We start from the raw sequence: 56,115 nt of genomic DNA, 5'->3' as shown, positions 1-56,115 counted from the left end.
TCGCCGACGGTGACGATGACGAGCCGCCCGAAATGCGAACCGACATCCTCAACCTCCACCGCCTCGCCATGGCCGCCGCAAACGGCGCGAGCGACAACGCCGAACTCTTCGACCTCGCCATCGATCTCGCCGATCGCCTCGACGACATGGCCGATATCGTCGATCGGCTCTCCCGAACCGTCAACGCCATCGCCACCCTCGCGCCTGACGACTGAAGCCGCCGCCTACGACCCGAGGTGCGCCTTTGCCGCCGCGATCCCCAGCTTGCGCCCGCGACGCGGCCTCTCCGCCGATCCCTCCGGCCCGCCATCCGACACCTCTGCCGTCCCGACCGCTTCCGCTTCGGCCTGGCGCGGCTTGCGACCCAGCCCGATCTTCTTCGCCATGTCCCGGCGCGCCTCGCTATAATCCGGCGCCACCATCGGATAATCCGCCTTCAGCCCGTACCGCTGGCGATACTGCTCCGGCGTCAGACCATGACCCTTCAAATGACGACGCAGCGTCTTGTACGGCTTCCCGTCGATCATGCTGATGATCGCATCGCTCCGCGCCAGCGACTTGCGCACCGACACCGCCGGCGCATACGCCTGCGGCGCTTCTGTCGCATCGCCCGTTCCCGTCACGCTCCCCGATGCCTCCAGCGCGCTCACCGCCTCGTGCATCCGCTGCAGAAACACCGGCACATCCTCGCTCGACACCCGCGTGTTCGGGTTCGACAACCACGCAATCGTCAATTCCGTCGCCAGCTCGACCGGATCATTCTGCGCAACCATCGACATCTTCTCACCGCTATCGTTCATAAAGCCACCTGCCTTCCCCCGTTGTATGATCGAACGAGAACAGATGTTCCATCGGATTGGACCGGCACTCCCCGACAATCCGTCCCTTGAACCCATGACGTCCATGCTCGAGATCAACAAGATCCCCGCAGATCGGGCAACTCGCCTCATACCCATACAACCGGAACAACGGGCGACCGTCACTCCTTGCCCGGGTATGAATTACGCCAAACTTCCCGTCCCCCCTCACATACGGCCATTCCACTCGCCATGCCTGGTTCACCGGCAGGCTCAACCTGTGGAACACCACCCACACCAGATTGGCGAATATGGCCATTGACAGCACCACCAACCACGCGTTCGCCGTGAACAACCCATGGTAAAACCCATAGAGCGACAGGAAGAACGGCACCGTTACCAACAACGTCGGGTAAACACCCGGGGCCGACCACCGGCTACGCGACGGCAACCGACCGTAAATTAGCCGACCCAGCCACGTCATCTCGACCGGCCTCTCCGTATACACGATCCCACTGGCATCGGGTGCCGGTTCAGGCGGCACCTCGAACGACAGCCATAGCGCTGAGCGCCCGCTATGATGCACCTGCATCACCTGGTCCGCCCCATGCTGCTCCCGCAATCGGCCCGAAATCACCCGTAGCCGCTTCGCCAGATCCGTCATCGACCGAAACTCGGGCACGCCCGGCAACCGGCGGACCTCGTTCCACGAATACGTCCGACCGAAATCCTCCAGCAGATCGTTGAGCACCGCGCCCGCCGCGGCCTCGATCGCCACCACCGCCCTGCTCGACTGGTGATCCCGTACCCATGCCTCGATCGCTGACCGGGTCGCCTCGGACGGCTCGCGCGATGGCGCAACCAGCGCCGCTACGACGCTTCCCGGCTCCTGCATTCTCTCGTTGCAACTGTCGTCAATAGACACGGACCCACCCCCCGGCGCGGCTTCGATGGACCATCAAGCCCTATCGGAACCTGCAATGAAAGCCCTCCCGCAGCGCCAGCTCGCCATCCCCTTCGTGCTCGATCGACACCACCGCCATCACGACGTCGATACCCTCAACCTCCGCGACATCCACGCCTTGCCCGATGGCCGACACGCCTTCCGATGCGCAGCCTGCCTCGAACCCGTCGGCGTGCGCGCCGGCGTCATCCGCCAACCCTTCTTCGCCCACTTCCCCGATGACGACGCCACACCACCCTGCCCCTGGCGGACGAATATCACACCCGCCGCCTTCCACGGCCGCAACCCCACCGGAGACGACGGCAAATGGCACATCGATGCCCAATGCCAGATCATGACCATCCTCGAAGCCATGGGCTGCCACCCCGCTCGCAACGCTTCGGCTCATACACCATCGGGCCTCCGTAAACCCGACATCGCCGTCACCATCGATCGCCAGTTGGTCCACTTCGAGGTCCAGGCCTCTCCCACCAGCGCCTGGTGCGCGGAACGGCGGATCGACCGCGACCATGACCACCGCGCCGTCACGATCTGGATCGTCAGCGCCGATGCCTTCGACACCGCCGTCGATGCCGGTACGCTACCGACATAGGTCGACACCCTCGCCGCCATGGGCAACGGGCAGATCTGGCTCTGGAATGACGACTGCTACAACAAATCACGCAACGCCGGTCGGCTCAACATGCTCCGATCCACCATCGACAAACCCGGGACAATCGAACCCGCGTCGTTCCCGGATGATCTGCCGCGCCTCTTGCCCGTCGCCGTCCGACGATCGCACGCAGGTCGAACCCGCCTGCAATATCCCAACTGTGTCCCGATCGACGATCGCGGTCGCGATAACCTCTCCCATCTCCGTAGAATGCTTGCCGACGAGCTGAAGATAATCGCCGATCGGCTCGGCCAGTCATTCCGATTCAACTATGCGATAGCCTGCATCAACACCCCCGTCCCCTCCTACCGTATCGCCGACGGTGAACGTCATGATGATCTCCGGCGATGGTTCGACCGGCAACCGCGACTTCACCTCGCCACCATCAATGAACCGACAGCCTCGGGGCCACCCCGCCCGATGGGCGGGGCCGGGCTCTAGTCGGCTAAAGCCGACCGGAGCCACGCTGAAGCGCGTCTCCGCCCCTTGCGGGGTCACGATCCCTTGTCCGGGGTTTCCGCCCCCTACGGGCCTCCTGCGCGCCTCCACGGGCATGATGACGCACCAGCCTCTTCCACCCTGAACGTCACACCCAGATCCACGCGCATCGCCAGCAGCCTGCGGCTGTGGAATCATGCGCTGGCGCGCATGATGATTGTTCGTGGGGCCAATGATCTCATCGCACCCTTCGCCGCCTCTCAGTGTCTCCGCGTTGCAGACCCGCCCGCCGGGGTCGGCGTCGCGATGGTATTGCCAGCAAGGCTGGCAATGCTTTTGTTTGTTTGAAGACGCCTCAACAAGAATACCGGACCGCTGATGGATTGTCCGCGATGCGGACAATGCTTTTTGCTGATTGGTCCTACGGTTTCCACCGCTAAAGCGGCGGAGCCTCCGTCATTCATGTTGACCCCGCCGACCGTGCCTGCGCCTTGAGCCCCTGCGAGGACGGCTCCGGGTGCGATGAGATCACAGGCCGGGGCTACGCCCCCCGAACATCGTTCCTGTTCATCTGAATTGCTCGCTACCGCGATCAATGCTTCTTTGTTTGTTTGTTTACGCTTGCTGGACGCAAGCTCTTTAGATGCTCGGACTCACCGTGTACGATAACTTGGTGTCAAGAAATCAATGCGCTTCAATACTTGGGGGGGAGGGGGTAAAAGAAAGATGTCGGGAGGGGAAAGGCCCCAAGCCCTGGCAAAGAGGGGGAACGGCCCCCACGGAGTAAGTCACATGAACATCGGTTCCTTCAAGAGCACCAACGGCCAGCTTCTCGGTTCGATCGCCACCGCGCACATCGACCTTCCCCGCCTTGGCCTTCGCCCGGTCGAGAGCGACAGCGACAAGGCACCCGCGTTCGAAATCATGGCGCTGAACGTCGCGCGCCGCTGGGTGCAGATCGGCGCTTTGTGGGAGCAGACCAGCAATTCGAGCGGCGAGGTTTTCTATCAGGGACGTTTCGACGACCCCAGCCTCACCGCCCCGGTTCAAGTCATGCTTTTCCGCACCGACGACGAAACCGAAACCTACAACGTCGTATGGAACCGCCCGCTGCCCCGCCGCGAGAACCTCAACGGCAGCCGTCAGGGACGCGGACGCCGCACCATCGATGACGGTTTCGGCACCGGCAACGCCGACGCCAACGGCCAGATGGTCGAGGAAGGCGCAACCGACGCCGACGCCATCCCGCCGATGACGCCGACCCGCCGCCGCAAGAGCGAGACGACCGCCGACGAGACGGTCGCCGCCTAAGACCACCGAACGGACGGGGGGAAGCGACTGAAACGCTCCCCCCGGTCCTAAGACGCCAACCCTGCCAGAGAGTATGAACCAATGACCAAGCAAACGCCCTCCCGCCGCTATACCAGCCTTTCGCAGCTTGGCGAAGCCATGGGATCGACCCCGGGGGAAATCGCCGCGCAGGACCGCGCCGACGCCATCCGCGAGGAAATCGCCAACGACACCACCAGCGACAGTTTCAACGCCGCGTTCGGCGACGTCGGCGCATGGTCGATCATGGGTCCGGGCGAGATCGCCCAGCAACTCGACATGCCCGAACCCGCCGAAGCGCAATTCGATTGCCGCGCGATCATGGCGACCCTGTTCGACCTCTTTGCCGATACCCGGCTTGAGACGAGCGCCCAAGCCATCGCATGGGGTTTCGTCAATTCGTTCCACTACGAGGCGCAGAAACTGGCGCGCGAGGAAGACACGCTGGCCCGCGACTTGGGCGAGATGGCCCGCCGCCCCGATCCGTCAGAGATTTACGCCGTCGAACTGGAGGAAATGCAGCTACGCACCCAAACCAAGATGGAGCAGCGCGCCGCCATCGAATGTATGCGCGCCTATGCCGCCGATTGCTACCATGCCCACACCGGGCAACCGTGGAGCAGCGCGCGCGGCTCCGTCGTTTCCAGCGCCACCACCGCCAGCCAGATCGACAGCCTCGACTTTCTCAAGGCGCGCGCCGAGGCGATCCGCGAAAAGCGCAACCCGACCGGCCCCATCGTCGTCTTTTCGGGCGGTCAGGAATGGCACGACTTCCAGATGCTTTACGACCGCCTAGACGCGATCAAGGCGCGCGTTCCCCACATGACGCTTTGCACGTCCGGCCAGCGCAAGGGATGCGACCTTATCGCCGCCTCTTGGGCCGCGAGCCGCAAGGTTCCGCTAGTCGCCTTCGCGCCCAACGTCCGCCGCTACGCGGCAGCCGCAGGCTTTCGCCGCAACGACCAGCTTGTCGCCCTCGCGCCGGTCGAAGCCATCGTGTGTCAGGGAACCGGCATCCAGTCGGGCTTGCTGGACGAACTGAAAAAGGCAGGCGTTCCGACCCAAGCCTATCGCATTTCCGATCAGGGACCGGCCCCCGCCGCAACCAAGCGCGCGGCTTGGGGTTGACCCTCTAGGGACGGCGCACCCCCCCCTGCGTCGTCCCGCCCACCCGTTCCCTTGGCAGGGATGACTAGGCCAGCCCCGGACGCTCCCGCCGGGGCTGGCCGCTTGTCGCCACCGGCGCTTTGTGGGGGGAACCCTACAGGTTCCCCCCACGCCAGGCGAGCGGACGCGCGGCCGCCCTGGCGCGGCCCCGACGGGCCGCGCGCGGACACCCGCACGCCCGCTCGCCTTCCCCCTTCCGGTAATGCGCTGCCGCCGCCTTTCCCGGCCCGCCCGACCAGCTCGCCAGCGCCGGAGAATGCCGCGTGCCGGGAAAGCGCGGTCGCGGGCATCGAGCCCGCGCCCGCGCTGCTGCCGCGCGACTGTCCGATGCGGTATCGAGTACCGCTGAACAGGAACCCATTTTGTTGGCGGGGAAGCGCCGGGCCGGGCATCGAACCCGGCCCGGCGCTGCTGCCGCTGGCAGATCCTTGACGTCACCTCGCACGATGTCGGCCATGCCACCCCTGCCGACCAGCGACGTGCCCGTCGCACGGCATGTTGGAGAGGAGCGGGAACGGGAAGAGCGGTTCCAACGAAGGAGGTCGAGATGACCATCACGTTCCGCATCGATGACGGCCATGACGTACACGCCGTCCCGCCCGCCGAAATCACCCGCGACCAGCTATCCGTCCTGTGCGATTACCTGCGCGCCCAATCCGAGCGTCTCGGCTACCCGCTTATCGCCCACGAATGGGGCACGACCGATGAACCGGAGTTCGCGTTCGAGGCGCGCGTCTGCCCCCTTCCGCTCGCTTCGCTCAGCGCCATCCTCGACCACGGCGAAGCCGCGATCGCCGTCCTCGACGAAGCCCAATTCGCCGCGCGGCGCATCCGCGTGCGGCGCGAGGAGAATATCGGGCTGGTGATGATCGAGGTCGCATGGACCCATGACAGCGCACCAGCGCTCAACGTCGCCAATGGCAATGCCTATGCCCTGCTTGAAAGCCTCGGCCTCGATGCCGAGTCCTTCGGCGAAATCCCGCTTGCCGAACTGCGCCGGCGTCTCACCGATCCGGTGATCCACGACCGCCTTACCGCCGACCCCCATCTGTCGCGCTACCTGCCCTCGCTGGTCGCCATGGCCCGGACGAAAACCAATCCGCCTGACGCCAGTCTCGCATGGGCATGAACGCCCTGCCAAACCCCGACTAACCCGTCTTCATTCCGACCCGATACGGGGCGCGCGGCTTCGCCGACGCGCCCCTTTTTTTGCCTGACACCTTTGGAGAACCGACCGGCTACGCGCCGATGGTCCCGGCCGGCTTCAGGCTGACGCCTTCAGCCGCTTCTCGACTTCTTCGACGCCTAGCGTCTTCACCACCCTCATCAAGCCATCGAGCCGGTCGAGCGGCAGCTTGAGCAACCCCGCTTTCTCGACCGACTGGATCGCGGCCTCCCGCAACCTGCCCTGATGCGCCTTGCGACGCTCCGACAGCTTGCGTTCCTCGGCCTCGATCGCGGCCAGTTCGGCGTCCAGTGACTTTGCCATTTCCATCGTCCTTTTCGTCAGGCTGATCGGGCTCTGAACACAGCCACTCTACCCCCGACAATTCACAACGCCAAGCAGCCTCTCGGACCCCAGCGAAAGACCCCACGATGATATCGGCCGACGCCATAAACCCCGGCGTGCGAAGCACGCCATCCAGCACCCATTTCCGCCTCACGTCGGACCCGATCCTCGGTGAAACCGGGACACGGCCCGGAGCTACCCGGAGCACCAACCAGCACCGATACAGCACGGAGGATATGGGACTACAGTAGTGCACACCTTACGCAAGCTTCGCTTGCCGTTTTCGGCGGATTTCCGCCACTTTTTGAGGTTCGCCGATGTGATCCCAACAGAGTTGCTTTCGATCCCAACCGACTTTCTGCCAGAAAACCGCAGAAATCCGCCATTTTTGCTGGGATCGGTTGGGATCGCTTTTTTGCCGATCAACGCGCCCAACATGTTGCGCGCCCCTGCCCGGCTACGCTAAGGTAGCAGCGCTTGAGAACCCACCATCCTCCCTGCCTGGAGGTTGGTTTGAAGATCCCTTACGTCCAACGAACCGTCCGGTTCGACCCGCAGCAATATGCGCGCCTGGAGGAGGTTGCCAGCAAGCATTCCAGGTCGATGGCTGACGTCATGCGCATAGCAATCGCGCACTATCTCGACGGCGAGCAGAAGCGCACCGAGAGCCAGCTTCGGCACCTCCGAGTGACCGAATATATGCAGGTCGCCCTCGATGCGATCATCCGGGAGAACCACCCGGAATTGCGCGACAAGCTCATCGTCGAAACCGACCATCGCGTGAGGCTCTACCATGGCGCGTGATGACCCCAAGGCGTCGGGCCAGGAGCCCCGCAAGGACATCCGGAACGACCGGCGTCCGATCCCTCAACAGCACCATTCCGCGCGCGGCGATGCGCCACGAAACTCGGGCAACTTCACCCGCGGAAGCCAACTCCTGAACACGCAGGTGCTCATGTGGCTGCAGGGCATAAAAATGCCCGTCTACATGTGGCTCGGTGTCTTCGCGATCGCCTACTTCACGATCCTCTCGATCACGCTCGACGAGAACAACGTCCAGCTGATCTGCATGCGCATCTTGTCGTCGCTCTGGGACTGGATCTCGTTCGACGAAATGAAGCAGGTCAACCTTCGGCTTCCCAACAACGCAGTGCGTCACACGTACATGGGTTACGTGCCCTATGTGCCCGAGGTTATCCTCGCTTGGCACAAGGCAGTAAGAGGCCTGCTTGGCTCGGTTGCCATCGCCTCCTGCATCACCGTCCCTCTGTCGATCTGGTATATCGATTTCTCGGCCCGTCGCGGCAAGGCTATGATCCAGGAACGTCACGAGCGCGGCGCCATGCTGGTCGAGCGCGATCTCCTCTATTCCGAGATCGCTCAGCACAACAAAGTGGAGTTCATGAAGGAGGCTGCCCGGCTGTTCCCCGGCAAGACGCCTGACTATGTCCTGAGCCTTAAATTCAAGGCGCGGAAAGCGGGGGGTGTGCACCACCCGTACAGCGTCGCCGGCATCCCCTTCCCGCACCGTCTCGAGCAGTCGCACTTCATGACGCTGGGCACCACTGGCTCGGGTAAGACGACGGTCTTCCGCAAGCTCTTGGCGCAGATGCGGGAGCGCGAAGATACCGCCGTCGTGTTCGATCTGACCGGAGCCTATGTCGAGGCTTTCTACGACCCCGAACGGGACACGATCCTGAACCCGGCCGACGCCCGCTGCCCGGCCTGGACGATCTTCAACGACTGCCATTCCTATAGCGATTTCACCGCTGCGGCAGGCGCCCTCATCCCGTCCGACGGCGGTGCCGCGGACCCCTTCTGGGCGCTCGCTGCGCGCACCCTTTTCATCGAAATGTGCATGAAGCTCATCGAGAAGAAGATGACCTCCAACAAGGCGCTCGCGGACAACCTGATGACCGCCGACCTGAAGCTGGTTCACAAGCACCTCGCCAACACCATCGCGGACCCGATCACCGCGCCCGAAGCGGCAAAAATGGCGGAGTCGATCCGCGCCGTCTTCAACACCAATGCACAGGTTCTGCGCTTCCTCCCCGACGACGGTCCGCAATACTCGATCCGGGACTGGATGACGTCCGAGAAGAAGCCGGGTTCGATCCTCTTCATCACCTCGAATTACACGGACCTGGAGATGAACCGGGCGCTGCTCACGCTGTGGTCTAACCTCGCGATCCACTCGCTGATGACGATGAAGAAAACCCGCGATCTGCGCACCTGGTTCGTGTTCGACGAGCTCGGCGCTCTGCACCGCCTGCCTGCAATCGAAAGCGGCCTCCAGACCGCGCGAAACTTCGGCGGGGCGATGGTCCTAGGGCTCCACTCATTCGACAAGCTGATCCAAGTCTACGGTGAGGAAAATGCCCGCAACCTGTCGTCGCTGGCGCGGACGAAACTGATCCTAGCCGCGGCCGACCTCGACACCGCTGAACAGGGGTCACGCTACATCGGCAATCGTGAGATCCGGCAGATGGATGAGGGGTATAGCTACGGCTACAATAACACCCGCGACGCCTCGACCCTGACCCCCCGCAAACAGATAGAGCCGCTGGTCATCCCAGATGACATCATGAACCTGCCCAGCCTGCACGGGTTCGTGAAGTTTCCGGATGGATTTCCGGCCGCACGCATCCGCCTCGAATACGAGCATTACCCGACCGTAGCCGAGGGCTTCATTCGGCGCAGACCCGGCACGCCGGACGCGCCTGATAAGCCTGTTCGCGGAGGAGGTGGCAAGCCGCAGGGTGGTGATGTTGATGTGGGGCGTGGTGACCTGCCTGTGGCGGTTGAGGAGCCGGTATCGGCGGCAAACGAGGCGAATGATTTTGCCGCCAATATTCTGTCGCAGCCGACTGAGGGAGAGGTCGATAATTCGCGCGACGGGATGCCGATCGAGGCGACCGCGCGTAGCGAACCGCAGGTGCTCTTGGCTGACATGCGGGAGCGTCCTAGCGGCGACCACCGTGCCGAGGGCACGAAGCTATCGGACGGCCAGGCTGTGCAATCGCGCGGCGATCATCAACGTGAGCAAAGGGACAACACGGCGCAGGAAGCCGAGCGCTCCGAAGACCTGTCTATCCGGGAGGCACGCGATGCGTTCCCGGATGACGGATACGGGCTGTAACGATGCTCTCCATGGCATCGGTCAAGTCGGCGTCGGGCGCCGCCAATTATTTCGGCAAGGACGACTTCGTCAGCGGCGAATACTACACCGATGAGAAGGCTGGCGAGGTCAGCATCTGGGGCGGCGAGGGTGCGGCCGCAGTCGGGCTTGGCGGGACCGTCTTCAAGGAGACGTTCGCTAAGGTCCTGAATGGCGAGTTACCCTCCGGCGAACGTGTTATGGATCAGCGCGACACGCGCCGACCCGGCTACGATCTGACCTTTTCCGCGCCGAAGTCGGTGTCGGTAATGGCCTATATCGCCGGCGACAAACGCATCCTCGGGCCGGACGGCGCGCACACGAAGGCGGTCCAGCAGACGATGGCCTGGGTCGAGAAGAACCTTGCCGAAACGCGTATAACCAAGGACGGCAAGACCGAGACCGTGAAGACCGGGAACCTGGTTTATGCGCTGTTCCAGCACGACACTAGCCGCGCACTTGATCCGCAGGCGCACATTCACGCTATCGTAGCCAATCTGACGCGAGGGCCGAATGGGAAAATTCATGCCCTGCACGCTGACCGGATCTGGTCGAACAACACCGTTATCGGCTCGATCTACCACAGCCACTTGCGCGACGAGTTGGAGAAGCTTGGCTACCAAGTCCGGCTCGACGGAAAACACGGCACATTTGAGATTGTCGGGGTTCCGAAAGAGGTTCTGGAAATCTTCAGCAAGCGGCGGGACCAGATCCTAGAGAAGGCCGCGGAACTCGGCATCGTCTCCCCGGAGGGGCGCAACAAGATCACGGTCAATACGCGAGATCCCAAGCTGAACGTAGAGGACCGCGAGACCGGTCTCGTGGTTGAGTGGATCAAGGAAGCTACCGCTGCGGGTTTCGACGGTAAGAAGCTGCTAGAGGGAGCCTTGAAGGCCTCGGCTGAGCGAGAAAACGCAGGTCCGATAGGACGCAGCTATCAGGCGATCGCAGACGCCGTCAGTGTCGCCCGTGAAGCGGTAGCGGGCCTTCTGCGCTCGCCCGACCCGCTCGTCGATCGTGGCTTCGTTCGTCTCGCCCAGTCGACGGGCCAAGCGAACGCTCAACTCGCAGTCGCCTCCGCCATCCGCATCCTTGGTCAGCGCGAGTCCGCTTTCGAGGTGGATCGGGTAAGCAAAAGAGCGCTCGATCTTGGTCTGAAGGGCGTCACGATCGACCATGTCGAAACTCGCATCGAGCAACTGTTCGAGAAGGGTAAGCTCCTTCCGGGGCATATCCAGGTCAACGGCCGCACCGTCGATGCCGTGACGACGATTGAAGCGATCAAAACCGAAGAAAGCATCCTGGCGAGGGTCGAGGCAGGGAAAGGTCGCGCTACGCCGATCGTCAGCCCAGCAGATGCACCGGACCGCCTACAGGCCGCCTCACCGTTTGAACTGAACGCCGGTCAGCTCGCAGCAGCGACGCTGTTGGTGTCCAGCACCGATCGCATCGTCGTTGTGCAGGGCGTCGCCGGCGCCGGCAAGTCGACCATGCTGCAGGCGACCGCGGCTGTCGCTCGCGAGGAAGGCAAGCGCGTGCTCGGCCTCGCCTTCCAGAACAAGATGGTCACCGACCTTCGACAGGGGCTGAAACCGAGGGAGATGTCGGTCGCCGACATGAAGGACGCAGGCATCGAAGCCCAGACCATCGCCTCGTTCATCTGGGAAAACCAGAAGCATGTGGCCAATCCGAACACGCCTGAAGCACAGGCGAAGCGTGCCGAGATGAAGAACACGATCATCGTCGTCGACGAAACGTCGATGGTTTCCGATCCTGACATGCTGAAGCTGCTCACCATCGCGGACGCGCTTGGCAATGAACGGCTCGGCGAGATCGGCGATCGCCGGCAGCTGCAGCCGATCGATCGCGGTAAGTCGTTCTCAGTCCAGCAGGCCGCCGGCGTCACCATGGCGCGGATGGACGAAAACATTCGCCAGCGTACCGACCAGCTGCGCACCGTTGCGGCGTTGACCAACGTCGGCAAGGCATCGCAAGCGATGCGCGTGCTCGGCGACAATGTCATCGAGGACCAAAAGCCCGCCGAGAAGGCCGCTGAGCTATGGCTGGCCCTTTCGCCCGCAGACCGCGACGTCACTGCGATCTTCGCGTCCGGCAAGGAGACGCGTGCTACGATCAACAGGGAGGTCCAGGCGGGGCTCCTCAAGGATGGCACGCTGAAAGGCGAAGGCCTGTTCCTCACCGTTCATCAGCCTCTCGGTCTTGCCAACGAGGAGCTGCGTTACGCGCAATTCTACAAGCCGGGGCAAACACTTCACGTCCAGGGAAGCGTCGATGAGGTGAACCTCCGTCATGGTGCGGCCGAGGTCACGAAGGTCTTTGGCAACGGGAAGGTGGAGATCAAGCTCGAAAGGAACGGTCAGCGGGTGCGGTTCTCGCCGCAGAAGATCGATCCGATGAAGGAAGGCAACCGCCTGGCGCTGACGACGCTCGAAACGGTGAAGATTCATGAGGGCGACCGCATCCGCTGGACCGGTAACGACAAGGATCGCGGCATCGACAATGCGGCGCTGGCGACGATCACCGGCATCGAGGGCGGCCGTGTCACCGTGGAGCTCGCATCCAAGGAGACACTGACGCTCGAAAGGGGCGATCCTATGCTGTCACGCCTCGACCTCGCCTATTCGCTCAATGCGCACATGGCGCAGGGTGTCACGGCCGATAAGGCGATCGGGGTGATGCAGAGCTTCGAGAGCAACCTCTCGAACCAACTTCTGACCAACGTGATCGTGACCCGCGTCCGCGACCAGCTCATCATGGTGGTCGACAATCTGCAGAAGCTTGGCGCGCAGCTCGATCGAAACCCGGGCACCAAGACCTCTGCACTGGAGAGCCAGGGTCGCCTCGTCATCGATGGGCCAGGCGCTCAGCGTAGAGACGCCGACGATGCCCTAAGCAAGGCAATGGAGAACCTCGACAAGAGCAGCACAGAGCCGATCCTGATTGATCCGGCCAGCCTCGCCGAGACGGACCTGCCACCCATGGGGGAGTCGACGACGGACTATTCCGACACGAAGCTGTTCGAGCGCGACATCCCGCCGCTGAAAGATGGTGACGACGCGGACCGACACGACAAGCGGACCGAACGCAAAGACGACGAGCTCGGCATGCGCCCGCTCGACATGGACGACCTCAGCGCCCTGCCCGCGATGCTCGCCTCGAAAGAGCAAGTCCGCGAGCTCCCTGAGAAGAACCTCAGCTTGGATATGTGAGCGTCCGCATGCCGCTCGAAATCAACTCCCATTCCGCAAAGGCACTATGAACATGGACAGGAATATCGCCATTCTCGCCGCCTTGCTCGGGGTGTTCATCATGTTGAAGGCGCTGTCCGGTGGCGGTGTCGGCTTCGGGGGAAGACGGCCGCTCGCCAAGCGGTTCATGACACCTCGCGAGCTTGCGATGCTCGACATTCTGGAGCGATGCCTACCTGAATATCGCTTTCACGCTCAGGTTGCGATGGGAGCGGTGCTGAAGGCCCCTCCCCGCTTGATCGGCAAAAGCCATCCCGCCGATCGCAACGCGTTCTCCCAGAAGATCATCGACTTCGTGGCGCAGGATAGGGCGACTGGGGCGGTTGTCGCGCTGATCGAGGTCGATGATGCAAGCCACAACGCTCAGCGCGACAGCCGACGCGATGCGATGACCGGCCACGCAGGCTACCGCACCATTCGGATCGGCCGGGGGGTCCAGCCTCGCATCCATGAGGTCCGCGCCGCGATCGCCCCTTTATTCCAACAACACGCCCTGAATGGGAGCAGCCGGTCATGAACGCCAATGGATTAAAGGTGCCTTCCGATGATGCCCAGAGCCTTACGGACTTGCCCGACGACGCCCTGGCTGACGAATTGCGAACGCAATCCTTCCACCTCATGACAGCTCACCCAATTGCTGCTGCGCATCTCGTGCTCGCGGCCGCGTCGATCGCGCCGACGTGCGACGCCGAGCGGGAGGTTGCCGACGAATTTTCATATGTCATTGTCGACTTCGCTCAGCAACTTGGGGTCCTTCACCGGCGTGCCGTTGCCCGTCGCGAGCAAGAAACGAGGAGCGCGGCAAATGGGCATTGATGAAAGTTACTATCCGCAACTCAAAACCACTTAACTGAACAGGGGAACAGACATGAAGCGCACGATTACAATGCTTGGTTTGCTCGCGTTCGTAGCCACTCCAGGGGCAGCACAGAAGCTCGGCAAGGGCGGGATCGGCATCGACGAGAACACAGAGGTGCCCCGCTGCACAAGGCCGCTTGGCACGATCGCGGTCGTGGAAGAGCGCGCGGCCGGCGGGACCGCGGAGGGCATTCCTCCGGGCCTGGCAGCGCTCATGCGAATGGCAGAAGCGCAAAACGGCGGAAGCCAACGCGTCGACCCCCTTCCCATCCTGAAGCTCTTGGTTTCGCAGTCCGGTTGCTTCCAGATCGTCGACCGCGGCGAGGCGTTCGACGCCCTGCAGCGAGAGCGGCAATTGGCCGCTGGTGGTGCTGTGGCAGGCGCAAACAATCAAGCGACGTTGAAGGCGGCCGACTACCTGCTTCAGGCAAAGGTCCTCTATTCAGACAACGATTCGGGCGGGAGCGGAGGCGGTCTCGGATCGATGTTCCCGGGCGGTCTTGGCTTCAAGCAGAAGGTCAAAGCCAGCCAGACGATGTTGACGCTGGTCGAGGTGAAGACCGGCATCCAGCAGGCCGTAGCGACCGGATCGGCACGCAAGAAGGATCTATCGATTTTGGGTGGCGGCATCCTGACCAACACGGGCATTGGGGCGCTTGGAGGCACCTACACCAGCACTGACATGGGCAAAATCACGTCGCTTGCGATGCTGGACGCTTTCATCAAGCTTACGACGCAGGCGCAGAGCCGCCTGATGCCAGCGGGCAGTGTCCCGGCGAGCCCTGCCCCGGCAGTGCCAGGGGGCGCTGTAGCGGCGCCCACAGCGGCTCCAAGGCAGTAGAGTGGAGGGGGGGGAAGGCGAGAAGGGTCGTTCGGAAGCGCCGGCCCCCTCCCCTTCCCTCCCGCTAGTTGAGCAACCGCGATGATGACGCAAACCGATCTATTCGATCCGGCTGACCAGAGCGACGAAGGACTCGCTCTCGAGCATGAGACTGAAGCGGTTTCGGCAGAAACGAGCCCGATCGCGGTGCCGTGCGGATTTATGGACCGGCATAATAACCGATGCCAGCGGCTCGGAAATTGGCCCGTCATGGCTGACGGCAAGCAGATGGTATGTCGGGGCCGACCGATGGTCCACTGCGATCCAGCATGCTTCAGAGGTGAAACGCCAGCACAGCGGCAGATCGAGGCTGACGCGGATGTCGTATGGGACGAGAACGCGAGTGTGCGTGACGACGAGTGATGAAGACGCTACTTTCAACGCAGCGTCAGAGACGAGCGGCTTCAGAGGTTGATCTGGTTGGAGGTATGGTATGAGTAGACACAACTTCTTTCCGAAGGACGACTATAGCAATTACAACGTCGTTGTAGGCTGGGACCGAGGGTTATCGTCGTTCTTCTTCCAGTACGGAGACGTCTGCTCGGATCTGCCGTTGAACCTATCCACCGGTCAGCGGTACGCAGAGCATCAGGAACCGGATGTTGTCGTTGCGCTAGCCATTCACTTCGCTTCCAGCGTTCCTGCGGATTTGGTCGATAGGTTGCTCGCCGATCGTGAGAACGAAGGGTCATACAGCGATATCAGTGCGCCGCTCAATGTCACCTTCTCTACCCAGGCGGACAATGGGGATGAGGTAAATACCGAGGTCTCCCGCGATAGCTTGAAAGACATGTCTGGCGTTGCCGCTGTGGCGGAATGGGTCCTTCATCAGTTTGACGTCGATGAGATCGAGGCATGGGATCAGGAGAACGGTCCGCCTCAGGGTAATGCCTGACGGCATTATGCCACGACAACATGAGAAGAGCGGTTACACCCCTATGGCGACGAACAGATGGCTTGGCACCTTTCGTGAGCCCGCTGCGGAGGTTTCTGCGAAGATAAAGCGTAAGGGCGGCACGCAATGCCCGTGCTGCGGCACCGCCGTCACCGCCCTCCCCTCTCCATGGACGATCGAGCCCTGCGGCAATTGCAAGCGACCGCTGGCCTTGGTGCACATGATCGGCCGACATCCGAGCTACCAGCTGCGGAACGTGCTGGATCTAGTCGGGTCCGCCTATGGCGTTGCAACCGTCGCCTTAGTCCTCGCCTTCGTGACCTCGGGCATGGATGCGAAGGCCTTCGCAAAGGCCGTCACGGTCCTCCTTTTTGTCATTGGTTCGTTGTTGATGGTCGACGGCGTGCTTAGCCTCCGAACAGGGGTCGATCGAACCTTCAATATAACCAGGCGGGGCGTGGCTGCGGCGATCCTAGGAGGCGGAAAGCTTTGTTCGGGCATCGCTGCCTTCATCCTCATGGCGACCGGCATCTCCATATAAGCTATGTAGTGCTATGTGTGCCGCGCACTGTGCCGCGCGACACATAGCGCGAGGCATCACGCCCGCGCGCTCCAACGCGCAGGCGGCCGCGCGTCCGGGGGCGCTAATGCAAGCGGCAGCGCGACCGCTTTGCGACGCGCGGGCGGTCGCGCCAGCGCGAGCGGGAGCGCGTTGTGATGCGCATGCGTAATCCATGGCGCTTGCGATGACGCGGGCGCTGTCGTATGCGACTGCGCGTGTATTGGCGTGACACTAGGTTGTGGAAACGGGCCGCGCGGACGCCTTGATAAGAAAATAGCGGACTAAGGCAGCTGACAGGGAGATTACTTGTGCCAGTAATTACGATTGCGCAGAGTAAGGGCGGAGCCGGCAAGACGACGCTCACACTCGCGCTGGCGTCAGAATATGCCGCCATGGGCGGTTCGGTCATTATCCTTGATGCTGATCGCCAGAAAAGCATGATGAACTGGCAGAACGACCGGGTGGAAGCGGGCCGCGGCGTAGATGACGGCATAACCGTCGTCGACGTGTCCGACATACAGGACAAGAACGTCGGTGCTGCGATTGTGAAAGCTCGTTCGCAAGCTAACCTTGTTATCATTGACTCCGAAGGCACTGCAAACTTCAAGTCATTGTACGCCTGCCAAGACTCCGACTACGTCGTCGTTCCGACACGTTCCTCCCGGCTCGATCTGGAAAGGACCGTTGAGACTGCCGAGATGCTGCAGCGTATGTGCAAAGGTGTACCGTTTCGCGTGTTGATTACACAGACCGCACAGGTGGCACGATCAAAGACGGAACTTGAGATCGATCGGCAGATTGCCCAAGCTTTCCCGGCCTTCGAAGACCGCATGCACACCCTCGATGCGTTCCGAGCAATGTCTAATTACCGCATGACGCTCGCGGAAGTGGAAGAAGCTGGCCTCGCAAAATGCGAGCGTGCGCGATCGATAGCTCAGAACATACTCGTGGCGGTGCTTGAAGAGATAAAGACCAAGGAGGGGGTTGATGCCTGATAAGGAAACTGTTGGCCAGATGGGCGACATCATCGGAACAACCCGGGAGCGTCTCGACGCGTCCAAGGGGGGTGGCGACCGTTTACGTGGGCTGGTGCCGCCCCGAGACGCTTCGCCTAAGCCAAAAGCGGCAGACATAGCCTCGCCGGCAGAGGGGAGGGGACTGCCGACCAACTACTTCCCGCAAGTGGCCGAGGAGACGGGAGTTAAGCCGAAACGTCGGCCGCAGCGCGGCCCTACGCGATCGGTGCATATTAGTATGCGGCTTGCTCCGGCAGAGCGGGACCGCTTTGTTGCCTGGTGCGAGGACAAGAACCTGAGCTTGGCAGACGGTCTCAACGAGCTGCTGGATAGCGCCGAGCGATCATAGAGCCGACCTGGACCTCCAGGGAGGCGGACGCTTAAAACGTAACGGTGGGGGCGGCATGGACGCGTTTAAGGTAGACGAGCTGTTTCCTAACGGGATCGCTCCCAAGACGTACGGCGAGATTTTAGGTGCGCTGAGGAAGGACCTGATCTCAATTCATGAGTATTCATGTGCGTCGGGTGACCTGCTCAACTCGCTTGGACGGCATACCGGTGGCGAGATCGGTCAGGTTATAACGAAAAGCGGCGAGGTGAACTTTGCAATGATCGTAGCGCTAGAGGGGATGTTATCCTCGCTAGCCGCGGTGGAAAAAAGCGAAGAAGCGATCCTTGTGGCGACGCTGCTCGCCTACCAAAAGCCATCCAAGAAAAAACGTCAGCGATGGAAGACGGCGTTGTGGTTCGCGATCGGCGCGGTGTCGACCCTCGCAGTCGTGGGCATAAGCTGGGTAGGAGGTGCCCGTACCGGATCGGTGATTGGCTATAGCCGAGCAATCGACGACCTCGCTGTCGGGGGGATGATAGAGATCAAGCGCCACGGCGACTGGGTCGATTTAACGATGGGACCAAACAACCCGGTTGGCCGGGACGATCCTGCGAAGCCGAGGCCCCGTCTGCGGCTTGAGGCCAACAAGGTTCCTGAGCTGCGATAACGGTCGCCGGATTCGATAGGTGCGGTCTTGTCAGTTGCCTCACCAACAATGTCAGTTGGGCCGGCGGGGCAGGGAGGTATTTTACATCAGTAAGGGGAGACCCGAGCGCCCGCCTCCCAAAATGTCTTCCAGCTTCCGCTACGCCTAGAAGCGCCGGCCTCGCCGGAGAGGCGAAAGAGATCAGCCGTTAGTCCAGCGCTTGGGCGGTGTCGTCAACGGCACTCGGGTCAGCGCTGTCGGAGTTACCAGCACGTTCCTCTTTCAGGCGGCGGGCAATTTTGGCAAGCAACGTCCGGCTGCAGCCGGTGCCGGTCATGATTTCACGCCAGCTATGGCCGTCTCTCAAAGACCGGGCTATCGACGCGTTCCGAGCGGTGTTCTCTGCACGCCCTTTGTAGAGACCCGCAGTTCGAGCCCGGACGACGCCTTCGGCTTGCCGGCGACGCCGATCGTCATAATCCTTGCGAGCGACCGCTGCGAGGACATCGAGCATCATCGCGTTCACCGCCGCGAACATCCGGGCTGTGAAATCGTCGGGGGTGGCTATCAGGTTCCAGGAGGTCGGTAGGTCGAGGGACACGATCCGAACCTGGCGCGCTTCAATCTCCGATCGCAACTTGCTCCAGTCGGCCGAGCTAAGCCGGGACAGTCGGTCGACCTGTTCGACGAGCAGGACGTCCCCAGGGCCGCAGTCGTCTAGAAGGCGAAAGAGCTCGGGTCGCGCTAGGCGAGTGCCGCTTTCATGTTCAACGTAGCGCGCTGCAATACGAAACCCGTGGGAGGCGGCGAATGCATCGAGGGCCGCACGGGCGCGGGTCGCGTCCTGTTCGGCGGTCGATGCGCGTAGATAGGCGCGAACGAACATGCCTTGGTCTTTTATAATCAGTCTGCTGGTGTCCAGTCTTTTTTAGTATCCCTCTCGACGGAAAGCAGACCGGAAGGAAGGTAGTCCTCTGGAGGTATACCTTAATGATACCGATCTCTCGCCGATTTACCATATTTCACGCTTCCGCCAATTATTGGGTAATGCGCTGCAAAGATGTTGCGTCCAGGGCAAAACCCTTTTGACAAGGATGCTTTGTATGCCATGTAGCATGCACATGGTTTATCACGGCTGTATAGCTTGGAGCAGGATCAGACATGAACGCACTAAGTGCCAAGCTTACTGAGGGCGGACGGCTTGTGGTTCCTGCCGCGCTTCGGAAGGAGCTAGGCGTAGAGCCAGGAGATCAGGTGTTCATGGAAGTGGTCGATGGACAGCTTCATGTCTGGTCCCAGAAGCAAGCCATCGCTCGTGCGCAAGCACAGCTCCACCAATTGACCGGCGGCAAGCGCTCACTCGTTGACGAGCTCTTGGCAGAGCGCCGGGCCGAGGCCGATCGTGATGGACACGACGCTTGAGCCGAGTTTTCGACGCTTCAGCAGTTTTGGCTCTCCTCAACAATGAGAAAGGAGCAGGCAAAGCCGCTTCGCTAATCGCTGGCTCCTCCCTATCCGCTGTGAACGCGATCGAGGTCCAGCAGAAACTTATCGATGTCGGAATGGAAGTGGATGCTGCCGAGGCAATGCTCGCAAGCCTCGGATTGAGCATTGCGCCTTTTGATGCACAGCAAGCAAGCATCGCTGCATCTCTTCGGCCAATAGCGCGGCAACACCGCCTTTTGCTTGCAGATTGTGCATGCATTGCTCTCTCTCGCGTACTGAAGCTACCAGCTCTTTCAGGCGATCAGGCTTGGAAGCAAATTGCTAAGGAGGCAGGCTTCACATTCGATAACGTGAGGCGATGACCGTGGGTTTAGGGGTGGGGATTTCAACGGTTGGAATGCCCAGACGTATAGAGGGAGGTACCTATGGCAATTTCGTTGAAAAAAAACGACTCCGTCAGCCTTAAGAAGGAGGCAGGTGGCGGCCTATCTGCGATCACCCTTGGCGTGGGCTGGGACGTCGCCAAAAAGGGCGGCTTTATGGGCATGTTTGGTGGCGGCGGTGGGGACATCGATCTCGACGCCTCATGCCTCGCGTTCAATGCTGGTGGGAAGGTGGTCGACCAGGTGTGGTTCGGGCAGTTGAGCAGCAAAGATGGCTCTATCCGTCACAGCGGTGACAATCTTACAGGCGAGGGTGATGGCGACGATGAGAGCATCGCGATCGACCTTACACGCCTTCCTGCGAAGGTCGAAACGCTGGTGCTTACTGTGAACAGCTTCCGGGGTCAGACTTTCGAGAAGGTCGCCAACGCTTTCGGCCGTGTCGTTGACAACAGTACAGGCCGCGAACTCGCCCGTTTCGACATCTCCGACTCTGGTCCGCATACCGGCATCATTCTTGCCAGCGTCAGCCGCGACGGCGGCGACTGGACCTTCAAGGCTCTCGGCGAGCGCGCTGCGGGGCGCACTGTGCATGATCTTGTCAGTCCGGTCGCGGCGCTGATCTAATCACTCCGGCGGGAGAGCTCCTCTCGCCGGGCATCCCTGGCAGTTTTCCGGAGAACCCATGCAACTTCAGCAAGGCGAGAAGCGCAGCCTTTCCGAGCTCGGCGTCGCAAATCGCTGCACAGTCAAGGTCGATTTCGGGCTAGACGGCGTCGACATCGCCGCCTTCGGCCTCAACAAGGAACGCCGCATCGGCGACGACAGGTACGTCGTCCTGTTCTCAAATACTCGGTCGCCGGAAGGCGCTATCGTTCTAATTCCCTCGTCCGACACAGCCGTTTTCAACATCGACCTTGACGCACTGCCGGGCGCAGTTGACCGGATAGTTTTCACCGCAACCCACGACGATCGTTCCATTGCCGATGCGCGGCCGCTGGTCGTCACGCTCGACGGCGTGAAGGCCTCTTTCGATGTCGCGCAGCATCTCACCAACGAGAAGGCGGTGATGATGGTCGAAATCTATCGCCATGGTTCCGGCTGGAAGATCGGCACTATCGCCGCTGGCTTCGCCGGCGGCCTCGCGGCGCTGATCCGGCACTTCGGCGGTGAAGTCGGAGATGTCGCGCCTGCGCCAACTCCCACACCACCGCCGCAACCGTCTGCCTCGCCTGCTCCTCTCCCGCCGCCGTCAACACCGCTGATCAGCTTGAAAAAGATCACACTAGAAAAGTCTAACCCGACGGTGAGCCTCAAGAAGACCGGCTCAACCTTTGGTGAGATCGTCCTCAACCTTAATTGGAGCCAGGCAACACAGAAGCGCGGATTTTTTGGCGGGGGCAGCAAACCTGTCGATCTCGATCTCGGAGTGTTGTTTGAACTTGACGACGGTTTCAAGGGTTGCATCCAAGCGCTGGGCAGCACTTTCGGAAGTTTCAACACGGAGCCGTTCATCGAACTTTCGGGCGATGATCGCACCGGTGCGGTCGCCGCAGGCGAAACAATCCGAGTCAACGGTCGCTATTTCGACCGCATTCGTCGCCTGGCCATCTTCGCGCTAATCTATGATGGCGCACCTAACTGGCAACAAACGGACGGCGTGGTTCGGATGAATATTCCCGGTCAGCCCGAAATCGAGGTTCGCATGGATGAGGGTCGCAATGACCTTCGACTGTGCGGCATCGCTTTGATCGACAATATTGGCGGCGAGCTGAGGATGCAGCGGCACATGCGCTATTACGCCAGCCAGAAGCCATTCGCCGACGATGTCGGCATCTTCCTCAACTGGCGAGCTGGCTTCAAGGACTGATCGTCCCGGCAAATAGCGTCTTCCAACGCTTTGTTCTGAAGGAAAAGAACTCATGAAGGTCTTCACCGGGTCGATCATCTTTACGATCGTCGCCCTCATCCTAGCCGGTGTGCTTGGCTATAACGAGACGGGAACGCTAGGCGCTGCACTCTCGATGGTGTTCATCGCCGGCGTGCTCGGCGTGATGGAAACCTCACTCAGCCTCGATAACGCTGTCGTCAACGCTTCCATTCTCAAGGACATGGACGCCAAATGGCAGCAGCGCTTCCTCACCTGGGGCATCCTGATCGCCGTATTTGGCATGCGCATCGTCTTCCCCATTGCGATCGTAGCGATCGCGGCCTGGGTCACGCCGTGGGAAGCTCTTGGCATCGCGATTACTGACAAGGCCCGTTACGAAGAAATTGTCACCGGTGCCCATATCGGTATCTCTGGCTTCGGTGGCGCCTTCCTCATGCTCGTCGGCTTGACATTCTTCTTTGACGATGACCGTGAGCATCACTGGCTGCCTATCATCGAGCGACCGCTCGCGGCGTTCGCCAAGATCCCCCTGGCCCCTTATATCGCAACCGCCCTGCTGATCGGGGGCCTATCATTCCTCATTGCCGGCGCCGAGCAGGAGACCTTCTTGCTTGCCGGGCTGTCGGGCGTGGTGATCTACTTCCTTGTCCAGAAGCTGGGTGACTTCCTTGGAGCCGAGGAGGATGCAACCGGCAATGTCGTTAGGTCGGGCCTAGGCGCGTTCATCTACCTCGAGTTCCTCGACGCTTCGTTTTCGTTCGACGGTGTAATTGGCGCTTTCGCGATCACCAACGACATCCTGCTGATCGCGCTTGGCCTTGGTATTGGTGCTATGTTCGTGCGATCAATGACCATAGCACTAGTGCGTGGCGGCCACTTGACCGAGTTCCGTTACCTCGAGACCGGTGCTTTCTACGCCATCATAGCTCTGGCCGCGATCATGCTGTTGAGCATCCGCGTGCATACGCCCGAGGTTGTGACCGGTCTGATCGGCGCAGTAATTATCGGCGTGTCGCTATGGGCCTCTGTTCGCCATCAAAAGCTGTTCCCGGAAGAGTACGCCGAGGATGGCGACGCCGAGGCGATCCTGCCTATGGGCAGCGTCATCGGCGACGCCCGGACCAGCTAGCGCGAACCGCGGCGCTGGTATGCATATGACTCCCTCACCGGCGCAGCTCTACCATCTCAAGCATGCGCTTGATGCTCATCCGGGGGAGGCACACACCCCCGGCAACCTCAAATAGGAAAAGGTGAACAATGGCGATTTCTCTCTCGAAAGGTGGCAATGTCAGCCTGTCCAAGGAAGATCCGGGTCTCGACGAGATCATGATCGGCCTTGGCTGGGACGTGCGCGCCACCGATGGCAAGGACTTCGACCTCGACGCTTCAGCCTTTCTGCTGGCGGCCAGCGGCAAGGTGCGTTCAGATTCCGACTTCGTGTTCTACAACAACAAGAACGGCGCTAACGGCGGCGTCGTCCATCAGGGCGATAACCGCACAGGCGAGGGCGAAGGTGATGACGAGCAGATCCTCGTGACCCTGTCCAAGCTGCCGGCCGACGTGGACAAGGTCGCGGTCGTCGTCACAATCCATGAGGGCGAGGCCAACGGTCAGTCCTTTGGCCAAGTGTCAAACGCCTTCATCCGCCTGGTAAACCAGAAGACCGGCAAGGAGGTCGTGCGCTACGACCTGTCCGAGGATGCCTCGACCGAAACCGCAATGACGCTCGGCGAGGTCTACCGTCACGGTACCGACTGGAAGTTCCGTGCCGTCGGCCAAGGCTACAAGGGTGGCCTCGGCCCGCTCGCGACCAACTACGGCGTCAACGTCGGCTGATCGCCGCCTCGAATACTCCCGGAGCCACCCGCCTCGCGCGAGGCTCCGCTCCACAATTTCCGGAAGGAACCTGCTATGGCAGTCTCTCTCGTAAAGGGCGGCAACGTGTCGCTCTCAAAGGAGGCACCCGGCCTCAAATCCGTCACCGTCGGCTTGGGCTGGGATGTGCGCAAAACGGATGGTCAGGCCTTCGATCTCGATGCCTCGGCCTTCGTGCTGGGCGAGAACGAAAAGGTGAAGAGCGATGCGCACTTCATCTTCTACAACAACAAAACCTCCCCGGACGGCTCGGTCGTTTACGGCGGCGATAACCGCAGCGGCGAGGGCGAAGGTGACGACGAAACCGTCAAGATCGACTTCGAGAAGCTGCCTGCCGACGTGAAGAAGGTTGTGATCGCGGTCACCATCCACGAGGGTGCCGAACGCAAGCAGAATTTCGGCTCGGTCGCCAACGCCTATGCCCGCGTCGTCAACGATGCCGACGGCAAGGAGCTAGCCCGCTTCGATCTGTCGGAGGACAGCAGCACCAATGCGGCGATGATCTTCGTCGAACTGTATCGCGGTCCGCAGGGCGACATCAAGGTCAAGGCGATCGGCGAGGGCTGGGAGTCCGGTCTCGCCGGCCTCGCTTCCTCAATGGGTGTCAACATCGGCTGATGTCTCCGGCTGCCGGGCGGCACATCGGCTCCCGGCAGCCTTTCTTCGTGCTCACAATCCTGTTCTGCGTCCGGTACTCACGTCCTATTTGCAACGAAGATCCCTCATGCGCCTCTGGTTTAATCGCGGCTACTCTCTTGCTTCTATCGCCAGCGCCATGATGGCCGGCAATCCGGATCTCGAGGTTTTCATCAGCACCGGGGAAGGTCTGCCGCAGCGAGAGGGCGCGGCCCGGAGCTGGACCGAGCCTAACCTCCATGACGATGAATACCTCGCCTGGGTCGAGCGGCAGATCACCGATCACAAGATTGATATCTTTGTTCCCACTCGCAGGCGCGGCCTGATCGCCGGCGCGTCTCTCCCGTGTGAGGTCGTCTTCCCTGCCAGTATCGACATTCTCGACATCCTTGCAGACAAGCACGCCTTTGCCGCCGCCCTGATGAACGAGCCCTTCTTTCTGCCCACCTTCTCGGCTGCATGCGCCGACGATATGCAGGACGCCCTGGAGGCATTTCAAAGCTGCCATGGCCCCGACGCGGTCGCTTGCGTGAAGCCGCGATATGGCGTGAACGGACACGGCTTCTGGGCACTCGACGCCGTTTCGCCGACCGCGCACATCATCGATCCGGAGCGGCGCAGCATCTCTCCCGAGATGTTCATTGCCGCCATGCGCGCCGAGGAACGTGCAAGCGACAGTGTTCGCCCTTTCGTGCTGATGGAGTTCCTTCCAGGCCCGGAGGTCTCCTTCGACGTTCTCGCTCACAAGTGCACCGTGTTGCGCAGTATCGCACGCACGAAGCTCGAGAGCAGCCAGCTGCTGCAGAGCTCCCACCCGCTGGAGTCAGCCGTCCAGAGCCTCGTCGCGCGTTTCGGCCTCAGCGGCCTGATCAACGTCCAGTTCCGTCAGGCAGTCGATGGCAGTTGGAAGGCGCTCGAAATCAACGCGCGCCCTGCCGGCGGTTCGATCTACGCGGAGCAGTTCGGCGGGCGGCTGATCGCTGACTGGGGCGGCTTGCTGACTGGCCGCATCACTCCCGATCAGGTCGACAGGACGCCGCTCGACATCGAGATCGCGTTCGAGAACAACCTGTCACTGGTCGGCTAAGGGGAGGGGACAATGGCGCTTATGATGCCTGGGCAGCGCCTGCCGATTGCACGCGCCAGCGAATGCCACATTTGCTTTACAGGATCCGCTCCTGATCGCATTGCGGTGGCCGCAATCTCCAAGTCCGGCGGCGTCGTGCCGTTCCAGCAGCAGGGGAAGGGTTGGTACTGCCCGGATCTCACACGACTGGGTGATAGCGTCGAGATCGTCGCCTACATGACCGATGATCGCCATGGCGGCTTCGTCAACCAGAGCTACCCGCTCGAGGTCACGATTGACGGCGACCAGCACCCCTTCCCAGAGCCTGACCAGCAGCTCGCGGCCGTGATCCTTGCCGAGCTTTACCTGAAGGACGGCAAGCATCGCCTGAAGGTGTCCAACGAAGGCTTCACTTTCGGGATCGACGCCTATGCCCGCGCGCGCAACATCGCGGTCGGGGAGATGCCTTTCCGGGTGCGGTCAAGACAAGATGATCATCGCGCAGGTGTGCCTCGCCGGCATGGGCCGGACAGCAGCGACCCCACCCAACCGGGACAGATGCTCGGCACTGGCAGTGGAGTCGTCATCGACCGGAATCTCGTCATCACCAATGCGCACGTCATTGAAGACGGACAGACCTTCTCTGTAGGGCGCTCGGGCGACCGGCTCGTGCCGCTGGCGATCGACCCGATGCACGACCTCGCGCTTCTGCAGGGACCCGTGTCCGGTGCCCCTTTGCCGCTGCGGATCGGCTCGCCCTTGTGGCTGGGGGAGCCGGTCCTCGCAGCGGGCTACCCGTTGATGGATGTGCTCGGATCGGACCTGAAGGTCACCACCGGCAACATCTCGGGCCTGACCGGCAGCTCGGGGGATACCTCGCGCTTCCAGTTCACCGCGCCGATCGGCTCCGGTTCATCAGGCGGAGCGATCCTTGATGAGGCCGGCAACCTCGTCGGCATCATCGCCGCCGCGCTCTCGCACCGGAATCTGCACGAGCGCGGTTCCATCTCGGAGAACGTCAATTTTGGCATCAAGGCCGCGCTCGTGTTCGAACTGCTCGCGGCCGCCGGCGCCCCGCTTCCCGAGACCCGCCCAATGACTGAGAACAACCGGCGCGAAGTGGTTCAGCGCCTGCGCAGTTCTGTCATCAGCATCAGCGTCTCGGCATAGGAACCGATCATGGGCTTTCGCTTCCAGAAGCGCATCAGCATCCTACCGGGCGTGCGGCTCAACCTTTCCAAGAGCGGCGCCTCTTGGTCGTTCGGTCCGCGCGGCGCGTCCGTGAACCTCGGCAAGCGCGGCGTCTATGGCACCGTTGGCGTGCCTGGCACCGGTCTCAGCTATCGCGAGCGTCTCGACAAGCCGAGCCGACGGACGGTGGCCCCGTCGCGCGATCCTGGGCCGCAGCTACCCGACCGCGTCGTCGTCCGCCTGGAAGCCAACGAGGCTCGCTTCTACGATGGCGACGAGCGTCCGTTGCACCCTTCGCTCGAGCCTGCCGCTCGGCGCCAGCTGAAGGATGATCTGAAGAGTTTTCTCAAAGAGCACGCCGAGGAGCGCAACGCGGCGCTCGATCAGCTACGTCAGCTGCACCACGATATCCCAACGATGATTGGCATCGTGCAGCCTTCCACTTCGAACAAGCCGCAGCGCGAGCACTATGCCTCGCAGGGCGATTACATGGAGGCGCTGATGACCTGGCGCGCCGGCGTCGCCAACGCAGGTCCGGACCAGGACGCCATCGAGGCGGCCCTGCTCCAACAGCTTGGCGCCCTCGCCTGGCCGGCGGAGACGAATATCGCGATCAGCCTCACCGGCACCCGCCTACTGCTGGATGTCGATCTGCCCGAGATCGAGGACATGCCGTCCACCCAGTGGAGCGCGCTCATCTCGAAGGCTGCGCTTACCGAGAAGCCGATGAACCAGAAGGATGTGGCCGGGCTCTACCTCGACCACGTCTGCTCGATCCTCGTACGCCTGATCGGCCATGCCATGGCGGTGAGCAGCGGTATCGAAACGGTTGCCATCTCTGCCTACACCCAGCGCAGCACCTCGTCGGGCAGGCTCGATGATGAGTATGTCGCCACAGCTGAAGTGAGGCGCGCCGACTGGAGCATGATCGATACGGCGGCGATGGCGGCGATCGACCCGCACAACCTGTTGCGCAGGCTCGGCGCCAGGATTGAGACCAATGCGCGCGGCGCGCTTCTCGTTCAGAATGCTTTGACCTGATGATGGCAGGGCAGTCTCAGGACGAAGGAAAATTCAGCGCAATGACCACCCTGACTGACACGACGCGCCGCGTCGAGCTGGCGACCGGCGCGCTTACGCTCACAAGCCATAGTGGCCCCGATAGCAGTGAGCTGTGCGACTTTGCCGCTCGTGCGAACCCGAAGCGCGGCTTCCTGATCGTCTCGAGGGTTCTCGGGCGGCACCTTCCCGCCGCGCCGAGCGAAATGCGCGCAGCGATGAATGCGCTGGCAGACAGGCTGCCGCAGGATCTCCCCGAACGGGTCGTATTCCTCGGCATGGCAGAGACCGCCACGGCGCTCGCGCAGGGCGTATTCGCCCGCTACCGCCGCACCCATCCTGGCACCGGCTGCCTCTACCTTCAGACCTCCCGCCAGGCCGTCGCCGACGCGCCGCTGCTCGCCTCCTTCGAGGAGGGGCACAGCCATGCAACCAGTCACCTGGTGCAAGTGGCAGATGCCGGGTTCGCGGCCGCAGTGCGAGAGGCGCGCACGCTGGTCATCGTCGACGACGAGAGCAGCACCGGCAACACCTTCCTCGCCGCTGCGGCAGCGATGGCCGAGGTAATGCCGGACCTTGAGCGCGTCGAGACCTGCTGCCTGACCGACTGGAGCGGCGGCCGCTATCTCGCTGACATGCCGGTCCCGGCGCAGGCGCATTCGCTGATCGCGGGCTCGCTGGAATGGGCGCCCAATCCGCAGGCGGTCCGCTCCGTCCTGCCCAGCACCTCGAACTCCGCAGGCATGGCGCCTGCCACCGGCATGACGAGCCGCACAGGCCTGCTGGAGCCGGAAGCGGCCATGCGTTCGTCGATTGATGTCATCCCAGGCGAGCGGGTGCTCGTCCTGGGCGATGGCGAACACTCCTACGAAGCACTACTGATCGCCGAGGAGATCGAGGAGAAGGGCGGCAGCGCCGCCGTCCAGTGCATTACCCGCACACCCGCGCTGCAGGGCCATGCCATGCGCACCGTCTCGCGCTTCGACGATGCATACGGCTCCGGGGCGCCGTGCTACTTGTACAACATTCTTGAGCATCGTCCTGAGCGCATCATCATCGCTTCTGAGATCGCCGGCAAGCAAGCCCATCAGGCCCGCGCGGCCGTGTGCAACCTCGGGCTTGATATTCCGGTCGAGATGATCGTCTGCGGCTACAGCGGCGCAGGGGAGGGCGCATGACCCGCCCGATCATCTTCACGGACTGCGACGACACACTGTTCCAGACGGCGCGCAAGTGCCCCGGCGGAGAGACCGGCGGGCTCAAGTGCATGAGCACGCTGGTCGATGGTGCGCCGAGCGGCTTCGCGACCGCTCGGCAGGAAACCTTCCTGGCCTGGCTGCAGCTGGGCACGGTCATTCCCGTCACTGCACGCAGCCGTGAAGTCCTACGCCGCGTCGACATAGTGCAGGCGCCGGCCGTGTGCTCGAATGGCGGTCTCATCGTCAAACAGGACGGCAACGTCGATCAAGGCTGGCACGACCACCTCGCAACACAAGCCGAGGCGGGGCCGCCCGTCGCAGAGATCTACCGCAAGGTCACAGCGCAGTTGCCGGCCGATGAGTACCGGCACTGGATCGTCAGCGAAAACGGGTTCGACCTCTACATCGTCATCAAGAGCAATCGTGACGCAGAGGTTCGCCTCTCGATGCTCGGAAACGAACTGTCCGCGCTTGTCCCTGCAAGCTGGCGGCGTCACACGAACGGCAACAATCTCGCCTTTCTGCCGCGATGGCTGAGCAAGCGCGATGCTGTCGCTTACCTGATCGACAACCTCCGCGACAACGCGCCCGACGCGCCGGTGATTGGCGTCGGCGACAGCCACTCCGATGCAGGGTTTATGGACCTGTGCGACTTCGCGATCGCGCCGACGAACTCGCAGCTGTGGAAGGGTATGATCCATTCCAGTCCGTGGGTGGGCTGATGCAGCTCAAGCCCGGAGGAAAGATGGAACATTTTTCAGGCAGCTATGCCCCCGACGACGTGCAGATCCTGCTGAAGCCCGCAGAGATCGCGCCCACGCCCGTGGCCGAGAAGGAGGCGCTGATCCAGTCCGGCGCCCGGCACTATTCCGAGATGCTCTCGGTCGAAACGGTGCCTGACGAGCGCTACATGCAGCTCTACGATTGGGCCCTCAAGCGCAACGCCGGCCGCCTCAAGTCGCACATCGCGACGCTGGCTTACCGCATCGCCGCGCGGCCGCAGACCTCGCGTTCCTGTGTGATTGTCTCGCTCGCCCGCGCCGGCACCCCGATCGGCGTGTTGCTCACGCGGCAGTTGCGCCGCGCGGGGGTAGAGATCAGCCATTACTCAATCAGCATCATTCGTGGGCGCGGGATCGACCTGAACGCCATGCGCTATATTCTCGAGCGGCACACGCCCGCCGAGATTGTTTTCGTCGATGGCTGGACGGGGAAAGGGGCCATCACCCGCGAGCTCGTCGCCTCGCTCATGGACAGCGATATGGGCGTGGAGCCCTTCCTTGCCGTCGTGGCCGACCCTGCCGGCTGCGCGAGCCTTGCGGCGACCACTGACGATTACGTCATCCCGAGCGGACTCCTGAACGGTGTCATATCGGGCCTGATCAGCCGGTCGGTGCTGAACGAGGACGTGGTGGGGCAGAGCGACTTCCACGCCTGCCTGTTCATGGACGAACACGCCTCCCGTGATCTCAGCACCGCCTACCTGGACGCCATCGAAGCGGCCGAACCGGTCGAGCAGGGGGCAGGTTGGTCGGAGAAGCAGGCAGCCAGGTCGCGCAGCGACTGCCAGCACCTGCTGGCTTGCATCATGACGCACGACCACATCGACGATGTAAACCGGATTAAGCCCGGAATCGCCGAGGCAACCCGCGCAATCCTACGTCGGGTGCCAGACAAGGTCTATCTCAAGGATATGAACGACCCTGAGGTCATGCACATGATCTACCTAGCGGAGACATCAGGCGTGCCGGTCGAGCAGCGCGATCTCGGCAACTACCGCGCGGTCACCATCATCAAAAAGCTTGGAGGGGAACAGGAATGAGCGCCGTCGATCTTGGAGCAACGCTCTACGTTCCCGCGACCCGTGATGGCGCGGCCCGGGTCGCCTATGGCGGCTGCCCGGACCTGCGCTCCATGGTCATCTGCCTCGAAGACGCTGTGAACGAGGCCGATCTCGATGAAGCCCGGGAGCGCTTTTGCGATCTCCTGCGCCAATTCAAGGCCACACCGCCTCCGGTCCTCATTTACGCCCGGCCGCGTAGCGTGGAGATGCTCAGCTGGATGCTGAAGCAGGACGGCATCGCGGCGATCGAGGGCTTCGTTTTGCCAAAGGTAACCAATGCGAGCCTGCCCTTCTGGCTCTCGGTCCTCGTGCAAAGCGGGCATAGCTTCATGCCCACGATTGAAACCGAGGAAGCGTTCGACCGCAGCGCTCTTAAGCGGATGCGCGACCAGCTGTTGCCCTATGCGGAGCGTGTCAAAGCGATCCGCGTTGGAGGCAACGATATCCTCAACATCCTCGGCGTGCGGCGCTCGCGCGAACGAACCGCCTATGAAGGACCCTTGGGCGATGTGATCCGTGCCATTGCTCTGACGTTCATTCCTTGCGGCTTTGCCGTCTCAGCTCCGGTATTCGAGCATTACGGTTCGCCCCAGGTTCTACAACGAGAGGTAGAACAGGACATTGAGCACGGTCTGCTGACCAAAACGGCTATCCACCCGACCCAGCTCGCGCTTATACACGGTTGCTATCGTCCGGCGGCTACCGAGATGGCTGAGGCCCGCCAAGTTCTGGACCGAGAGGCTCGCGCCGTATTTGGCATGAATGGCAGCATGTGTGAGCCGGCGACGCATCGCCGTTGGGCCGGCACGGTCATCGAGCGCGCGCAAGTGTACGGCGTGCGGCCCGAAATCCATGACGTGAACAGCCAAGTCGCCTGACTGTGCCACATCGTTTACCTGGAAGGCGCCATTGTGGTCCGCCGCAAAGCGAGGATCTGCGCATGGGAAAGGGTGAAGGAACCGGGGAAGATCGGGCTCGTACGGAACGGCGGTATGGTGCAATCTATTCTCGGCGCCAGCTCTGGACGTGATTGAATACCACGCCAACGCCGCCACCTTCGTTCCGCAGGAAAATGGCACAACAGCTCAGACACTGGCGCTCTCACTCAGTCCCGGTTGGATCGCTGGTAATCCCGAGCGAGCCGCACACGACAGCTTTGATGAAACCGACAAAGTAGCCTTGGAAAACGAGGAGCCCGCCTGACGTACTATGATCTATGTCATCGTCGCCTTGCTGATTCTGGTTCTCATCGGGCTGCTTTTTTATGCGCGCCGATGAGCGATCCCTCCTGCGAACCTTGTGGCGCAAGAGCCGGGTGGCCAGACTGACGGCGCAGCAAAAGGTCGTAAGACAGTGAGCATCTTCAGAATCGTCTTCAAGGCACTTTCCGGCAAGGCTGAACCTAGCGGTTCTCCGGCACCAAGCACACCGGCACCTGATCCTGCTCAGATCGAACTCGACTGGGAGGATGATCGCATTCCCTCACAGGCGAAGGACCGCATTCGGCGCATTCTCGCCTGCCTTCACGAGGTCGAGAGCGAGATGGAACGCCATGCAATCCCCCTCTTCAACCGACCGCAGATCGGTCATATGCGTGACCAACATCTGCCCAAGCTCGTGCTGAGCTACATCAACATCCCGCCGGCCCACCGTGGCGAGATCTTCCGCAAGACTGGTAAGTCCGCCAGCTTCATCCTCAACGAAGGGCTGGACAAGATGCAGGGCAGTATCGACGAGATCATGCGGAACCTCGCACAGCACGACTTGGACACGTTCGGCACCAACATTCGCTTCATCGAACAGCGGTATTCCGAACGGGGTAGGAGCGACCCCTTCGAGTAAAGCTCTCCTGAGCGGCTTAGCCGCTGCCCGCATACACCCTCATTCTCAATCTCGAACCCCGGAGAGAACGGCCAAATATGAGCGACTACATGAAGCTTGAGAGCGAGCACGGAATGGATGGCGTGACGATGCGCGTTCACCGCTTCGTTGAAAAGCGTATGTTCTCCCGGCTGATCGCGACTGCTCCTGACAAGGAGCCTCAATACATTGTCGAGGGGAGGGACGTCTATCAGTTGGAGGTGGAGCTGAATGGCGGCGACGTTCTGCTGGAGCCCGGCGCTCTCCAGTTTCACCATGGCCAAATCTCCTCAAGCGTCATTCGGCATGAAGAGAAAGGTTTCCTCGCCCGCGCGATTGCTTCGTCTGGGACTGGTGAGGCGGCACACGCAACGCGGTTTACCGGGCAGGGAACCGTCTGGTGCGAGCCGGGCCGACGTCACTTCGTACTCGGCACGATGGAGAGCGACAGCGATGCGATGCTGCTTGATGATCGCGCTTTCTACGCGTGCTCAGGAGACATCAAACTTTCGACCCACCGACACTCCAGCGTAGCAGGCTTGTTCTCCGGCAATGGTTTGGTGCAACCCAAGCTTACGGGGCGGGGCGTGTTCGCGGTGGAGAGTCCTGTTCCCGAGAATGAGATTAAGATCATCGAGCTCGACGGTACCGACGAGTTGGTTGTCAACGGCGATTTCATGCTGATGTACTCAGCCTCGCTTAACGTCAACATTGGGCCGCTCGTCAGCGGCATTCGGAATACGATGCGCTCCGGCGAAGGCTTCGTTTACCGGATGACCGGCAAGGGCACTGTCTTCCTGATGCCGACGGCGAAGGTTAGCTGAACAGCTGAGAGCCCGCAGCCGGGACTGTCAGGAATTTTTTGCGGGAGGCCGGTTACCGTCATCAGATGACGAAGCGCTCGCCGAAGATTACGGCGAACTGGCTTTTGGCCTCACCCCATTCGCGCGGCGGTCGTTTCCATTCGTCCGCCGCGTGATTGAGCACGAGATATAGCAGCTTCATCGCGGCATCGTCACCGGGGAAATGGCCGCGGGTGCGGACGGCGCGACGGATCTTCGAATTCAGTGCTTCGATAGCGTTGGTAGTATAGATGATCCGGCGAACGCCCTCGGGAAAGGCGAAAAACGGGATCACCTGGTCCCAGTGTCGCCGCCAGCTCATGGCAATGGCGGGGTGTTTCTGTCCCCAGGGGCCTTCCTCGAATGCCTCCAGCGCCGCCATGCCGGCCTCGGGCGTTGCGGCGCGATAGACGCCGCGCAGCGCCTGGGCGATGAACTTGCGCTCCTTCCAGGACGCAAAGCTCATCGAGTTGCGGATCAGATGGACGATGCAAGTCTGCACGACGGTTTCGGGGAAGACGGCGTTGATCGCCTCCGGGAACCCCTTCAGCCCGTCGACGACCGCGATCAGGATGTCGGCGACGCCGCGGTTCTTGAGCTCGTTCATGACGCGCAACCAGAATTTGGCACCCTCGGTCTGCTCGATCCAGATGCCGAGCACCTCCTTGGTGCCGTCCGGCTGGATGCCCAGCGCGATGTACACCGCCTTGTTCCGGACAAAACCTTCGTCGCGGATCTTCACCCGGATCGCGTCGAAGAAGACGAGCGGGTAGCAGGTGTCGAGCGGCCGCCCCTGCCATTCGGCGACCGCCTCCAGCACCGCATCGGTCACGCTCGATATCAGGTCGGGCGAGACGTCGATCCCGTACAGTTCCTCGAGGTGCCCGCGGATCTCGCGTACCGTCATGCCGCGCGCGTACATCGAGATGATCTTGTCGTCGAAATCGGGGAAACGGCGCTGGTATTTGGCAATGAGCTTGGGGTCGAACGTCCCCGCCCGGTCGCGCGGCACGTCCAGCGTGACCTTCGACGTCCCCGTCAGCATCGTCTTCCTCGACGATCCGTTGCGCCGGTTGATGGTGCCTGCGGCGCTTTCGTTTTCCAGATGATCGTCGAGCTCTGCCGACAGCATCCGCTCCGACAGCGCCTTCTTCAACTCGTCCAGCAGACCGTCCCTGGCGAACAGCTCCTGCGGGTCACGGCCAGCCAGAAGCTGATCCAAAACGTCCTTGTCGATTGCCATATCGATGGTCCCTTCCATTCCATCTTATGGCCTCCCGCACAAAATTCCTGACAGTCCCCCGCAGCCCTGCACATCTCACTTGAGAATAAGTGAGGCATCGGCAATCCTGTCCAAACAGCGGGGGCATGAGGCCGAACGCGAAACGTGCAAGTTGGCGCCGGTGCCTAGGGGGGCTTGGTTGAACGTTGCTGCAGTGTTAGCTCCCCCCTCAATTCAGTTGCTCGAACGCTGTGTCTCGATCGATCTCGAGGTGAACCCGAAGTCAGCTCAGATCTTTGCCGTCGCCGCTGTCCGCTATCGTGACCAAACGTGGATCCAGTCGGGCACTGAAGGAATGAGCCGGGCGCTTGATCAGTTAGAGGCGCGCCTGTCGGAAAGCGACCACTGCATCGGCCACAACATCCTACAGCACGATCTCCCGCACCTTGCTGCTATGCGTCCGAACCTCGCTAGGTTCTTCAAGGCGCCAATTGATACCTTGTGGCTCAGCCCCCTCGCATTCCCGGAGAACCCCTATCACCGTCTGGTGAAGCATCATGTGGATGGAAGGCTCGATGCAGGCCACATCAACGATCCTGAAAAGGATGCCAAACTGGTCTTCAGCGTTTTGCGCGACCAGCTGCAAGCCTTCGATGCCATGCGGGACAACGCACCTGATACGCTGACCGCGTACCATTTCCTGAGCACCCGAGCAGGCCGCTCCGCCGGGTTCGATGCCGTCTTCCAAGCCAGTCGCCGATCGCCTGCGCCGTCCGTTCACGAGGCGGAGCAAGCTATCCGCCGAATGCTCGAAACCCGTGCCTGCACACAGCGGACCGAGGAGTTGCTGGAAAAGATTAGTAGTCCGCGAAGGGCTTGGCCCACCGCATATGCGTTATCCTGGATCACCGTGGCAGGCGGCAACTCCGTGATGCCGCCATGGGTGCGAGCGCAATTCCGCGAGGCCTCAGACATCGTGACGCAGTTGCGCGATGCCGACTGCTGCAAACCGGATTGCACGTGGTGCCGCAAGATGAACGATCCCAGCGAAGCGCTTCGCCGCTGGTTCGGCTTCAACGCATTCCGACCGCATCCGGTCGACCGGCAGGGTCGCCCGTTGCAGGAGCGCATCGTTGAGGAGGCGATGCACGGCCAAAGCCTGCTCGGCATCCTTCCCACGGGTACCGGCAAATCGGTTTGCTATCAGATCCCTGCCTTGGCCAAGTTCGAAAAGGTCGGAGCGCTGACGGTTGTGATCTCACCACTGGTCGCTTTGATGAACGACCAGGTGCAAGGCATGGCCCGCGCCGGCATCTCGTCGGCTGTCACGATCAATGGAATGCTGTCGCTGCCGGAGAGGCAGAACATCCTTGACCAAGTGCGTATGGGGGATGCGAGCATTTTGCTCATCTCGCCCGAGCAGCTGCGGAGCGTCTCCGTCCGTTCGGTTCTCGGTCAGCGTGACGTGGGATTGTGGGTGCTGGACGAAGCCCACTGCGTCTCGAAGTGGGGTCACGATTTCCGTCCCGACTACCGCTATATCGGCCGCTTTATCAAAGAGTTTTCTGGCGATCGTCCGCCGGCCCCGGTTTTATGCCTCACGGCTACTGCCAAACCTGAGGTTGTGCGGGACATCCGCGAGCATTTCCAAGCCCGGCTTGGGACCGAGCTCCTGCTGCTGGACGGCGGCGCGGTACGCACAAATCTTACCTTCGAAGTCCGTCCGACAATGAGCAGCACCAAGCTTGGGGATATCCTGGGCGTGATTGAAGCCAAGCTGCCGGCGGAAGGCGCATCCGGGGCAGTGATCTATTGCTCATCACGCCGGCATACAGAGCTCGTGGCCGAGTTTCTGCAGGCGCAAGGGCTGGCGGCCGACTTCTTTCACGCAGGTTTAGCGCCGGATAAAAAGAAGGAGGTGCAGGAGCGTTTCCGTGTCGGAGAGCTGAGAATTATCGCGGCGACCAACGCCTTCGGCATGGGGATCGACAAGCCCGACATTCGTCTCGTGGTGCACGGTGACATTCCAGGATCTCTCGAGAACTACCTGCAGGAAGCCGGGCGCGCTGGCCGCGATCGCGAGCACGCCGACTGCGTGCTTCTGTTCGCGGATGACGATGTGGAGCGTCAGTTCACCTTGTCTGCGCGCTCCCGGCTTGCGCGACATGAAATTGGCGCGATCTTGAAGGCGCTGCGACGGCTCGACGATAAGACCACCAAGCACGGCAATGTGGTGGCGACATCGGGAGAGATCGTACGCGCTGAGCAGGACCACGAGTTCGAGCGCGATAAGCTGACCGACGACACTCGCGTGAAAACGGCCGTCTCATGGCTTGAAGAGGCCACGCTGCTGGCACGCGAAGAGAACCACGTCCGGATCTTCCCGGCATCACTCTCCGTCAGAACTCTCGAAGAGGCGCAGGACATCCTGTCAAAGGCCTCGATCACCGAAGCGAGATCCAAGCAACTTCTAAGCATCGTGCGCCATTTGATGAGCACTGCACCGGACGAGGGTGTCTCTACGGACGAATTGGTCGGCGTGAGTGGGCTGACGAACGGCGGATTGCCGAAGGCGATGCACGATCTGGAGGTTCTCGGGCTTGCCCGTAACGACATGGCGCTGACCGCCTTCGTCCATGTGGGAGTCGAGGGGCAATCGACCGAACGCTTCCGGCAGGCAAGCAGCCTGGAGGTCGCCATGATCGATGTCATGCGCGAGACCGAACCTGATGCGGAAGGCGAGGGAGCCTTCCCACTACATCTCTCCCAATTGTGCCAGAAGCTGCGCGGAGAGGGCCTAGAGAATACCCGGCCGGACATCATCGAAAAGCTCCTGCGTGGGATAGCCCAGGATGGGCGCGATCAGGATGGCGGAAAGGGTAACCTCGCCATACGAAAGCAGTCGCGCGACATTCTCTATGTGACGCTGCAGCGATCTTGGGACACACTTGCCCGGACCGCGGTGATCCGGCGCGATGGCGCGGAGAAGGCGCTCCAGCACTTAATCGGGAAGTTGCCAAAGGGAAAGCGCGGCAAGGACCTGCAAGTCGAGACCACGATGGGCGAGCTTATGTCAACGCTCACGTCCGATGCGTTCCTGCGCATGGAGGCCAAAGACCATACAAAGCTGCTTACGCGCGCGCTCCTGTGGATGCACGAGCAGGATGTCCTGGTGCTAGGCAAGGGCCTGACCGTGTTCCGCCCGGCCATGACGATCCATCTGAGGCCTGGGACGGGTGCATTTACGCAGCAGCACTTCATGCCGCTCGAGGAACACTACAGCGAAAAGACCACTCAGATCCATGTGATGGCTGCTTATGCGCGGAAGGGTCTCACTTCGATCGATCACGCTTTAAGGCTGTCCGAAGATTACTTCGTGCTCGATCGCGATGATTTCCTCGGCCGATGGCTGCCAGGCGAGAAGGCTGCCATACGGCGCCAAACCACGCCTGCCTCGTGGCAGACCATCGTCGAAGACCTGAACAACCCAGTCCAGCAGAAGATTGTCAGCGACGACCGCGAGCAGACCAACGTGCTGGTGCTGGCGGGGCCAGGCTCGGGAAAAACGCGGACCTTGGTGCACCGGATCGCCTATCTGATCCGGGTCAAACGCGAGAACCCTAGCGGCATTCTCGTGCTGAGCTACAATCGCCATGCAGTCACGGAAATCCGGTCGCGCTTGAGGCAGTTGATCGGAGATGACGCCAGAAACGTCACAATTTCGACCTGCCATGCGCTGGCGATGCGTCTTGTCGGTGCCAGCTTTGCCGGAGCTTCAGCGGGCAGCCATGACTTCGACAATGTGGTGCGCATCGCTGTCGACCATCTGCAAGGTGCAGGACTGAGCAAGAGCGATGCGGAAGCTCAACGCGATGCGCTGATCCAGGGCTATCGCTGGATCTTGGTCGACGAGTACCAGGATATCGGACCAGAAGAATATGCGCTGATTGCCGCAGTGGCGGGTCGCTCGCTCGACGATCCCGATTTGCGCCTGAGCTTGTTTGCCGTTGGTGACGACGATCAGAACATCTACGCCTTCGCGGGGGCGTCGGTCGAATACATCCGGCGGTTTGAGGCCGATTACAAGGCCAAGCCCGAGTTCTTGGTCGAGAACTACCGCTCAACCGCCCACATCATAAAGGCTGCGAACGCGGTCATCGCGCCCGCCGCCGAGCGGATGAAGCTGGGTCATGACATCATCATCGACCGCAAGCGTCGGAAAGCGCCAGCGGGAGGGGTGATGGCGCGCCTCGATCCCGTCGCGCACGGGCGGGTTCAAATCCTATCGTGCTCAGGCCACGCGAGTGACAGCGCCTGTGCGGCTATCGATGAGTTAGTGCGTCTGTCGCGCCTTGACCCCGAATGGAGCTGGGCGAAAACGGCAATCATCTCGCGGGATTGGCGACGCCTTGATCACGTGCGTAGTTATGCCGAGACGCTCGGCATTCCGGTCGAAATGGCGAATGAGAGCTTACCTAGCATCTGGCGCTTACGAGAGACGCAGAGGTTTGTGGACCTGTGTCGCGCTGAGCCGACGCGGCTGCTGAATGTCGGGGACATGCATCAGGTTCTCTCAGCGCAGGCAAACAATCGCTGGACAGAGTTGCTGTCGGAAGGATTGGCCGCTCTCGGTCGCGAAATCGGCGACGCACAGATGACGGTGCCGGATCTTATCGAATGGCTGGCCGAGTGGTGCTGCCATACAAGGGGAGATCAGCGCGGTCTTCTGCTACTCACCGCGCATCGGGCCAAGGGCCTGGAATTTGATGATGTCGTTATCCTCGACGGCGACTGGACCAGCACGTCACGAGACGAGGACATCGATGCTCCTCGCCGGCTGTTCTATGTAGCAATGACAAGAGCGCGCCGGAGCTTGTCTGTTTTCGCGCGCGACAAACATCCGTTCGTCCACGGGCCCCCGGAGGCCGTGCTCCGACGTCACATCCCATCCGAACCGCGGCAACTGGCCGGTGAACCCCACCGGTACCAACCGGCTGAAATGAGTCTGGTTGATCTTTCATTTGCCGGGCGCTTACCTGACTGGAATCCTACTCATGCGGCGATCGCGGCCGCAAAGGTTGGTGAGACGCTTCAGCTTGTCAAAGGTCCGAAAGGCTGGCTGATCCAAAACATGCATGGGCAGACGATCGGGCGCATGAGCAGATCCTTCCAAATACCCGAAGGATGGCAGGTTCACCGCGCGGAGGTTGGTGCGATAGTGCAATGGCGTAGAGCGGATAATCATCCGGATTATCACGACGGGCTCAAACGCGATGTTTGGGAGACTGTCTTACCGGATTTGAACTATGCTCAAGCAGAGCGCTGAGACAACTATCGCTTCTCTGAGCTGCCCCCTTCTGAGTGGTCCATCGACTATGACAGTCTGGATCGAGGAAGGGACGACGAATGCCAGCGAAGAAGCACAAGCCCGAGGAGATCATCGGCAAGCTGCGTGAGGTTGAGATCATGCTGGGCCAGGGCGGCACGACGGCCGAGGCATGCCGGCGCATCGCAGTCAGCGAGCAGACCTATTACCGATGGCGCAAGGAATATGGTGGTCTGAAGACGGATCAGGCGCGGCGGATGAAGGATCTGGAGAAGGAGAACCTCCGGCTGCGTCGCGCGATCTCGGACCTGACATTGGACAAGCTGATCCTGCAGGAGGCGGCGCGGGGAAACTTCTGAGCCCCGCACGGCGCCGGCGCTGCATCGACCAGGTGCGTGAGGTGCTGGATGTGTCCGAGCGACGGGTGTGCCGCGTCCTCGGGCAGCATCGGTCGACGCAGCGCAAAGTGCCGTGTGGGGCAGATGACGAGGAGGCGCTGACCGACGACATCGTCGCGCTGGCCAGGCAGTACGGGCGCTACGGCTATCGCCGGGTAACCGCACTGCTGCATGCGGCCGGCTGGTCGGTGAACCACAAACGGGTGGAACGGATCTGGCGACGCGAGGGGCTGAAGGTGCCTCAGCGACAGCCGAAACGTGGTCGGCTGTGGTTGAACGATGGCTCGTGTATTCGGCTGCGGCCGGAATATCCCGGGCACATCTGGGCGTACGACTTTGTCGAGGCACGGACGCACGACGGGCGCAAGTTCCGCATCCTCACGATCATCGACGAGGCCAGCCGCGAGTGCCTGGCGCTGGTGGTCGCCCGTCAGCTTCGCCACGAAGATGTGCTGGCGGCCCTGGCCGAGCTGTTCATTGACCGGGGCCCGCCTGCCCATATCAGATCGGACAACGGCAGCGAGTTCATCGCCACCGCAGTCCAGAAATGGCTTGGGCAGATCGGCGTGAACACGCTCTACATCACGCCAGGCTCGCCATGGGAGAACGGCTACAACGAGAGCTTCAACGGCTCGCTGCGGGATGAGCTGCTGAACGGCGAGATCTTCTACACCCTCGCTGAAGCCAGGGTGCTGATCGAGGCGTGGCGGCGTCACTACAACACTGTCCGACCGCACAGCAGCCTCGGCTATCGCCCACCCGCACCAGAAGCGGCGACGCCGCCATTGCCGGCCTCCGGTTCCGCTTCGCTCCACCTCCGACCGGCAATGGCGGCGGAGACGACAATGCACTAACTATCTACCCGGACCACCCGGTGGGGGCTGCTCATCTCCCGCTGGCATTTGCGCCGGAAAATTGTCGCCAAAAACTGGCGGTTTGTTGTTCCCGCTATTTAGAAAAGACACATTCTTCGCCAGATAGAAATGACACCTCTTGGTAGCAGCAGGGGCAGCGTGGAGCCATCCCACAGCGCAGCGCTGCCCCCGCTGATGCGGTGATCTCTCGGCCCCGGTCCCCGGACCCGCTGCGACAGCAGCGGGCTTGGTCATCCCGTGAGCGTTTTCCTACGAGGACAGGCCGTTGCGCGCCCGGCGAACGTATCAACCAATCCAGTTTTCGATGCGCAGACCTCGAATGCGTTGAAACTCACCTACGTTGGCGGTGACCAGCGTCGCGCCGAGGGCGTATGCGTGAGCCGCAATAAGAAGGTCATTCGGGCCGATCGATTTGCCGGCCGCCTCCAGTTCTGCACGGATGCCGGCATATTCGCCGTCGGCCGGGACATCGAGGGGCAGAATTTCGATGCTCGCGAGGATCGCCTCCACCTGTGCGAGCAGTCGGGGCGAGCCCTTCTTCGCGCACCCATAGCGCAGTTCGGCCGCAGTGATGATGCTGACGCATATCGCTTCGCTTCCAAGCGGTGCGATCCGCTCGAAGACGCGGCCCTGCGGGCTCCGCACGAGATCGGACACGATGTTGGTGTCGAGCATGTAACGGGTACGGCTCACAGATCGACATCCTTGAGCGGCAGCAGCGTGTCATCGAGATCGTCGGGAAAGGCATCGCTAGGATCAAGAGGAGATAACGATCGAAGCGTGTCGAGCAGGTTGGGTCGCGGTTCGGGCTCAATGATGAGTCGATCACCTTCCTTATGAATAAGGACACGGCTACCGAAAAACTCAAACTCGGCCGGAATGCGGACGGCCTGGCTCCGGTTGTTGCGGAATAGCTTGGCTTCGCGAATGTCGCGATGCAGGGCAGACTCAGCCATCTCAAGACCTCCATGGTATATGCCATGTATATACCATCATTGGCGGCGTTTTCAAAGGCTGCGAAACGTCCCCTGAGCACCGACTGAACTGATGGGGTGGATGCCCCCTTCGAGCGGCGTCGTATGATGCCGGACCGGCACCGGGAGGTGCCAAGCGAAGGAGGAGCAGATGACCGACGTCCACATCCTCGCCATCGACCTGGCGAAGCGCAGCTTCCAGATCTGCGCGACAGCGCCGGGAGGGGCGTGTGTGGATGCCCCCGGTTTTGCAAGGCGATTTTCCGACGTTCTGGCGGCTCGGCGCTTATATCGTTCGTGTGTCAGGCCTGTTCGCGTGGCTCATCGTTTGCCACTGGCCGGTATGCAGTTCGAAGAACGCGGTCCACATCGGTTCAGAGAGCTACGATGCTCGCGCCCCGGGACTGGTTTCCACGTCCTGAACATTGAAGTCCTTGCCGCATAATCGTCAGTCGATCTCCTTGCGAGGGCCGCGAAGCCCCCAGGCGCTTACCGGTTCGCTTCAGAGGAAGACGACCGGCTTACGCCATCCGATAATTCTCTTCTCGCGTCATCATCGCCCAGATCATGCGCGCCATCTTGTTGGCCAAGGCGACCGCAGCCACCATTCGCGGCTTGCGACCGAGCACATGGCCGAGCCAGTTGTCGGGCAGGACGCCTTTGCGGACGATCCATCTGATCCGGCTCATCGCGCCGACGATCAGCAGCTTGCGGATATCGGCCTGCCCCATCTTGCTGACCGAGCCGAGCCGCGTTTTGCCGCCGGTGGATCGCTGTCGCGGGACCAGGCCCAGCCACGCGGCGAAGTTCCTGCCGCTTGCAAAGGTCCGCAGATCCGGCGCGAAGGCCATGATCGCGCCTGCGGTCACGGGGCCGACCCCCGGCACCGTACACAGCCGACGCATGGCGTCGTCAACCTTGGTCGAGTGAACGAGCTTCGAGTGCAGCTCCTCGATCTTGTTCGTGAGCAACGCGATCTGGTCCAGGTAGAGGCGTGCGACATCGCGAACCGCGTCGGGAAGGTCGATCGCGCCGTCGTCAATCATCCCGACGACTGACTTCAGGTTCGCAGGCCCTTGCGCCACGACCAGGCCGAACTCGGCCAGGTGGCCACGGAGCGCATTGATCAACTGCGTGCGCTGACCGACGAAGGATTGATGCGTTCGAAAGGCGACGGCACGGGCTTGATGCTCGGCGCTCTTCACCGCCACATAATGCAGGTTCGGTCGAACAGCCGCTTCTGCGATCGCTGCGGCGTCCGCTGCATCGTTCTTCTGCCGTTTGACGAACGGCTTTACGTAGATCGGCGGGATTAGGCGAACGTCATGCCCCAGCGCTTGCGCAAACCGGCCCCAGAAGTGGCTCGTGGCACAGGCTTCCATCGCGACGATGCATGGCGCCTGCTCGCGCAGATGCGTCTCGAGCTTGGCCCGCGACACGGTCCGGTTAAATAGAACCGCCCCTCCCGGCGCTGTCGCGCAGATCTGGAAGCTGCGCTTCGCCAGGTCGATGGCGAGGATGTGGACGTCGGTCATCTGCTCCTCCTTCGCTTGGCACCTCCCGGTGCCGGTCCGGCATCATACGACGCCGCTCGAAGGGGGCATCCACCCCATCAGTTCATAAGCCTGTCACCTTCGCGACAGCTGAGGAGGCGCAATCGGCATTAGACGACAGCCTATCGGTTATCATTCGGAGATTCGGTAAAGAAGATTCTGAAACATTCGAGGTCTATGGTTGCGAATGCGAGTATGGCAGTATGTCTGTAGACCAAACGCAAAAGCCGGGGCCGCCACGTCCGTCCGGAACGAGGATCTCGACGGCGCTTAGGCCCGGACTGACTCTTGCTGGTGGCGAGCGTGAGAAGATACAATTCGAGAGGGCGGTTGGTGCCTTTGTAGAAGGGGTCGCCGACTTTGTTCGTGAGCATCGCCTTCTTGAAAGCCACACTGCAGAGGAGATAACGGACGCTTTGTTCTCGCCGGAATCCTTTATACTAAAACAGCTAAGGTGGGCACGAACGTGCTTAGGCGGGGTGCCGCGGACAATGGCATTCCAAGTGCCGATTAGGGTAGTGGCCGAGAGACCAATCGAGTTCTACTACGACTTCGAGGCACACGTTGTTTCTGAAGCCGGCCTGAAATAGGCATTTCAGAGGTGCATTAGTCAGCCGCTCCTGGTCATCTACGCTGGACTATCAGGTAGCACCCTATGCGGATAAGAGGCCGATTGGGAATGGGCAGGTCCTCGGGGACGAGCAGAAGGGGCTATATGAAACGTGTCCACCAGTCAGGCGCGCGGGTATTTTTCGGGCTACATCAGAAGGTGCCGGTTTTAACAGCTGGGGTCATATTGCCGCTTATCTATCTAGCCGCACTTACGGTGCCGCTGCAGGCGATGTTGGCTATTCTTAATAATGTTTCCGGAATAGAATCAGACGCGACAAAAGTTAGCTTGCCCTGTACGGCGAAGGCGCTTCTTTTTTCATCAGGCGTGCTGACCGCTCTAGCTTCATTGCTTGCTGGTGGCCTAGCAAAATGGATGTACCCGAAATGTAATAGCCGCATCGTGCTACTGATACATATCACCGCTGGTGCAGGAGCCTTTCTGGTCGCTGCCTCGATGGTCAGGGAGGTTCAACCCGATCTGTCGAATGCAAATGCCGGAGACAACGTTTGGCTCTTGAGCTATCTTGCTTTCTGGCTGTTGATGGCCGGCTACATGCTCAAAGCGCCATGGGATGAGTCACGCGATCGAGTAAATACGTGGATTGGGAAGGTTTCGGCGAGATACATGGTAGCTGACGAGCCAAAGACTGTTCTGAATGAGGGAAACGCGAAGGCGGTCGCGTGGATGATTGGCAAGCTAACCGATCAAGAAGTGACGGAACTTTATCAGATGGTCAATCGAGCAGGGCCGATCGCCGACCTCGCAGCTCACACTATGATTACCCGAAAGATCGACCTCTAACGTGCGGCCTCCCGTTCACTGGTGATGCCCGGATCCTCGTACAGGTCCCACAGCACCTTCAGCCAAAGAGCACCTCATCAGCGCTGCCATCGGTGCTCGGCTGCACCGTAAATCATATGGCAGCGTTGGCAGAACGCCCATGGGTTAGCCGGCTCGCTGTTGCGCGTCAGTCTTGCCGAAGGGCCATAAGCTGAGAAGGATAAGAGGAAACTATATCAATCAAGTCGTTCCATGGGGCTTCTAGCCAGCGCGTGTAATCCTCATCATGTAGTATGACGGGCATTGCCTTGGGGTGTATCGGAGCGACGATTGAGTTTGGCTCCGTGGTAAGAAAACCAAAGGCGTTGCCCCGCTCCGTTGGCCGCCAGATGCCAGCGAACGCGAAGATCGGGCGGCTTGGTACGTCAAACCAGTGGAGCGGCTTTCTACCATCCTCACCTGGAACCTGACCGTATTCCGAGAACGATGTCACGGGCACCAAGCAACGCCTCGCTGGTTCTTTCAACATCGAAGCCCAAAATGGTGAGCGCAAATTGCGTACGTTAGTCACGTACTTTGTTAGCTTTGCCGCAGGGTCGCGCTTGCTAGGTACCTGCGTGGGCACGCCCCACTCCATACGCTCGATGAGGCGATCGTCGCCATCCTGCACGATGACGGCACCATAGAAGGGCGTCTTCTTTCCGGTCGGGAAGATATCCCCGGTCGGAAATGTCTCATCGACCTCATAGGGAGGGCGGATGCCGAACGTCGCAGCTACCTCGGCTTCCTTTGCCGTCAGCCTGTACCGATTACACATCCGCGCCTCCTGTCGGCGCCGGCGACCGATCGCCGGCGCATGCTCGTCAGAGCTTGTCCTTCAGGCCCTTGGCGGCGGTGAACGACACCTTCTTCGACGCCGCGATCGTCATGGCTTCGCCGGTCGCCGGGTTGCGGCCCTGACGCTCCGGCCGATCCTTGACGGCGAACTTCCCGAAGCCAGGGATCGAGACTTCATCGCCCTTCGCTGCCGCGTCCGCGATCTGATCGAAAACCGCCGTGATCGCCTTCTTGGCATCGGCCTCGCTCGAACCCGTCGACGCTGCGACGCCCTTGGCCAGCTCACTCATGTTCATGTTATTCATGCTCCCTAGGAAAACGATCGGGATCCTTACCCATGACGAGCGACGACACAAAGACCGTGCTGGATGACGTGAACGCCCGGGCGGTTGCGCTGATGCTCGACAAGCTCGAGGACCACGACGTCACCTTGATCTATGAGACGGTCGGCGGGGTAGGGCCGATCGCTGACCTCGCTGCGGACGCGATGCATGCCAGGAACATCGATTTATAGGTGCCGGACGTTGGTGCGGCTAGATCGCGACGACGGCTCCCGTCACGTTGGTTGGTTCCCCAAGGTCCACTGATACGGCTTCCGATCGAACGCCTGACACCGCGATTTGTCTGACTGCGGCATAGGGATGCGGAGGTACTCGACCGATTGCGCCTGCCGCTGGATGGTCAACCTCACACGGTTGCACCCATGCGAGGGAGGGTCACTTTCCGCGACTACGGTCTCCGCATTCCACGACCTGATCGGGTATTCGTCGGTATGCAGGAATACGGACCGCGCGGCGCCAAGGTTCGATAGATCGGCGATGCGGCAGGAGCCTTGGCCTCGCCGGCACTCGATGTGCAGGAAGGTCCGGCCGTCCATATCTGGACCCACGAGCGTTCCCTCGGCCGAGATGAACCCGGTGTCGCTCGCCCGGTCGTCCCTGTCGTCATAGAAGGTCTTCGGCGCGTACCGGACGGGCCGATCCTCAGCCTTCTTCAAGAGCCAAAGGGACGCCGCAACCCCGATAACGGCAGCTGTCCCGAACCCAGCGGCGAAGCTCCGAACACTCAAGCGACGATCCCCCGTACCTCCCCGTGACCGGGTACAATGCGCTGAACCGATCGAGATGGGCTTGACCAACGCGGCTCGGTAACGGAACATAAAGGGAACGAGTAGAGTCTAACCCTTATGCCTGCCGCCCTTGATTCATCAGCGCCGACCATAGCGCATCTTCGGACGATCGCCACACCCGCGACCGACTTCCGCATCATGCCTTTCGGCGTCGACGCGATCGACGGGCGGCTTGGGGCAGGGGGCCTTCGCGCTGGCGCGCTACACGAGGCGACAGCGCAGAGTGCCACGATGGTCGACGACGCGGCAACGACGCTCTTCCTCGCCAGCATCGCCGCGCGTGAAGCTGCTGCGACAGGCGGGCCAGTGTTGTGGGCGAGCTGCCGCGCTGACCTGTATGCGCCGGCGCTGGAGCAGATTGGGCTCCCGGCTGCGGCCGTGATCCACGCCCAACCGCGCGACGACGCGGCCCTTCTGGCAGTGATCGAGGACGCGGTGCGCGACGGCACACCGTCTGCCATCGTCGCGGAGGCGAGCAAGGTTTCCATGGTGGCAACACGCCGCCTGCAGTTGGTCGCGGCCGAGGCTGACATGCCGGTCCTGCTTTTGCGCCGTCGACGCGGTCTCAACGAGGATCCAATTGCCCAACCATCTGCGGCCTGGACCCGCTGGCGGATCGGCACCGCACCGTCTGAGCGGCTTGAGGTCGCGGGTGTAGGAAGGGCGAGATGGGCGGTGGAGTGCGCTCGCCAGCGTGGGGGTGAGGGGTTCTCCCTGATTGTGGAGGGCAGCGATGAGACGGGTCGTCTCGCTGTTCCTGCCGGACTTAGCCATCGAGCGGCTGAGACGGTTGGAACGGTCCGCTTCGCAGCAGCCTGAACGGCCTGTCCTCGAGCTGCCGGTAGATGACGACCCCGGCTCCTGTTCGGTGCCGCGGGGCGGCGGTTGGCGGCCAGGTGCGCGGTGGGCACGCGAAGGCCTGCCTTCCCGCGCCGACGTCGAGACGCAGATCGCGGCGCTGCCAACGCATGCGCAGCCGCCTATGCGCGAGCTTGGCCGGCGATCGGAGGCAGCAAGCCACCCTTATAAGACCGTGATCGCAGGGCATCAGGCGCCAAAAGCATCGCCGTTGGATATTAAAACCCATGGCTTTCCACCCTTGGCGCTTATCGGGAAGGCTGGCCGGCGCGAGGAGGTGGTTGCTGCCTGCGAAGGCGCACGGGCGCTTGGCATCCATCCCGGCATGGCTGCGACCCATGCACGCGCGCTCGTATCGGATCTCGATTTCCGTCCGGCCGAGCCGGAGGCTGATGCTGCACTCCTCGACCGCTTGGCACTGTTCGCGGTTCGGCGCTGGTCGCCGATTGCTGCTGTCACGCCCGCCGATGGGCTCTGGATCGACCTTGCTGGCTGCGCGCATCTGCATGGTGGTGAGGAGCGGTTCTGCAGGCGGCTGATCGCCTTCTGCCGTCGTGCCGGCTTCACCGCACGCGTGGCCGTCGCTGATACGGCAGGGGCGGCCCATGCCCTCGCTCGCTTCGGCCACAGCGAGCTGACCCGCGTCGAGCCGGGTGCAACCGCCAGTGCGATCTCGCCGCTGCCGATCATCGCCTTGCGCTTGGCGCCGAGCGCCATCAGCGCTGCCAAACGCTTCGGCTTCGAGACAGTAGCGGATCTGCTGCCGGTCGCGCGTGGGCCACTGGCGCGTCGGCTCGGTCTGCCGGCAATCACGCGTCTGGACCAGGCGCTCGGCGCCGTGGCCGAGCCAATCACCCCGCGCGAGGATGCCGAAGTTCCGATAGTCGAGCGTCGCCTCCTTGAGCCGATCGGCACGGCCGAGGCGATCGAACAAGTCATGGGCGACCTGCTGAGTGACCTTGCGCAGGTCCTGCAGGCGCGAGGCTTGGGCGCACGAGCGCTCCGCCTCACGGCCTTGCGCGTCGACGGCACGGAACAGGTCGTGGGCGTCGGCACGTCGCGCCCGACGCGCGAGGTATCGCACCTCCTCAGGCTCCTGAAGCTCAGGATCGAGCGGATCGACCCTGGCATGGGCCTCGAGCAATTCTGGCTGGTCGCGCCGCATACCGAACCGCTGGATGCGGTCGACCTTGGCGCCGTCCTCGCCGGCGAGGCGCTGGTGCGGGACCCGGCGCGCCTTGTCGACGTCATCGCCGGCAGGATCGGAGGCTATGCCGTCTACCGGCTTGCGCCTGTCGAGAGTCATGTGCCGGAACGGGCCGTCACCCGCTCCGACCCAGTAGAAATGCCAGGATCATGGCCCGCGTGGAAGCGCCCGATCCGCCTCTTTGCCCGGCCGGAACCGCTGGCGCACGTGATTGCGCTGATGCCGGACCAGCCACCACGTCGGTTCGAGTGGCGTGGCAAGACCTACAAGATCGTCGCCGGCGACGGCCCTGAGCGCGTCCACGGCGAGTGGTGGCGCCGTGACGCCGAGGTGTGGGCGGTGCGTGACTATTACCGCGTCGAGGACGAGGCGGGCGGCCGCTACTGGGTTTTCAGGCGGGGTGACGGTTTCGAAGACGAGACTGGCGACCTTTCCTGGTGGATGCACGGGGTCTTCGGATGACCCACTATGTCGAGTTGCAGGTGCTCACCCACTTTTCGCTCCTGCGCGGCGCATCGTCGCCTGAGGAGCTCTTCGCGGCCGCGGCGCTGCTCGGCTACCCGGCGATCGGCGTCAGCGACATCGGCACCGTTGGTGGTGTGGTGCGTGCATGGGAGGCGCAGAAGGCCACAGGTGTCCGCTCGATCGCGGGCACGCGCGTCGATCTGTCCTGCGGCCGGCGCTTGTTGCTCTATCCGACCGACCGGCCCGCCTGGTCGAGGATCACGAGGCTGCTCACCGTCGGCAAGAAGCGGGCAGGCAAGGGCGGATGCCTCCTCCACTGGCACGACCTCGAGCCGTGGTCGGAGGGTGTCGTCGCCATCCTGTTACCGCACGAGGCGGACGAGGAAAACCTGGCGGCGCTGAAGGACCTGAAGGCGATCTACGGGCGTCGCGGCTATATGGCCCTGTTTCAGCGGCGTCGGCCGGGGGACGCGGTCCGCATCGATGCGCTGGCGCGGCAGGCAGGCGGGGCAGGGGTCCGTGCCGTTGTGACCGGGGATGTGCTCTACCATGCGCCCGAGGCACGCCTGTTGCAGGACGTCGTCACCGCAGTGCGCGAGAAATGCACCGTCGACGAGCTCGGCTATCGCCGGGAGGTGAACGCGGACCGGGCGCTCAAGTCGCCCGACGAGATGGTCCGGCGATTCCGCGCCTATCCGGACGCGCTACAGGCCAGCGTCGACATTGCGCGCATCTGCACTTTCGACCTTGGCGAGCTGGCCTATCAGTACCCGCACGAGCGCCTGATCGAAGGGCTGTCAGCGCAGGAAGCCTTGGAGAAGCTGGCGACCGAAGCGGTCGAGCGGATGTTCGACGGCAACGTGCCGGAGCCCTACACGACGCAGATCGCGCATGAGATGCGGCTGATCGGCGAGCTTGGCTACGCACCGTACTTCCTCACCGTGTACGCCATCGTGCGCGAGGCGCGTCGGCGCGGGATCCTCTGCCAAGGCCGCGGCTCGGCCGCAAACAGCTGCGTGTGCTTCGTGCTCGGCGTCACCTCGATCGATCCGATCAAGCATGAGCTGCTGTTCGAGCGCTTCGTGTCGGGGGAGCGCCGCGAACCGCCCGACATCGACGTCGACTTCGAGCACGAGCGCCGCGAGGAGATCATCCAGTGGATCTATGAGACCTACGGTCGCAACCACTCCGCGCTGACGGCGGTCGTGACGCGATACCGCGCGCGCGGCGCGGTGCGCGACGTCGGCAAGGCGCTTGGCCTGCCTGAGGACCTGACCTCCTCGCTGGCGGGGCTGGTCTGGGGCTGGTCGGCCGAAGGCGTCGGCGAGAAGCAGGTCGACGAGCTCAACCTCGACATCGCCGATCGCCGGCTGCGCCTGACGCTCGACCTCGCGCGCAAGCTGATCGGCGTGCCGCGTCACATGTCGCAGCACCCGGGCGGCTTCGTGCTGACCCATGATCGCCTCGACGACCTAGTGCCGATCGAGCCCGCTGCGATGGAGGATCGGCAGATCATCGAGTGGGACAAGGACGACATCGACTCCCTCAAGTTCATGAAGGTCGACGTCCTCGGCTTGGGCATGCTCGGCTGCATGAACCGGGCCTTCAACCTACTCGAACAGGACAAAGGCATTCGGGTTGGATTGGCCGACCTGCAGGACGATGACCCGGCCGTCTACGCCATGATCCAGAAGGCTGACACGCTCGGCACCTTCCAGATCGAGAGCCGCGCGCAGATGAGCATGCTGCCGCGCATGAAGCCACGCCGCTTTTATGACCTCGTGATCCAGGTCGCGATCGTGCGGCCGGGGCCGATCCAGGGTGACATGGTCCACCCGTACCTTCGCCGGCGTGAGGGGCTGGAACGGCCGGAGTACCCGCGCCCGGAGCTGCGCGCGGTGTTGGAAAAGACCCTCGGCGTTCCCCTGTTTCAGGAGCAAGCCATGAAGGTCGCCATCGTCGGCGCGGGCTTTACGCCGGCCGAGGCGGACCAGCTGCGCCGCGCCATGGCCACCTTCAAATTCACCGGCGGGGTCAGCCATTTCAGCGAGAAGCTGATCGAGGGCATGGTCGCACGCGGCTATCCCCGCGACTTCGCCGAGCGCACCTTCCGCCAGCTTGAGGGCTTCGGCTCCTACGGCTTCCCCGAGAGCCATGCCGCCAGCTTCGCCAAGATCTCCTATGCGAGCAGCTGGATGAAACACCATCATCCGGACGTATTCTGCGCCGCGCTGATGAACGCGCAGCCCATGGGCTTCTACGCGCCCGCACAGATCGTCCGCGACGCGCGCGAGCACGGGGTCGAGGTGCGGCCACCTTGCGTCAATGCGAGCCGGTGGGATTGCACGCTCGAGCGAACAGGCGGGCGCTACCTAGCGGTGCGGCTTGGCCTGCGGGTGATCCGCGGCCTGTCGAACGCTGACGGGGCGAAGATCGTCTCCGCGCGCAGCACCACGGCATATGACTGCGTCGAAGATGTCTGGCGCCGGTCTGGCGCGCAGCGCGCAGCAATCGAGAAGCTGGCGGATGGCGATGCCTTCCACAGCTTCGGCGCCGATCGCCGGCAGGGGCTATGGAAGGTGAGGGGGCTCGGCGAAGCCCCGCTGCCGCTCTTCGCCGCGGCGGATCGCGCGGCCGAGACATTGAGCGCGGAAGGGATCGAGCCAGAGGTGCAGCTGCGGGCGCTGACCGATGGCCGTGAGGTGATCGAGGATTATCGCAACCTGCAGCTGTCGCTCCGCGCTCATCCGCTTACGTTCGTGCGTGATGAACTGACACGTCGCGGCGTGACACGCTGCGCGGATCTCGCCAGCGTCCGCGACGGCCGCCATGTCGAGGTCGCCGGCATCATCCTCGTGCGCCAGAAGCCCGGTTCCGCGAAGGGTGTGCTGTTCATCACGATCGAGGACGAGACCGGCGTCGCCAACGGCATACTTTGGCCCGACCGCTTCGAGGCGCAGCGCCGGACCATAATGTCGGCCTCCATGGTCGGTCTAAAGGGGCGCGTGCAGAAGGAAGGCGAGGTGATCCACGTCATCTGCGACCGGATCGTCGACCATGGCGACCTGCTGCACCGTGTCGGAGATATGTCCTTCCCGCACCGCACCGGGCGCGGCGATGCCGGCCAACATCCAGGCTCACCGGATCGCGGGGAAAAGGGATGGCAGCCTGAGCCGCGCAACCAATACTGGCCGCCTCACGCGGACGGTAAGGATCCTGAGGACGTCGTGCGCTTCAAATCGCACGACTTTCACTAATCCGTGTCGACGCTGCCTCGGCACCAGCGCGTGGTGATCGCGCTGTCGGTGCACATCCTGCGTGCCGGCGTCGCCAGGTGTTCGGAGACGACGGTCGACGGCATGGAAGTCCGTCTCGCGCTACGCTGTCTTCTGCCCCACTGTCCGGAGCGTTGGCCCCTCGAGCTCTATTGGGATGCAGCATCCCAGACGAACGAAATTGGCAGAGCCCAAGGCGTGACGGCCGCGTTTAACGGGATCGTTCGCCAGCTTCGCAAGGCGGGACGGTATGAGGACGTGTCACCGCTGTGAGCAAACGGCCGACGATCGAGGCACCGTACAGAACGCTCGGTGAATGGGCGACCGATCGCGCCGACATGCGGATTGCATGCGTCTGCGGTCGGAGCATGAACATGCCGGCAGGCCAAATCCTCGAACGGTTTCATGGCGACGGTGACGTCGCATCCAAGGTCATTCGATTGCGATGCCGAGGATGTGGTCGCCGTGGCCATGCTTCTGTATCGTCGGTGCCGATCCTGCGCCGCTAAGGCATCAGGCGTCGCCCACGGTCAGGGCAGACCTTCCGCCGTCCGCCTTTCCGGCCATGCCGGGCACCTCATCAAGCTGACGAAGATCGGTGAATTTGCCACGCTCCTCACGGTAGCGCACAATCTCAAAACCATGGCCTTTAAGCTCGGGGACGGCATCCAGCTGCTCGGCCGTCGCAGTGTTCACGTTGCCGAGAGATGTGTCGCTCATGGTCATCCTTTTCGTTCGCCGGTAGCAAACCGATAGGAGCCCTTCCCGGTTCAGACTGCCGCACAACGGCGAGAAAGGGTGACCAATGGCCAACCATGACGCTCCGGAAGACACGAACGATATTCGGGCGCTGCTCGCCCATTTGCTCGCTGGCGTCACTGGCAAGCCCGAAGCGCACTGGGAAAAGCTGATAGGCGAGGTGACGGCTTTGCCCATCGTATTCAATCCCCGGTCAAATTGGACGATTGATCCGAGCGGCACGATGAAGGAGATCGACGCCATTGCGAAAGCCGCAGAGGTTGTGCGCCAGGCACATCCCTACGTCCCGTCACCGAAAACCTTGACCTAGTCGCCGAAGATTTCGGCAATCGGTCGACTGAAAAGGCGTGCAATCTGGAACGCGCTAGACAACGATGGATCGTGCTTCCCCGTTTCGATCGCGTTGACCGCTTGTCGTGAGATCTGAAGCCTTTCAGCGAGCTGTGCTTGGCTCCAACCACGCTCTTTGCGGAGGACCTTCAGCCTGTTGCAAATACCCGCCACGGCTTAGAAGGTGACAACAACGGCTTGGCGGACGAGCCGCTGAGCGCTTGGTGAGGTTGACCGGGCACCTGGCGAGCGTTGTGTTGGTCGTGGCGCACTCACCATCTGAGCGACTGAGCTATAACTGACAGGGTGGATGCCGTCTTGTGTACGAACGGCGTCCAGGTGCACGACCGTATCGCCGAAGGTCACGGCAATAGTCCTGACGATCGCTGAGGCAGCCGGGTTATACGGCGCGATCCAAACGACCTGGGACGCAGTGGTTCTACGCCGGATGACGTCCAGATTTCGAAGAAGCTTAGGGCTGCGCGGATCGTTCGAACCGAGAGCTATGACAACGAGGCTGGCAGACAACGTCTCAGGGGAAAACCGCAGCGCGTCACTGGAAGATGCGCCAACACGAGCGCGCATCTCGCACTGAATGCCCGACATCGCCAACGCTGCGGCGGTGCCAACTGCGGTGCTGTCACCGAGGATCAGACAGAACGGGATCATTTGTGACCCAGCAGGGCCAGTACGATAGCGAGCGACATGACGAACAGGGAAAGCCAGATGGCGATCTGCCCGTAGATGTGGAGTACCACACCTACCCAGGAGTGCCGCTTTCGAAGCAAGATGCCGCTGCCGACGGCGATGAAGAAGGCGATGATAGTAGGCATCGTTATCGATGGTGATCTATTCAACGATGCCTCTGCCAACGGGAAGAGTCCGATCATCATAACCAGGAGCCAAGAAAACCCTAGCAGCGCACCGTCAAACACCTGTCGCGCTGACGGGTTTTCGTTATGAACTCCGGTGCGGCGAACGCCTTGATGGCCATTAACAAACGCTGTATCCTTGCGGCGGGAGCAATGTGCCATGGCCTACGACCTCACCCAGTACCTGATTACGCGAGACCAGAGCGGCTCTGGCGGCGTGATCGCGACGCCGGCGTCTGAAATCCCGGCTGTTGAAGCTCCGGCTGCGGATGCACCACGAAGCCATCAGCTTGCCTATTTGGCAGTCTACGGTGCATGTTTCGTCGGCCTCCTTCTTTGGTTCTGGAGTTAGGCTTCACTTCCTCAGCGAGGGGTCGACGAAGAAACCCTTTCCAAGCTTTTCGTCGATCTCTGCCTTCACGGGCTGCGCAGCCATAACGGTAGAAGAGCGCTGCGCCGTAGCCAGACTACGCGCATCCTGCACCTTGCCCGACCCTGCCTCAATCGCCTCGGCCGCAGCGACGGGTGCGGCTGACTGCCCAGGGCCGCCAGCATCTATCAGGCCGCCGGGCTTATACATCTTCTCTATGGCTCCTGCGCCGGCCAGCGCCGGACCACTCAGCTCATGCGGGTCATTTAGATGGAGCTGGCCCTGTACCTCGTTGAACATACCTTCCTGACGTTCAGAGAGGAACTTCGCGATCAAGGTATCGCGCACCTGCCGGCGATGACCGGTCAGGCCAACTTCATGAAGCCCTGTCAACGGCGGTCTAATTTCCGGCCAGCGTGGCGGAGTAAAAGCAGGCCACTGATGATGCGCGCGGATGATATGCAAAGGGCCCCGATCGGGGCCCTTTGCATATTTGCCGTTTTGCGGCGG

The 56,115-nt window shown here is 62.0% G+C and carries 57 protein-coding genes and 1 pseudogene (1 of these 58 only partly in view); 44 read left to right on the top strand and 14 right to left on the bottom strand.

From position 1 onward, the window contains the following. Positions 1–215, top strand: the end of a protein-coding gene (locus ABLE43_RS17215; RefSeq protein ID WP_018250428.1) for a hypothetical protein. The gene continues 220 nt to the left of window position 1, outside the view; 215 of the gene's 435 nt are visible here — the last part of the coding sequence; its start codon lies off the left edge, out of view; its stop codon occupies positions 213–215. 9 nt (positions 216–224) lie between these two features. Here ABLE43_RS17215 and ABLE43_RS17210 read toward each other — a convergent pair whose 3' ends face one another. Both ABLE43_RS17210 and ABLE43_RS17205 read right to left on the bottom strand, forming a co-directional pair. Then, positions 225–800, bottom strand: a complete 576-nt coding sequence (locus ABLE43_RS17210) for a Ros/MucR family transcriptional regulator (RefSeq protein WP_018250427.1) — start codon at positions 798–800, stop codon at positions 225–227. Then, on the bottom strand, positions 790–1,722 hold the full coding sequence (locus ABLE43_RS17205) for a hypothetical protein (protein WP_145957898.1): 933 nt from the start codon (positions 1,720–1,722) through the stop codon (positions 790–792). The genes ABLE43_RS17210 and ABLE43_RS17205 overlap by 11 nt, the downstream gene beginning before the upstream one ends. 55 nt (positions 1,723–1,777) lie before the next feature. On the opposite strand from ABLE43_RS17205, the gene ABLE43_RS17200 reads away from it, so the two are divergent. The 5 genes from ABLE43_RS17200 (at position 1,778) to ABLE43_RS17180 (ending at position 6,476) form a co-directional block, all read left to right on the top strand. After that, positions 1,778–2,353: a competence protein CoiA family protein gene (locus ABLE43_RS17200; RefSeq protein ID WP_018250425.1), complete on the top strand. Its 576-nt coding sequence runs from the start codon at positions 1,778–1,780 to the stop codon at positions 2,351–2,353. A gap of 18 nt (positions 2,354–2,371) precedes the next feature. Next, positions 2,372–2,854, top strand: coding sequence for a hypothetical protein (locus tag ABLE43_RS17195; RefSeq protein ID WP_018250424.1), 483 nt, complete (start codon positions 2,372–2,374; stop codon positions 2,852–2,854). A gap of 789 nt (positions 2,855–3,643) precedes the next feature. Then, positions 3,644–4,162 carry a DUF736 domain-containing protein gene (locus tag ABLE43_RS17190; RefSeq protein ID WP_018250423.1) on the top strand — a complete coding sequence of 173 codons (519 nt, stop codon included), beginning with the start codon at positions 3,644–3,646 and terminating at the stop codon, positions 4,160–4,162. 81 nt (positions 4,163–4,243) lie between these two features. Beyond that, on the top strand, positions 4,244–5,308 hold the full coding sequence (locus ABLE43_RS17185; protein WP_018250422.1) for a DUF2493 domain-containing protein: 1,065 nt from the start codon (positions 4,244–4,246) through the stop codon (positions 5,306–5,308). 586 nt (positions 5,309–5,894) lie between these two features. Further along, a complete protein-coding gene (locus ABLE43_RS17180) occupies positions 5,895–6,476 on the top strand; it encodes a hypothetical protein (protein WP_018250421.1) in 582 nt (193 codons plus the stop codon). A gap of 135 nt (positions 6,477–6,611) precedes the next feature. Here the strand turns inward: ABLE43_RS17180 and ABLE43_RS17175 are convergent, their stop codons facing one another. Further along, on the bottom strand, positions 6,612–6,836 hold the full coding sequence (locus ABLE43_RS17175; RefSeq protein ID WP_018250420.1) for a hypothetical protein: 225 nt from the start codon (positions 6,834–6,836) through the stop codon (positions 6,612–6,614). A gap of 534 nt (positions 6,837–7,370) precedes the next feature. Here ABLE43_RS17175 and ABLE43_RS17170 point away from each other — a divergent pair. The 11 genes from ABLE43_RS17170 (at position 7,371) to ABLE43_RS17120 (ending at position 18,492) form a co-directional block, all read left to right on the top strand. Next, positions 7,371–7,661: a hypothetical protein gene (locus ABLE43_RS17170; protein WP_348979604.1), complete on the top strand. Its 291-nt coding sequence runs from the start codon at positions 7,371–7,373 to the stop codon at positions 7,659–7,661. After that, positions 7,651–9,996: a type IV secretion system DNA-binding domain-containing protein gene (locus tag ABLE43_RS17165; RefSeq protein ID WP_348979603.1), complete on the top strand. Its 2,346-nt coding sequence runs from the start codon at positions 7,651–7,653 to the stop codon at positions 9,994–9,996. The genes ABLE43_RS17170 and ABLE43_RS17165 overlap by 11 nt, the downstream gene beginning before the upstream one ends. 2 nt (positions 9,997–9,998) lie before the next feature. Continuing rightward, positions 9,999–13,244 carry a MobF family relaxase gene (mobF, locus tag ABLE43_RS17160; RefSeq protein ID WP_425475285.1) on the top strand — a complete coding sequence of 1,082 codons (3,246 nt, stop codon included), beginning with the start codon at positions 9,999–10,001 and terminating at the stop codon, positions 13,242–13,244. A 52-nt stretch (positions 13,245–13,296) separates the two neighbouring features. Beyond that, the gene (locus ABLE43_RS17155) at positions 13,297–13,800 is read left to right on the top strand and encodes a DUF2726 domain-containing protein (RefSeq protein WP_348979601.1); all 504 of its coding nucleotides are present in this window, start codon (positions 13,297–13,299) and stop codon (positions 13,798–13,800) included. After that, positions 13,797–14,099 (top strand): hypothetical protein, encoded by a 303-nt coding sequence (locus ABLE43_RS17150; protein WP_348979600.1) that lies wholly within the window; start codon positions 13,797–13,799, stop codon positions 14,097–14,099. Before ABLE43_RS17155 ends, ABLE43_RS17150 begins: the two co-directional genes overlap by 4 nt. A 52-nt stretch (positions 14,100–14,151) precedes the next feature. Then, positions 14,152–14,982, top strand: a complete 831-nt coding sequence (locus tag ABLE43_RS17145; protein ID WP_348979599.1) for a CsgG/HfaB family protein — start codon at positions 14,152–14,154, stop codon at positions 14,980–14,982. Between the two features lie 472 nt (positions 14,983–15,454). After that, positions 15,455–15,916, top strand: a complete 462-nt coding sequence (locus ABLE43_RS17140) for a hypothetical protein (protein WP_348979598.1) — start codon at positions 15,455–15,457, stop codon at positions 15,914–15,916. A gap of 43 nt (positions 15,917–15,959) precedes the next feature. Beyond that, on the top strand, positions 15,960–16,457 hold the full coding sequence (locus tag ABLE43_RS17135) for a hypothetical protein (RefSeq protein WP_348979597.1): 498 nt from the start codon (positions 15,960–15,962) through the stop codon (positions 16,455–16,457). A 329-nt stretch (positions 16,458–16,786) separates the two neighbouring features. Beyond that, positions 16,787–17,473 (top strand): ParA family protein, encoded by a 687-nt coding sequence (locus tag ABLE43_RS17130; protein ID WP_348979596.1) that lies wholly within the window; start codon positions 16,787–16,789, stop codon positions 17,471–17,473. Next, a complete protein-coding gene (locus ABLE43_RS17125; protein WP_348979595.1) occupies positions 17,466–17,843 on the top strand; it encodes a hypothetical protein in 378 nt (125 codons plus the stop codon). The genes ABLE43_RS17130 and ABLE43_RS17125 overlap by 8 nt, the downstream gene beginning before the upstream one ends. A 55-nt stretch (positions 17,844–17,898) precedes the next feature. Continuing rightward, positions 17,899–18,492 (top strand): hypothetical protein, encoded by a 594-nt coding sequence (locus tag ABLE43_RS17120; protein WP_348979594.1) that lies wholly within the window; start codon positions 17,899–17,901, stop codon positions 18,490–18,492. A 187-nt stretch (positions 18,493–18,679) separates the two neighbouring features. Here the strand turns inward: ABLE43_RS17120 and ABLE43_RS17115 are convergent, their stop codons facing one another. Further along, on the bottom strand, positions 18,680–19,357 hold the full coding sequence (locus tag ABLE43_RS17115) for a recombinase family protein (RefSeq protein ID WP_348979593.1): 678 nt from the start codon (positions 19,355–19,357) through the stop codon (positions 18,680–18,682). 275 nt (positions 19,358–19,632) lie between these two features. On the opposite strand from ABLE43_RS17115, the gene ABLE43_RS17110 reads away from it, so the two are divergent. The 17 genes from ABLE43_RS17110 to ABLE43_RS17030 all read left to right on the top strand — a co-directional run bounded on the left by ABLE43_RS17110 (position 19,633) and on the right by ABLE43_RS17030 (position 33,744). Then, a complete protein-coding gene (locus ABLE43_RS17110; protein ID WP_348979592.1) occupies positions 19,633–19,893 on the top strand; it encodes an AbrB/MazE/SpoVT family DNA-binding domain-containing protein in 261 nt (86 codons plus the stop codon). Next, positions 19,890–20,279: a type II toxin-antitoxin system VapC family toxin gene (locus tag ABLE43_RS17105; protein ID WP_348979591.1), complete on the top strand. Its 390-nt coding sequence runs from the start codon at positions 19,890–19,892 to the stop codon at positions 20,277–20,279. The genes ABLE43_RS17110 and ABLE43_RS17105 overlap by 4 nt, the downstream gene beginning before the upstream one ends. 63 nt (positions 20,280–20,342) lie before the next feature. Continuing rightward, positions 20,343–20,927 carry a TerD family protein gene (locus ABLE43_RS17100; protein ID WP_348979590.1) on the top strand — a complete coding sequence of 195 codons (585 nt, stop codon included), beginning with the start codon at positions 20,343–20,345 and terminating at the stop codon, positions 20,925–20,927. Between the two features lie 58 nt (positions 20,928–20,985). Next, positions 20,986–22,170 carry a TerD family protein gene (locus ABLE43_RS17095; RefSeq protein WP_348979589.1) on the top strand — a complete coding sequence of 395 codons (1,185 nt, stop codon included), beginning with the start codon at positions 20,986–20,988 and terminating at the stop codon, positions 22,168–22,170. A gap of 52 nt (positions 22,171–22,222) precedes the next feature. Next, complete coding sequence (locus ABLE43_RS17090) at positions 22,223–23,320, top strand: DUF475 domain-containing protein (protein ID WP_348979588.1); 1,098 nt, start codon at positions 22,223–22,225, stop codon at positions 23,318–23,320. Between the two features lie 128 nt (positions 23,321–23,448). Next, on the top strand, positions 23,449–24,027 hold the full coding sequence (locus tag ABLE43_RS17085) for a TerD family protein (RefSeq protein WP_348979587.1): 579 nt from the start codon (positions 23,449–23,451) through the stop codon (positions 24,025–24,027). Between the two features lie 75 nt (positions 24,028–24,102). Continuing rightward, positions 24,103–24,684, top strand: coding sequence for a TerD family protein (locus ABLE43_RS17080; RefSeq protein ID WP_348979586.1), 582 nt, complete (start codon positions 24,103–24,105; stop codon positions 24,682–24,684). 106 nt (positions 24,685–24,790) lie between these two features. Beyond that, complete coding sequence (locus ABLE43_RS17075; RefSeq protein WP_348979585.1) at positions 24,791–25,789, top strand: ATP-grasp domain-containing protein; 999 nt, start codon at positions 24,791–24,793, stop codon at positions 25,787–25,789. Positions 25,790–25,801: 12 nt separating this feature from the next. Then, positions 25,802–26,938 (top strand): S1C family serine protease, encoded by a 1,137-nt coding sequence (locus tag ABLE43_RS17070; RefSeq protein ID WP_348979584.1) that lies wholly within the window; start codon positions 25,802–25,804, stop codon positions 26,936–26,938. 9 nt (positions 26,939–26,947) lie between these two features. Beyond that, entirely contained in the window at positions 26,948–28,000 is a 1,053-nt protein-coding gene (locus ABLE43_RS17065) for a DUF4236 domain-containing protein (RefSeq protein ID WP_348979583.1), read from the top strand. A gap of 41 nt (positions 28,001–28,041) precedes the next feature. Then, positions 28,042–29,196, top strand: coding sequence for a phosphoribosyltransferase domain-containing protein (locus ABLE43_RS17060; protein ID WP_348979582.1), 1,155 nt, complete (start codon positions 28,042–28,044; stop codon positions 29,194–29,196). Next, positions 29,193–29,939, top strand: coding sequence for an HAD family hydrolase (locus ABLE43_RS17055; protein WP_348979581.1), 747 nt, complete (start codon positions 29,193–29,195; stop codon positions 29,937–29,939). The genes ABLE43_RS17060 and ABLE43_RS17055 overlap by 4 nt, the downstream gene beginning before the upstream one ends. Further along, positions 29,939–31,039, top strand: a complete 1,101-nt coding sequence (locus ABLE43_RS17050) for a cysteine protease StiP family protein (protein WP_348979580.1) — start codon at positions 29,939–29,941, stop codon at positions 31,037–31,039. The genes ABLE43_RS17055 and ABLE43_RS17050 overlap by 1 nt, the downstream gene beginning before the upstream one ends. Then, on the top strand, positions 31,036–31,938 hold the full coding sequence (locus ABLE43_RS17045) for an HpcH/HpaI aldolase/citrate lyase family protein (protein ID WP_348979579.1): 903 nt from the start codon (positions 31,036–31,038) through the stop codon (positions 31,936–31,938). Before ABLE43_RS17050 ends, ABLE43_RS17045 begins: the two co-directional genes overlap by 4 nt. A 148-nt stretch (positions 31,939–32,086) precedes the next feature. Next, positions 32,087–32,263 carry a hypothetical protein gene (locus ABLE43_RS17040; protein WP_348979578.1) on the top strand — a complete coding sequence of 59 codons (177 nt, stop codon included), beginning with the start codon at positions 32,087–32,089 and terminating at the stop codon, positions 32,261–32,263. A gap of 150 nt (positions 32,264–32,413) precedes the next feature. Next, positions 32,414–32,902 (top strand): hypothetical protein, encoded by a 489-nt coding sequence (locus ABLE43_RS17035; protein WP_348979577.1) that lies wholly within the window; start codon positions 32,414–32,416, stop codon positions 32,900–32,902. 77 nt (positions 32,903–32,979) lie between these two features. Further along, positions 32,980–33,744, top strand: coding sequence for an AIM24 family protein (locus ABLE43_RS17030; RefSeq protein WP_348979576.1), 765 nt, complete (start codon positions 32,980–32,982; stop codon positions 33,742–33,744). Between the two features lie 61 nt (positions 33,745–33,805). On the opposite strand, the gene ABLE43_RS17025 is transcribed toward ABLE43_RS17030, so the two are convergent. Beyond that, a complete protein-coding gene (locus tag ABLE43_RS17025; RefSeq protein ID WP_348979575.1) occupies positions 33,806–35,005 on the bottom strand; it encodes an IS256 family transposase in 1,200 nt (399 codons plus the stop codon). A 178-nt stretch (positions 35,006–35,183) separates the two neighbouring features. Here ABLE43_RS17025 and ABLE43_RS17020 point away from each other — a divergent pair, with 178 nt between their 5' ends. Both ABLE43_RS17020 and ABLE43_RS17015 read left to right on the top strand, forming a co-directional pair. After that, a complete protein-coding gene (locus ABLE43_RS17020) occupies positions 35,184–40,310 on the top strand; it encodes a RecQ family ATP-dependent DNA helicase (RefSeq protein WP_348979574.1) in 5,127 nt (1,708 codons plus the stop codon). 80 nt (positions 40,311–40,390) lie between these two features. Beyond that, positions 40,391–41,562 (top strand): IS3 family transposase gene (locus tag ABLE43_RS17015; protein ID WP_348979573.1). Its coding sequence is split into 2 segments (ribosomal slippage): positions 40,391–40,655 and positions 40,655–41,562, totalling 1,173 coding nucleotides; the frame shifts between segments, so codons are not numbered across the junction. Between the two features lie 306 nt (positions 41,563–41,868). Here ABLE43_RS17015 and ABLE43_RS17010 read toward each other — a convergent pair. The 3 genes from ABLE43_RS17010 to ABLE43_RS17000 form a co-directional block, all read right to left on the bottom strand. Further along, positions 41,869–42,258 carry a type II toxin-antitoxin system VapC family toxin gene (locus ABLE43_RS17010; RefSeq protein WP_348979606.1) on the bottom strand — a complete coding sequence of 130 codons (390 nt, stop codon included), beginning with the start codon at positions 42,256–42,258 and terminating at the stop codon, positions 41,869–41,871. Positions 42,259–42,272: 14 nt separating this feature from the next. Further along, positions 42,273–42,539 carry an antitoxin gene (locus ABLE43_RS17005; protein ID WP_348979572.1) on the bottom strand — a complete coding sequence of 89 codons (267 nt, stop codon included), beginning with the start codon at positions 42,537–42,539 and terminating at the stop codon, positions 42,273–42,275. A 539-nt stretch (positions 42,540–43,078) separates the two neighbouring features. Beyond that, complete coding sequence (locus ABLE43_RS17000; protein WP_242122391.1) at positions 43,079–44,092, bottom strand: IS110 family RNA-guided transposase; 1,014 nt, start codon at positions 44,090–44,092, stop codon at positions 43,079–43,081. 733 nt (positions 44,093–44,825) lie between these two features. Between ABLE43_RS17000 and ABLE43_RS16995 the strand changes: the two genes are divergently transcribed. After that, positions 44,826–45,524: a hypothetical protein gene (locus tag ABLE43_RS16995; protein ID WP_348979571.1), complete on the top strand. Its 699-nt coding sequence runs from the start codon at positions 44,826–44,828 to the stop codon at positions 45,522–45,524. A gap of 166 nt (positions 45,525–45,690) precedes the next feature. Here the strand turns inward: ABLE43_RS16995 and ABLE43_RS16990 are convergent, their stop codons facing one another. Continuing rightward, positions 45,691–46,320, bottom strand: a complete 630-nt coding sequence (locus ABLE43_RS16990; protein ID WP_348979570.1) for an SOS response-associated peptidase — start codon at positions 46,318–46,320, stop codon at positions 45,691–45,693. A gap of 46 nt (positions 46,321–46,366) precedes the next feature. Next, complete coding sequence (locus ABLE43_RS16985; protein WP_348979569.1) at positions 46,367–46,636, bottom strand: HU family DNA-binding protein; 270 nt, start codon at positions 46,634–46,636, stop codon at positions 46,367–46,369. Between the two features lie 41 nt (positions 46,637–46,677). Here ABLE43_RS16985 and ABLE43_RS16980 point away from each other — a divergent pair, with 41 nt between their 5' ends. The 5 genes from ABLE43_RS16980 (at position 46,678) to ABLE43_RS16960 (ending at position 53,547) form a co-directional block, all read left to right on the top strand. Then, positions 46,678–46,854 carry a hypothetical protein gene (locus ABLE43_RS16980; RefSeq protein ID WP_348979568.1) on the top strand — a complete coding sequence of 59 codons (177 nt, stop codon included), beginning with the start codon at positions 46,678–46,680 and terminating at the stop codon, positions 46,852–46,854. 846 nt (positions 46,855–47,700) lie between these two features. Continuing rightward, complete coding sequence (locus ABLE43_RS16975; RefSeq protein WP_348979567.1) at positions 47,701–48,288, top strand: ImuA family protein; 588 nt, start codon at positions 47,701–47,703, stop codon at positions 48,286–48,288. Further along, positions 48,203–49,996 carry a Y-family DNA polymerase gene (locus ABLE43_RS16970; protein WP_348979566.1) on the top strand — a complete coding sequence of 598 codons (1,794 nt, stop codon included), beginning with the start codon at positions 48,203–48,205 and terminating at the stop codon, positions 49,994–49,996. Before ABLE43_RS16975 ends, ABLE43_RS16970 begins: the two co-directional genes overlap by 86 nt. Then, positions 49,993–53,256: an error-prone DNA polymerase gene (locus ABLE43_RS16965; RefSeq protein ID WP_348979565.1), complete on the top strand. Its 3,264-nt coding sequence runs from the start codon at positions 49,993–49,995 to the stop codon at positions 53,254–53,256. The genes ABLE43_RS16970 and ABLE43_RS16965 overlap by 4 nt, the downstream gene beginning before the upstream one ends. Positions 53,257–53,286: 30 nt before the next feature. Then, positions 53,287–53,547 carry a hypothetical protein gene (locus tag ABLE43_RS16960; protein ID WP_231902921.1) on the top strand — a complete coding sequence of 87 codons (261 nt, stop codon included), beginning with the start codon at positions 53,287–53,289 and terminating at the stop codon, positions 53,545–53,547. A 240-nt stretch (positions 53,548–53,787) separates the two neighbouring features. On the opposite strand, the gene ABLE43_RS16955 is transcribed toward ABLE43_RS16960, so the two are convergent. Beyond that, positions 53,788–54,000, bottom strand: a complete 213-nt coding sequence (locus tag ABLE43_RS16955; RefSeq protein WP_348979564.1) for a ComEA family DNA-binding protein — start codon at positions 53,998–54,000, stop codon at positions 53,788–53,790. Between the two features lie 79 nt (positions 54,001–54,079). Here ABLE43_RS16955 and ABLE43_RS16950 point away from each other — a divergent pair, with 79 nt between their 5' ends. Then, positions 54,080–54,343 (top strand): hypothetical protein, encoded by a 264-nt coding sequence (locus tag ABLE43_RS16950; protein WP_348979563.1) that lies wholly within the window; start codon positions 54,080–54,082, stop codon positions 54,341–54,343. Here ABLE43_RS16950 and ABLE43_RS16945 read toward each other — a convergent pair. Together ABLE43_RS16945 and ABLE43_RS16940 are read right to left on the bottom strand one after the other, a co-directional pair. Beyond that, positions 54,340–54,528 carry a helix-turn-helix transcriptional regulator gene (locus ABLE43_RS16945; RefSeq protein WP_348979605.1) on the bottom strand — a complete coding sequence of 63 codons (189 nt, stop codon included), beginning with the start codon at positions 54,526–54,528 and terminating at the stop codon, positions 54,340–54,342. The genes ABLE43_RS16950 and ABLE43_RS16945 overlap by 4 nt on opposite strands. Before the next feature lie 500 nt (positions 54,529–55,028). Beyond that, positions 55,029–55,196 carry a hypothetical protein gene (locus ABLE43_RS16940; RefSeq protein ID WP_348979562.1) on the bottom strand — a complete coding sequence of 56 codons (168 nt, stop codon included), beginning with the start codon at positions 55,194–55,196 and terminating at the stop codon, positions 55,029–55,031. Between the two features lie 199 nt (positions 55,197–55,395). Here ABLE43_RS16940 and ABLE43_RS16935 point away from each other — a divergent pair, with 199 nt between their 5' ends. Beyond that, a complete protein-coding gene (locus ABLE43_RS16935; RefSeq protein ID WP_156442303.1) occupies positions 55,396–55,587 on the top strand; it encodes a hypothetical protein in 192 nt (63 codons plus the stop codon). 3 nt (positions 55,588–55,590) lie between these two features. Here the strand turns inward: ABLE43_RS16935 and ABLE43_RS16930 are convergent. Further along, positions 55,591–56,115, bottom strand: a pseudogene (locus ABLE43_RS16930) (hypothetical protein); the annotation flags it as partial.

Source organism: Sphingomonas silueang, from assembly GCF_040049155.1.
GTDB lineage: Bacteria > Pseudomonadota > Alphaproteobacteria > Sphingomonadales > Sphingomonadaceae > Sphingomonas > Sphingomonas silueang.
Note: the sequence above shows the minus strand (reverse complement) of the source record. Positions and strands in the feature narration are given on the sequence as shown.

Excerpts from the sequence above, each read along its gene's own strand:
- ABLE43_RS16975 (WP_348979567.1), top strand. The coding sequence starts at position 47,701 with ATGGTCGACGACGCGGCAACGACGCTCTTCCTCGCCAGCATCGCCGCG.
- mobF (WP_425475285.1), top strand. The coding sequence starts at position 9,999 with ATGCTCTCCATGGCATCGGTCAAGTCGGCGTCGGGCGCCGCCAATTAT.
- ABLE43_RS17135 (WP_348979597.1), top strand. The coding sequence starts at position 15,960 with ATGGCGACGAACAGATGGCTTGGCACCTTTCGTGAGCCCGCTGCGGAG.
- ABLE43_RS17045 (WP_348979579.1), top strand. The coding sequence starts at position 31,036 with ATGAGCGCCGTCGATCTTGGAGCAACGCTCTACGTTCCCGCGACCCGT.
- ABLE43_RS16970 (WP_348979566.1), top strand. The coding sequence starts at position 48,203 with ATGAGACGGGTCGTCTCGCTGTTCCTGCCGGACTTAGCCATCGAGCGG.
- ABLE43_RS17165 (WP_348979603.1), top strand. The coding sequence starts at position 7,651 with ATGGCGCGTGATGACCCCAAGGCGTCGGGCCAGGAGCCCCGCAAGGAC.
- ABLE43_RS17140 (WP_348979598.1), top strand. The coding sequence starts at position 15,455 with ATGAGTAGACACAACTTCTTTCCGAAGGACGACTATAGCAATTACAAC.
- ABLE43_RS16955 (WP_348979564.1), bottom strand. The coding sequence starts at position 54,000 with ATGACCATGAGCGACACATCTCTCGGCAACGTGAACACTGCGACGGCC.
- ABLE43_RS17185 (WP_018250422.1), top strand. The coding sequence starts at position 4,244 with ATGACCAAGCAAACGCCCTCCCGCCGCTATACCAGCCTTTCGCAGCTT.
- ABLE43_RS17090 (WP_348979588.1), top strand. The coding sequence starts at position 22,223 with ATGAAGGTCTTCACCGGGTCGATCATCTTTACGATCGTCGCCCTCATC.
- ABLE43_RS17115 (WP_348979593.1), bottom strand. The coding sequence starts at position 19,357 with ATGTTCGTTCGCGCCTATCTACGCGCATCGACCGCCGAACAGGACGCG.
- ABLE43_RS17125 (WP_348979595.1), top strand. The coding sequence starts at position 17,466 with ATGCCTGATAAGGAAACTGTTGGCCAGATGGGCGACATCATCGGAACA.
- ABLE43_RS17150 (WP_348979600.1), top strand. The coding sequence starts at position 13,797 with ATGAACGCCAATGGATTAAAGGTGCCTTCCGATGATGCCCAGAGCCTT.
- ABLE43_RS16985 (WP_348979569.1), bottom strand. The coding sequence starts at position 46,636 with ATGAACATGAGTGAGCTGGCCAAGGGCGTCGCAGCGTCGACGGGTTCG.
- ABLE43_RS16940 (WP_348979562.1), bottom strand. The coding sequence starts at position 55,196 with ATGCCTACTATCATCGCCTTCTTCATCGCCGTCGGCAGCGGCATCTTG.
- ABLE43_RS17050 (WP_348979580.1), top strand. The coding sequence starts at position 29,939 with ATGCAGCTCAAGCCCGGAGGAAAGATGGAACATTTTTCAGGCAGCTAT.
- ABLE43_RS17055 (WP_348979581.1), top strand. The coding sequence starts at position 29,193 with ATGACCCGCCCGATCATCTTCACGGACTGCGACGACACACTGTTCCAG.
- ABLE43_RS17010 (WP_348979606.1), bottom strand. The coding sequence starts at position 42,258 with ATGCTCGACACCAACATCGTGTCCGATCTCGTGCGGAGCCCGCAGGGC.
- ABLE43_RS17065 (WP_348979583.1), top strand. The coding sequence starts at position 26,948 with ATGGGCTTTCGCTTCCAGAAGCGCATCAGCATCCTACCGGGCGTGCGG.
- ABLE43_RS17005 (WP_348979572.1), bottom strand. The coding sequence starts at position 42,539 with ATGGCTGAGTCTGCCCTGCATCGCGACATTCGCGAAGCCAAGCTATTC.
- ABLE43_RS16995 (WP_348979571.1), top strand. The coding sequence starts at position 44,826 with ATGAAACGTGTCCACCAGTCAGGCGCGCGGGTATTTTTCGGGCTACAT.
- ABLE43_RS17110 (WP_348979592.1), top strand. The coding sequence starts at position 19,633 with ATGAACGCACTAAGTGCCAAGCTTACTGAGGGCGGACGGCTTGTGGTT.
- ABLE43_RS17175 (WP_018250420.1), bottom strand. The coding sequence starts at position 6,836 with ATGGCAAAGTCACTGGACGCCGAACTGGCCGCGATCGAGGCCGAGGAA.
- ABLE43_RS17200 (WP_018250425.1), top strand. The coding sequence starts at position 1,778 with ATGAAAGCCCTCCCGCAGCGCCAGCTCGCCATCCCCTTCGTGCTCGAT.
- ABLE43_RS17070 (WP_348979584.1), top strand. The coding sequence starts at position 25,802 with ATGGCGCTTATGATGCCTGGGCAGCGCCTGCCGATTGCACGCGCCAGC.
- ABLE43_RS16950 (WP_348979563.1), top strand. The coding sequence starts at position 54,080 with ATGGCCAACCATGACGCTCCGGAAGACACGAACGATATTCGGGCGCTG.
- ABLE43_RS17155 (WP_348979601.1), top strand. The coding sequence starts at position 13,297 with ATGGACAGGAATATCGCCATTCTCGCCGCCTTGCTCGGGGTGTTCATC.
- ABLE43_RS17025 (WP_348979575.1), bottom strand. The coding sequence starts at position 35,005 with ATGGCAATCGACAAGGACGTTTTGGATCAGCTTCTGGCTGGCCGTGAC.
- ABLE43_RS17190 (WP_018250423.1), top strand. The coding sequence starts at position 3,644 with ATGAACATCGGTTCCTTCAAGAGCACCAACGGCCAGCTTCTCGGTTCG.
- ABLE43_RS17030 (WP_348979576.1), top strand. The coding sequence starts at position 32,980 with ATGAGCGACTACATGAAGCTTGAGAGCGAGCACGGAATGGATGGCGTG.
- ABLE43_RS16990 (WP_348979570.1), bottom strand. The coding sequence starts at position 46,320 with ATGTGTAATCGGTACAGGCTGACGGCAAAGGAAGCCGAGGTAGCTGCG.
- ABLE43_RS17100 (WP_348979590.1), top strand. The coding sequence starts at position 20,343 with ATGGCAATTTCGTTGAAAAAAAACGACTCCGTCAGCCTTAAGAAGGAG.
- ABLE43_RS17075 (WP_348979585.1), top strand. The coding sequence starts at position 24,791 with ATGCGCCTCTGGTTTAATCGCGGCTACTCTCTTGCTTCTATCGCCAGC.
- ABLE43_RS17000 (WP_242122391.1), bottom strand. The coding sequence starts at position 44,092 with ATGACCGACGTCCACATCCTCGCCATCGACCTGGCGAAGCGCAGCTTC.
- ABLE43_RS17210 (WP_018250427.1), bottom strand. The coding sequence starts at position 800 with ATGAACGATAGCGGTGAGAAGATGTCGATGGTTGCGCAGAATGATCCG.
- ABLE43_RS17120 (WP_348979594.1), top strand. The coding sequence starts at position 17,899 with ATGGACGCGTTTAAGGTAGACGAGCTGTTTCCTAACGGGATCGCTCCC.
- ABLE43_RS16980 (WP_348979568.1), top strand. The coding sequence starts at position 46,678 with ATGACGAGCGACGACACAAAGACCGTGCTGGATGACGTGAACGCCCGG.
- ABLE43_RS17195 (WP_018250424.1), top strand. The coding sequence starts at position 2,372 with ATGGGCAACGGGCAGATCTGGCTCTGGAATGACGACTGCTACAACAAA.
- ABLE43_RS17145 (WP_348979599.1), top strand. The coding sequence starts at position 14,152 with ATGAAGCGCACGATTACAATGCTTGGTTTGCTCGCGTTCGTAGCCACT.
- ABLE43_RS17085 (WP_348979587.1), top strand. The coding sequence starts at position 23,449 with ATGGCGATTTCTCTCTCGAAAGGTGGCAATGTCAGCCTGTCCAAGGAA.
- ABLE43_RS17060 (WP_348979582.1), top strand. The coding sequence starts at position 28,042 with ATGACCACCCTGACTGACACGACGCGCCGCGTCGAGCTGGCGACCGGC.
- ABLE43_RS16965 (WP_348979565.1), top strand. The coding sequence starts at position 49,993 with ATGACCCACTATGTCGAGTTGCAGGTGCTCACCCACTTTTCGCTCCTG.
- ABLE43_RS17095 (WP_348979589.1), top strand. The coding sequence starts at position 20,986 with ATGCAACTTCAGCAAGGCGAGAAGCGCAGCCTTTCCGAGCTCGGCGTC.
- ABLE43_RS17180 (WP_018250421.1), top strand. The coding sequence starts at position 5,895 with ATGACCATCACGTTCCGCATCGATGACGGCCATGACGTACACGCCGTC.
- ABLE43_RS17080 (WP_348979586.1), top strand. The coding sequence starts at position 24,103 with ATGGCAGTCTCTCTCGTAAAGGGCGGCAACGTGTCGCTCTCAAAGGAG.
- ABLE43_RS16935 (WP_156442303.1), top strand. The coding sequence starts at position 55,396 with ATGGCCTACGACCTCACCCAGTACCTGATTACGCGAGACCAGAGCGGC.